Origin of the sequence: Arthrobacter sp. efr-133-TYG-104, assembly GCF_030208915.1 — a bacterium.
Classification (GTDB): Bacteria; Actinomycetota; Actinomycetes; order Actinomycetales; family Micrococcaceae; genus Arthrobacter.
In genome coordinates, this window is sequence record NZ_JARVTA010000001.1 from 1 (window position 1) to 55,533 (window position 55,533).

The 55,533-nt window shown below is 61.9% G+C and carries 56 protein-coding genes, 1 tRNA gene, 2 rRNA genes, 1 pseudogene and 1 riboswitch (1 of these 61 only partly in view); of the genes and pseudogenes, 31 read left to right on the top strand and 29 right to left on the bottom strand.

From position 1 onward, the window contains the following. The 5 genes from QRN04_RS00005 to QRN04_RS00025 form a co-directional block, all read left to right on the top strand. Window positions 1–346 (top strand): 23S ribosomal RNA (locus tag QRN04_RS00005); the annotation flags it as partial. A 156-nt stretch (window positions 347–502) separates the two neighbouring features. Beyond that, window positions 503–619: ribosomal RNA gene (gene rrf / locus QRN04_RS00010) — 5S ribosomal RNA — on the top strand. A gap of 117 nt (window positions 620–736) precedes the next feature. After that, window positions 737–1,231: an SRPBCC family protein gene (locus QRN04_RS00015; RefSeq protein ID WP_284974095.1), complete on the top strand. Its 495-nt coding sequence runs from the start codon at window positions 737–739 to the stop codon at window positions 1,229–1,231. A 93-nt stretch (window positions 1,232–1,324) separates the two neighbouring features. Continuing rightward, entirely contained in the window at window positions 1,325–2,698 is a 1,374-nt protein-coding gene (locus tag QRN04_RS00020) for an FAD-binding oxidoreductase (RefSeq protein WP_284974507.1), read from the top strand. A gap of 77 nt (window positions 2,699–2,775) precedes the next feature. Next, complete coding sequence (locus QRN04_RS00025; protein WP_284974096.1) at window positions 2,776–3,237, top strand: pyridoxamine 5'-phosphate oxidase family protein; 462 nt, start codon at window positions 2,776–2,778, stop codon at window positions 3,235–3,237. A gap of 68 nt (window positions 3,238–3,305) precedes the next feature. Here QRN04_RS00025 and QRN04_RS00030 read toward each other — a convergent pair whose 3' ends face one another. The 5 genes from QRN04_RS00030 to QRN04_RS00050 all read right to left on the bottom strand — a co-directional run bounded on the left by QRN04_RS00030 (window position 3,306) and on the right by QRN04_RS00050 (window position 10,014). Then, entirely contained in the window at window positions 3,306–4,727 is a 1,422-nt protein-coding gene (locus QRN04_RS00030; protein ID WP_284974097.1) for a DUF4032 domain-containing protein, read from the bottom strand. Continuing rightward, window positions 4,724–6,355 (bottom strand): beta-N-acetylhexosaminidase, encoded by a 1,632-nt coding sequence (locus QRN04_RS00035; protein WP_284974098.1) that lies wholly within the window; start codon window positions 6,353–6,355, stop codon window positions 4,724–4,726. The genes QRN04_RS00030 and QRN04_RS00035 overlap by 4 nt, the downstream gene beginning before the upstream one ends. Before the next feature lie 78 nt (window positions 6,356–6,433). Next, a complete protein-coding gene (locus QRN04_RS00040) occupies window positions 6,434–7,516 on the bottom strand; it encodes an ABC transporter ATP-binding protein (RefSeq protein ID WP_284974099.1) in 1,083 nt (360 codons plus the stop codon). Between the two features lie 205 nt (window positions 7,517–7,721). After that, the gene (otsB, locus tag QRN04_RS00045; RefSeq protein ID WP_284974508.1) at window positions 7,722–8,522 is read right to left on the bottom strand and encodes a trehalose-phosphatase; all 801 of its coding nucleotides are present in this window, start codon (window positions 8,520–8,522) and stop codon (window positions 7,722–7,724) included. Beyond that, window positions 8,512–10,014 (bottom strand): alpha,alpha-trehalose-phosphate synthase (UDP-forming), encoded by a 1,503-nt coding sequence (locus tag QRN04_RS00050; protein ID WP_284974100.1) that lies wholly within the window; start codon window positions 10,012–10,014, stop codon window positions 8,512–8,514. The genes otsB and QRN04_RS00050 overlap by 11 nt, the downstream gene beginning before the upstream one ends. A gap of 175 nt (window positions 10,015–10,189) precedes the next feature. On the opposite strand from QRN04_RS00050, the gene QRN04_RS00055 reads away from it, so the two are divergent. From QRN04_RS00055 to QRN04_RS00070, 4 genes and pseudogenes are all read left to right on the top strand, one after another. Further along, window positions 10,190–11,068: a DsbA family protein gene (locus QRN04_RS00055; protein ID WP_284974101.1), complete on the top strand. Its 879-nt coding sequence runs from the start codon at window positions 10,190–10,192 to the stop codon at window positions 11,066–11,068. A gap of 168 nt (window positions 11,069–11,236) precedes the next feature. Continuing rightward, a tRNA-Thr gene (locus QRN04_RS00060) sits at window positions 11,237–11,313 on the top strand. 230 nt (window positions 11,314–11,543) lie between these two features. Continuing rightward, complete coding sequence (locus QRN04_RS00065) at window positions 11,544–12,224, top strand: FadR/GntR family transcriptional regulator (protein ID WP_284974102.1); 681 nt, start codon at window positions 11,544–11,546, stop codon at window positions 12,222–12,224. Window positions 12,225–12,265: 41 nt separating this feature from the next. Further along, window positions 12,266–13,032 (top strand): annotated as a pseudogene (locus QRN04_RS00070) (alpha-hydroxy acid oxidase); the annotation flags it as partial. Window positions 13,033–13,138: 106 nt separating this feature from the next. Here the strand turns inward: QRN04_RS00070 and QRN04_RS00075 are convergent. The 4 genes from QRN04_RS00075 to QRN04_RS00090 form a co-directional block, all read right to left on the bottom strand. Then, window positions 13,139–13,447, bottom strand: a complete 309-nt coding sequence (locus QRN04_RS00075; protein WP_284974103.1) for a GGDEF domain-containing protein — start codon at window positions 13,445–13,447, stop codon at window positions 13,139–13,141. A 1-nt stretch (window position 13,448) separates the two neighbouring features. After that, complete coding sequence (locus QRN04_RS00080) at window positions 13,449–14,366, bottom strand: GGDEF domain-containing protein (RefSeq protein ID WP_284974104.1); 918 nt, start codon at window positions 14,364–14,366, stop codon at window positions 13,449–13,451. Window positions 14,367–14,550: 184 nt separating this feature from the next. After that, window positions 14,551–15,633 (bottom strand): DUF1648 domain-containing protein, encoded by a 1,083-nt coding sequence (locus tag QRN04_RS00085; RefSeq protein WP_284974105.1) that lies wholly within the window; start codon window positions 15,631–15,633, stop codon window positions 14,551–14,553. Then, complete coding sequence (locus tag QRN04_RS00090; RefSeq protein ID WP_284974106.1) at window positions 15,630–16,022, bottom strand: GntR family transcriptional regulator; 393 nt, start codon at window positions 16,020–16,022, stop codon at window positions 15,630–15,632. Before QRN04_RS00090 ends, QRN04_RS00085 begins: the two co-directional genes overlap by 4 nt. A 71-nt stretch (window positions 16,023–16,093) precedes the next feature. On the opposite strand from QRN04_RS00090, the gene QRN04_RS00095 reads away from it, so the two are divergent. Further along, on the top strand, window positions 16,094–16,927 hold the full coding sequence (locus tag QRN04_RS00095; RefSeq protein WP_284974107.1) for an SAM-dependent methyltransferase: 834 nt from the start codon (window positions 16,094–16,096) through the stop codon (window positions 16,925–16,927). 121 nt (window positions 16,928–17,048) lie between these two features. On the opposite strand, the gene QRN04_RS00100 is transcribed toward QRN04_RS00095, so the two are convergent. The 4 genes from QRN04_RS00100 to QRN04_RS00115 form a co-directional block, all read right to left on the bottom strand. Beyond that, entirely contained in the window at window positions 17,049–17,942 is an 894-nt protein-coding gene (locus QRN04_RS00100; RefSeq protein WP_284974108.1) for a glucose 1-dehydrogenase, read from the bottom strand. Window positions 17,943–18,126: 184 nt separating this feature from the next. Continuing rightward, entirely contained in the window at window positions 18,127–18,564 is a 438-nt protein-coding gene (locus QRN04_RS00105) for a response regulator transcription factor (protein WP_284974109.1), read from the bottom strand. Between the two features lie 50 nt (window positions 18,565–18,614). Then, window positions 18,615–19,052 carry a hypothetical protein gene (locus QRN04_RS00110; protein ID WP_284974110.1) on the bottom strand — a complete coding sequence of 146 codons (438 nt, stop codon included), beginning with the start codon at window positions 19,050–19,052 and terminating at the stop codon, window positions 18,615–18,617. 49 nt (window positions 19,053–19,101) lie between these two features. Next, window positions 19,102–19,764, bottom strand: a complete 663-nt coding sequence (locus QRN04_RS00115) for a signal peptidase I (protein ID WP_284974111.1) — start codon at window positions 19,762–19,764, stop codon at window positions 19,102–19,104. A 203-nt stretch (window positions 19,765–19,967) separates the two neighbouring features. On the opposite strand from QRN04_RS00115, the gene QRN04_RS00120 reads away from it, so the two are divergent. The 4 genes from QRN04_RS00120 to QRN04_RS00135 all read left to right on the top strand — a co-directional run bounded on the left by QRN04_RS00120 (window position 19,968) and on the right by QRN04_RS00135 (window position 23,430). Then, a complete protein-coding gene (locus QRN04_RS00120; protein ID WP_284974112.1) occupies window positions 19,968–20,336 on the top strand; it encodes an ArsR/SmtB family transcription factor in 369 nt (122 codons plus the stop codon). Next, window positions 20,329–20,802 (top strand): SRPBCC family protein, encoded by a 474-nt coding sequence (locus tag QRN04_RS00125; protein ID WP_284974113.1) that lies wholly within the window; start codon window positions 20,329–20,331, stop codon window positions 20,800–20,802. The genes QRN04_RS00120 and QRN04_RS00125 overlap by 8 nt, the downstream gene beginning before the upstream one ends. Continuing rightward, window positions 20,799–21,614, top strand: coding sequence for an alpha/beta fold hydrolase (locus tag QRN04_RS00130; protein WP_284974114.1), 816 nt, complete (start codon window positions 20,799–20,801; stop codon window positions 21,612–21,614). The genes QRN04_RS00125 and QRN04_RS00130 overlap by 4 nt, the downstream gene beginning before the upstream one ends. A gap of 139 nt (window positions 21,615–21,753) precedes the next feature. Continuing rightward, window positions 21,754–23,430 carry a RecQ family ATP-dependent DNA helicase gene (locus tag QRN04_RS00135; RefSeq protein ID WP_284974115.1) on the top strand — a complete coding sequence of 559 codons (1,677 nt, stop codon included), beginning with the start codon at window positions 21,754–21,756 and terminating at the stop codon, window positions 23,428–23,430. Here QRN04_RS00135 and QRN04_RS00140 read toward each other — a convergent pair. Both QRN04_RS00140 and QRN04_RS00145 read right to left on the bottom strand, forming a co-directional pair. Continuing rightward, window positions 23,427–24,341, bottom strand: coding sequence for an NAD(P)H-hydrate dehydratase (locus QRN04_RS00140; protein ID WP_284974116.1), 915 nt, complete (start codon window positions 24,339–24,341; stop codon window positions 23,427–23,429). The genes QRN04_RS00135 and QRN04_RS00140 overlap by 4 nt on opposite strands. Then, window positions 24,325–25,101: a histidine phosphatase family protein gene (locus QRN04_RS00145; protein ID WP_284974117.1), complete on the bottom strand. Its 777-nt coding sequence runs from the start codon at window positions 25,099–25,101 to the stop codon at window positions 24,325–24,327. The genes QRN04_RS00140 and QRN04_RS00145 overlap by 17 nt, the downstream gene beginning before the upstream one ends. Before the next feature lie 139 nt (window positions 25,102–25,240). Here QRN04_RS00145 and QRN04_RS00150 point away from each other — a divergent pair, with 139 nt between their 5' ends. After that, window positions 25,241–26,518 (top strand): NAD(P)/FAD-dependent oxidoreductase, encoded by a 1,278-nt coding sequence (locus QRN04_RS00150; RefSeq protein ID WP_284974118.1) that lies wholly within the window; start codon window positions 25,241–25,243, stop codon window positions 26,516–26,518. Between the two features lie 50 nt (window positions 26,519–26,568). On the opposite strand, the gene QRN04_RS00155 is transcribed toward QRN04_RS00150, so the two are convergent. The 7 genes from QRN04_RS00155 to QRN04_RS00185 form a co-directional block, all read right to left on the bottom strand. Then, window positions 26,569–27,423, bottom strand: a complete 855-nt coding sequence (locus tag QRN04_RS00155; RefSeq protein ID WP_284974119.1) for a class II fructose-bisphosphate aldolase — start codon at window positions 27,421–27,423, stop codon at window positions 26,569–26,571. Next, window positions 27,414–28,388, bottom strand: coding sequence for a 1-phosphofructokinase family hexose kinase (locus QRN04_RS00160; RefSeq protein WP_284974120.1), 975 nt, complete (start codon window positions 28,386–28,388; stop codon window positions 27,414–27,416). The genes QRN04_RS00155 and QRN04_RS00160 overlap by 10 nt, the downstream gene beginning before the upstream one ends. Window positions 28,389–28,469: 81 nt before the next feature. Further along, a complete protein-coding gene (locus tag QRN04_RS00165; protein WP_284974121.1) occupies window positions 28,470–29,627 on the bottom strand; it encodes an SIS domain-containing protein in 1,158 nt (385 codons plus the stop codon). A gap of 119 nt (window positions 29,628–29,746) precedes the next feature. Continuing rightward, entirely contained in the window at window positions 29,747–30,712 is a 966-nt protein-coding gene (locus QRN04_RS00170) for an ROK family protein (RefSeq protein ID WP_284974122.1), read from the bottom strand. Continuing rightward, the gene (locus tag QRN04_RS00175) at window positions 30,709–31,545 is read right to left on the bottom strand and encodes a carbohydrate ABC transporter permease (RefSeq protein ID WP_284974123.1); all 837 of its coding nucleotides are present in this window, start codon (window positions 31,543–31,545) and stop codon (window positions 30,709–30,711) included. The genes QRN04_RS00170 and QRN04_RS00175 overlap by 4 nt, the downstream gene beginning before the upstream one ends. Further along, window positions 31,545–32,486 (bottom strand): carbohydrate ABC transporter permease, encoded by a 942-nt coding sequence (locus tag QRN04_RS00180; protein WP_284974124.1) that lies wholly within the window; start codon window positions 32,484–32,486, stop codon window positions 31,545–31,547. The genes QRN04_RS00175 and QRN04_RS00180 overlap by 1 nt, the downstream gene beginning before the upstream one ends. A gap of 7 nt (window positions 32,487–32,493) precedes the next feature. Further along, window positions 32,494–33,816 carry an ABC transporter substrate-binding protein gene (locus QRN04_RS00185; RefSeq protein ID WP_284974125.1) on the bottom strand — a complete coding sequence of 441 codons (1,323 nt, stop codon included), beginning with the start codon at window positions 33,814–33,816 and terminating at the stop codon, window positions 32,494–32,496. Between the two features lie 194 nt (window positions 33,817–34,010). On the opposite strand from QRN04_RS00185, the gene QRN04_RS00190 reads away from it, so the two are divergent. Further along, the gene (locus QRN04_RS00190; RefSeq protein ID WP_284974126.1) at window positions 34,011–34,772 is read left to right on the top strand and encodes a DeoR/GlpR family DNA-binding transcription regulator; all 762 of its coding nucleotides are present in this window, start codon (window positions 34,011–34,013) and stop codon (window positions 34,770–34,772) included. Window positions 34,773–34,804: 32 nt separating this feature from the next. On the opposite strand, the gene QRN04_RS00195 is transcribed toward QRN04_RS00190, so the two are convergent. After that, window positions 34,805–35,107: a DUF3040 domain-containing protein gene (locus QRN04_RS00195; RefSeq protein ID WP_284974127.1), complete on the bottom strand. Its 303-nt coding sequence runs from the start codon at window positions 35,105–35,107 to the stop codon at window positions 34,805–34,807. A 158-nt stretch (window positions 35,108–35,265) separates the two neighbouring features. Next, complete coding sequence (locus QRN04_RS00200; RefSeq protein ID WP_284974128.1) at window positions 35,266–35,997, bottom strand: DUF72 domain-containing protein; 732 nt, start codon at window positions 35,995–35,997, stop codon at window positions 35,266–35,268. 181 nt (window positions 35,998–36,178) lie between these two features. Here QRN04_RS00200 and ftsW point away from each other — a divergent pair, with 181 nt between their 5' ends. Beyond that, window positions 36,179–37,411, top strand: coding sequence for a putative lipid II flippase FtsW (gene ftsW, locus QRN04_RS00205; protein ID WP_284974129.1), 1,233 nt, complete (start codon window positions 36,179–36,181; stop codon window positions 37,409–37,411). On the opposite strand, the gene QRN04_RS00210 is transcribed toward ftsW, so the two are convergent. Beyond that, window positions 37,377–37,835 (bottom strand): MarR family winged helix-turn-helix transcriptional regulator, encoded by a 459-nt coding sequence (locus QRN04_RS00210; RefSeq protein ID WP_284974509.1) that lies wholly within the window; start codon window positions 37,833–37,835, stop codon window positions 37,377–37,379. The genes ftsW and QRN04_RS00210 overlap by 35 nt on opposite strands. Before the next feature lie 142 nt (window positions 37,836–37,977). Here QRN04_RS00210 and QRN04_RS00215 point away from each other — a divergent pair, with 142 nt between their 5' ends. From QRN04_RS00215 to QRN04_RS00260, 10 genes are all read left to right on the top strand, one after another. Continuing rightward, on the top strand, window positions 37,978–38,931 hold the full coding sequence (locus tag QRN04_RS00215; RefSeq protein WP_284974130.1) for an SDR family NAD(P)-dependent oxidoreductase: 954 nt from the start codon (window positions 37,978–37,980) through the stop codon (window positions 38,929–38,931). A 2-nt stretch (window positions 38,932–38,933) separates the two neighbouring features. Continuing rightward, a complete protein-coding gene (locus QRN04_RS00220) occupies window positions 38,934–39,824 on the top strand; it encodes an amidohydrolase family protein (RefSeq protein ID WP_284974131.1) in 891 nt (296 codons plus the stop codon). Between the two features lies 1 nt (window position 39,825). Further along, window positions 39,826–41,046, top strand: coding sequence for an acyl-CoA dehydrogenase family protein (locus QRN04_RS00225; RefSeq protein ID WP_284974132.1), 1,221 nt, complete (start codon window positions 39,826–39,828; stop codon window positions 41,044–41,046). A 55-nt stretch (window positions 41,047–41,101) separates the two neighbouring features. After that, a complete protein-coding gene (locus QRN04_RS00230) occupies window positions 41,102–41,557 on the top strand; it encodes a MaoC family dehydratase (protein ID WP_284974510.1) in 456 nt (151 codons plus the stop codon). Between the two features lie 37 nt (window positions 41,558–41,594). Beyond that, window positions 41,595–42,920, top strand: coding sequence for an MFS transporter (locus tag QRN04_RS00235; protein ID WP_284974133.1), 1,326 nt, complete (start codon window positions 41,595–41,597; stop codon window positions 42,918–42,920). A gap of 11 nt (window positions 42,921–42,931) precedes the next feature. Next, a complete protein-coding gene (menE, locus tag QRN04_RS00240) occupies window positions 42,932–44,452 on the top strand; it encodes an o-succinylbenzoate--CoA ligase (RefSeq protein ID WP_284974134.1) in 1,521 nt (506 codons plus the stop codon). A gap of 158 nt (window positions 44,453–44,610) precedes the next feature. After that, complete coding sequence (locus QRN04_RS00245) at window positions 44,611–45,105, top strand: DUF805 domain-containing protein (RefSeq protein WP_284974135.1); 495 nt, start codon at window positions 44,611–44,613, stop codon at window positions 45,103–45,105. Window positions 45,106–45,222: 117 nt separating this feature from the next. Beyond that, entirely contained in the window at window positions 45,223–46,428 is a 1,206-nt protein-coding gene (gene lhgD, locus QRN04_RS00250) for an L-2-hydroxyglutarate dehydrogenase (protein ID WP_284974136.1), read from the top strand. A 104-nt stretch (window positions 46,429–46,532) separates the two neighbouring features. Next, entirely contained in the window at window positions 46,533–46,835 is a 303-nt protein-coding gene (locus QRN04_RS00255; RefSeq protein ID WP_284974137.1) for a DUF4193 domain-containing protein, read from the top strand. Between the two features lie 129 nt (window positions 46,836–46,964). Next, window positions 46,965–47,510: an AMIN-like domain-containing (lipo)protein gene (locus QRN04_RS00260; RefSeq protein ID WP_284974138.1), complete on the top strand. Its 546-nt coding sequence runs from the start codon at window positions 46,965–46,967 to the stop codon at window positions 47,508–47,510. A gap of 93 nt (window positions 47,511–47,603) precedes the next feature. Here QRN04_RS00260 and QRN04_RS00265 read toward each other — a convergent pair whose 3' ends face one another. Beyond that, a complete protein-coding gene (locus QRN04_RS00265) occupies window positions 47,604–49,175 on the bottom strand; it encodes an APC family permease (RefSeq protein WP_284974139.1) in 1,572 nt (523 codons plus the stop codon). A 294-nt stretch (window positions 49,176–49,469) separates the two neighbouring features. Continuing rightward, the gene (gene map / locus QRN04_RS00270; protein ID WP_284974140.1) at window positions 49,470–50,246 is read right to left on the bottom strand and encodes a type I methionyl aminopeptidase; all 777 of its coding nucleotides are present in this window, start codon (window positions 50,244–50,246) and stop codon (window positions 49,470–49,472) included. Between the two features lie 179 nt (window positions 50,247–50,425). On the opposite strand from map, the gene QRN04_RS00275 reads away from it, so the two are divergent. Next, window positions 50,426–50,647: a hypothetical protein gene (locus tag QRN04_RS00275; protein ID WP_284974141.1), complete on the top strand. Its 222-nt coding sequence runs from the start codon at window positions 50,426–50,428 to the stop codon at window positions 50,645–50,647. Between the two features lie 26 nt (window positions 50,648–50,673). Here the strand turns inward: QRN04_RS00275 and QRN04_RS00280 are convergent, their stop codons facing one another. Beyond that, window positions 50,674–51,894, bottom strand: coding sequence for an amidohydrolase (locus QRN04_RS00280; RefSeq protein ID WP_284974142.1), 1,221 nt, complete (start codon window positions 51,892–51,894; stop codon window positions 50,674–50,676). Window positions 51,895–51,968: 74 nt separating this feature from the next. Here QRN04_RS00280 and QRN04_RS00285 point away from each other — a divergent pair, with 74 nt between their 5' ends. Beyond that, the gene (locus QRN04_RS00285) at window positions 51,969–52,628 is read left to right on the top strand and encodes a cyclodeaminase/cyclohydrolase family protein (protein ID WP_284974143.1); all 660 of its coding nucleotides are present in this window, start codon (window positions 51,969–51,971) and stop codon (window positions 52,626–52,628) included. Window positions 52,629–52,684: 56 nt separating this feature from the next. Here the strand turns inward: QRN04_RS00285 and QRN04_RS00290 are convergent, their stop codons facing one another. Next, on the bottom strand, window positions 52,685–54,235 hold the full coding sequence (locus QRN04_RS00290) for an MFS transporter (protein ID WP_284974144.1): 1,551 nt from the start codon (window positions 54,233–54,235) through the stop codon (window positions 52,685–52,687). A gap of 72 nt (window positions 54,236–54,307) precedes the next feature. Here QRN04_RS00290 and QRN04_RS00295 point away from each other — a divergent pair, with 72 nt between their 5' ends. Continuing rightward, window positions 54,308–54,847 carry a TetR/AcrR family transcriptional regulator gene (locus tag QRN04_RS00295; RefSeq protein ID WP_284974145.1) on the top strand — a complete coding sequence of 180 codons (540 nt, stop codon included), beginning with the start codon at window positions 54,308–54,310 and terminating at the stop codon, window positions 54,845–54,847. Between the two features lie 92 nt (window positions 54,848–54,939). Then, a riboswitch (glycine riboswitch) is annotated at window positions 54,940–55,037 on the top strand. Between the two features lie 177 nt (window positions 55,038–55,214). Continuing rightward, window positions 55,215–55,533: the start of an aminomethyl-transferring glycine dehydrogenase gene (gene gcvP / locus QRN04_RS00300; protein WP_284974146.1), read on the top strand. Its footprint extends 2,528 nt past the window's final position; 319 of the gene's 2,847 nt are visible here — the first part of the coding sequence; its start codon is at window positions 55,215–55,217; its stop codon lies beyond the right edge, outside the window.

The following is a 55,533-nucleotide window of genomic DNA, read 5'->3' on the forward strand; positions in this document are numbered from 1 at the left end:
TTAAAGCGGTACGCGAGCTGGGTTTAGAACGTCGTGAGACAGTTCGGTCCCTATCCGCTGCGCGCGCAGGAAATTTGAGAAGGGCTGTCCTTAGTACGAGAGGACCGGGACGGACGAACCTCTGGTGTGTCAGTTGTACTGCCAAGTGCATCGCTGATTAGCTACGTTCGGATGGGATAACCGCTGAAAGCATCTAAGCGGGAAGCTCGCTTCAAGATGAGATTTCCATACACATTATGTGTGAGAGGCCCCCAGCCAGACCACTGGGTTGATAGGCCGGATGTGGAAGCGAGGACTAAAGACTCGTGAAGCTGACCGGTACTAATAGGCCAACAACTAACACCACACACAACACACACTGCACGCGTCCACTATGTGGTTCCCAACCAACAACCCCGGGAACAAAAACACAACTGAATAACAACCAAGCACCACAGTTGTAACCACACAAAACTTCCCACCCACAAACCCACACGGGTTTGGCAGGGACGGGTAACAAGGTTACGGCGGTCATAGCGTGGGGGAAACGCCCGGTCCCATTCCGAACCCGGAAGCTAAGACCCACAGCGCCGATGGTACTGCACCCGGGAGGGTGTGGGAGAGTAGGACACCGCCGGACATACTTTAGTTGGAAACCCCCCGAACCACATGGTTCGGGGGGTTTCCCATTTAACTATCGGTCCTTTTAGGCCCTGCCCATTTAAGCGCGCCCGCGCCGCAGGTAGAGTTGGTGCTCATGGAAAGCCTCTTCAGTCATCCCGTAGCGGAACCAGACCCGAGCCAACCAGGCAGCAGTGACCTGGACCCTTTGGTTTTCACGGTAGTAGTGCCAACGAACGTATCGCATGCGTTCATGGGCTTCACGGATCACCCGCATCTTTGGTGGCCGTTGGAGGAGTTAAGCGTCTTTGGTGCCGGCGCCCACGTGGAATTCGAGGAGAACCTCATTCTCGAGACAGCGGAGGATGGCCGAACGTCGGTTTGGGGAACCATTGATGATTGGCAGCCGCCTTTGTCCTTCCACGCGGACTGGTATCCAGCAAGCACAGCTCTGTGGTCTACCGAGATCCGCGTAGTTTTCCGAGCTGTAACCGGGGGCACCGAGGTAAGGGTCATCCACGATGGTTGGGAGGGCGCCGAAGAGCCCTCAGCCACGCGGGATTCCTATGCGGACAGGTGGCCCAGAATACTGGAGAGATTCACACGGTTCATGGGCGGAGTTGTTGGCTAGATCATGCAGGGAACGCCCTTGACCGATGGAACTCCGCCCGATGGAACTCCGCCCGATGGACCTCCGTCCGATGGACCTCTACCTGCGCACGACATGACGCATGGCTTCCTGCAGGAGCTGGCCGGTGGCTTGGAGGTCGGCCAACTTTCCCAAGACCCAGGCGTTCTTCGGACGTACTCTGCCGATCAGGGGCCACTGCTGGAGCGCCACCTTCCTGTCGCCGTCGTATGGGCGGAGTCTGTTGAGGACGTTCAGCACGTTGTTCGCAGTTGCGCGCGCTTTGCAGTGCCCGTAGTCGCCCGCGGCGCGGGAACCGGTGTTTCGGGAGGTGCCCATGCTACTCCAGGCTGCATCGTGCTGAGCCTTGAGCGGATGAATCGTATCCTGGACCTCAACCCTGATGATGAGACCGCCGTCGTGGAACCTGGCGTTATCAACGCGGACCTCAATGCTGCGGCTGCTGGTCATGGCCTGATGTACGCGCCGGATCCTGCGAGCTACAAGATATCGACCATCGGGGGAAATGTGGCCACCAACGCCGGGGGGCTGCGGTGCGCCAAATACGGCGTGACGCGGGACTCTGTCCTTGCGTTGGACGTGGTGCTGGCTGATGGTTCTTTGATCCACACGGGCCACCAGACGTTCAAAGGCGTTGCAGGCTATGACCTGACGGCACTGATGGTCGGCTCGGAGGGAACGCTGGGCATTGTGGTGGGGGTGACCGTTCGACTGAAGTACCTGCCTCCCGTGGTGCGTACCATGGCCGCGTTCTACCGGGACTTCCGCAGCGCGGCCGCCGGTGTTCTGGCTGTGGGTAGGGCCCGTGTGCAGCCGGCAATCATGGAACTCCTGGATAGCGGCACGCTGGAGCAGCTGGACAAACTACACGGGAGTGACCTCCAGAAGCGTGGCCGATCGCTGCTGCTGATCCAGACCGATGGTTTCGGCGCGGACGCGGAGGCCGATGTGGTTAGGCGCGTCCTGGCCGACGGCGGGGCCACAGTAACGACTGAAGCCAGCGCAGAAGCTGAGATGTTGGTGGAACTACGCCGGAGCAGCCGTGGCGTGGAGATGGACGATGAGTTCCGAGTGGGCGAAGACATCGCAGTGCCGCGCTCCCGCTTGGTGGACTTCATTGCCGAGCTTGAGGCCATGGCTTCACGCTTCCAGGTTCGACTCAAGGTAGTGGCGCATGCGGGCGACGGCAATCTCCATCCAACATTTTGGATGGAGCGGGTTGATCCGGTGACTGATGAGCACGCCCGCCTCCGACTCAATGCCGCCCTCGATGAGTCCATCCGCGTGGGGCTTGAGATGGGCGGAACGATCACGGGCGAGCACGGTATCGGGCAGTACAAGCTGCGGTGGCTAGGTCAGGAACAGCCCGAACCAGTACGCACATTGCAACGCCGCATCAAGGAACTCCTGGACCCCGCCGGCATATTAAACCCAGGGAAAGCCATTTAACGGGATTGATGAGTCACTCGCGCTTTGTATCCTGCGGAGGCCTGTTGGCGCGTAAGGGGCTGGCGTATCCTCGGCCTATGACGAACAAACCCGCTACCGAAATTTTGGAGACCCATCAATGCTGGGACCTCCTACGCGGAGTTTCTGTGGGCCGGCTCGCCGTCGTCGTTGACAGCGGGCCGGACATCTTTCCTGTGAACTACAAGGTGGACCACGGAACTCTTGTCTTCCGTACCGGCGAAGGCACCAAGCTTCACGCAGCACTCAGCGAAGGTCCTGTCGCCATGGAAGCCGACGGCGTCAACGCCGAAACCGGTGTTGCGTGGAGCGTAGTAATCAAAGGAAATGCCTCAGCAGTGAAACTCACCGAGGAAGTGCTGGACACAGTGGGGCTACTCCTGTTCCCTTGGGAGGCAGGGCAAAAGGACCACTTCATCAGGATTACGCCAAGCAAGGTGACTGGCCGGCGCTTTACAGTAACACCGCCGGTGACCTGGTGGACGCCCTTGGATGATGCGCCCAGCGCACGGAGCGAGTAACCCCCGCCCCGGTCCGATTCACGCGTCCCGATTCACCCGTCCCGATTCCCTTGTTACGGCCCAGGCCTTCAGTCGTCGGAGTCCGGGTATTCCTCTTCAGCTTCGTCGTCGTAGCGCCCGGACTCCTCGACTTCGACCTCGAGGATCTTGAGCATTTCGGTGTCCGGGTTGAGCATGATGGCCGCTTCGTCGCGCCGGTGCTGGAGCACGGTGTCCAGATAGGACTGCACGGCCTCGGCCAACGGAACGTACCTGTCCTGTTTCTGGCTCATGTACCAGCGGTGCTCCAAGACTTCGTGCACCACCTCGGCAGGCTCCAGCTTCCCGGCCAGGTGCCGGGGGATGGAACGTACGATCGGTTCGAAGATCTGGCTGACCCAGGCATGGGCGCTGATTTCCTCGTCAAGATCCGGGTTGTTATCAGCGCGGAACTGGTCCATGTCGTTGAGGAGCCTGCGGGCCTGGTTCTCTTGGGCGTCCAAGCCGGTAAGCCGCAGTAGCCGCCGTTGGTGGTGGCCGGCGTCGACGACCTTTGGCTGGAGCTGGATGGTGGAGCCGTCCGCCGTCGTCTTGATGGCGTATTCCCCCACGTCGAAGCCGAGCTCGTTCAGTCGCCTGATGCGGGCACCGACGCGCCAACGTTCGCCGAGCTCAAAGGACTCCTTCTCCGTGAGCTCAGTCCAGAGGCGGCGGTAACTGCCCATGATCAGTTCACTAGTGGCCACCGGGTCCACCTTTTCCTCGATGAGCCCGCCGTCCAGCAGGTCCATCAGTTCTCCGGCAATGTTCACCCGGGCAATCTCGAGGTCGTACTCACGCTGGCCCATGGACAGATCCGGGTAGAGCTCGCCCGTTTCCGCGTCGACCAGGTAGGCCGCAAAGGCGCCGGCATCCCGGCGGAACAACGTGTTGGACAGCGAGACGTCACCCCAGTAGAAACCGATCAGATGCAGCCGGACCAGGAGCAACGCTTGGGCGTCGATGAGCCGCGTCAGGGTGTCCTTGCGCAACATTTGGGAGAACAGTGCGCGGTACGGCATGGAGAATTTCAGGTGGCGCGTCACGAGGACAGGGTTCAACGGCCTGCCGTCCACAGTAGTGCGGCCTGTAATGACCGCCACTGGCTCCACGCACGGGACATCCAACCGGGCGAGCTTCCGCAGCATGTGGTATTCGTGGCGGGCCACGTGCTCGGACGTTTCCTTGATGGCGATCACTGAACCGCCCAAGTGAGCGAAACGCACGATATGACGGGAGATACCGCGGGGGAGCGCTGCGAGGTTGTCGGCGGGCCAATCTTCCAAGGCGATGTGCCACGGCAGGTCCAACAGTTCCGGATCCGCTGCTGCCGCCGTGATGTTAAGGGAACCGATGACGCTCGCCGGCGGACTGGTGTCCTGGCCGCTGGCCGAGCTTGTCCTGGGGAGCTTGCCGATCTGCCCGTAGTCGGTGGGTTCGTCGTGCCACTGGGCCTCGTTGTACTCGCTCATGCTTCAATTCTTCCGTATTCTCCCGTGGGGGATGCCGAACTCTCCGTGAAGGGCCACTCAGGCCTGGCCGACCAGTCGACGTCGGGCGCTTCCTGGAAGGCTACTCCCTGCCTGGTGAGCCGCTCGCCCATGGCACCCAAACGACGTCGGAAATCGCCCGCGTTGCGCATCTCCTGCCCGGTCCACCCGACTTCCGCCAAGGAAATCGCTCGGGGATACAGGAGCCACTGTGCCTGCTGGTTGGTGCGGACGGTTTCGGACCACAAGGGGCCCTCGACGCCGAGGATGTGCTGATCGTGCAGACCGCCCTGCGCGGGATCCCAGTTGTAGTACTCGGACCACGTGAAGGGGCCGCCTTCTACCCAGGAAAGCCCGATCGGGCTGTCAGGCCCGTACTTCTGGTCCAAGTAGGTGGTCGCGGCCGGAGACATAAGGACCTTGACGCCGTTTGTTCCAGCCTGCTGGAGTACAGGATCGAAGTCGCCGTGCCAATATTGGACCACGGCCTGTTCTGGCAGCTCGACGGCGGCGAACTCGTTCCAGCCCATCACCGCTTTTCCGGTCCCTGCAGCAATGCGAACAAATTGCTGCACCATAGCGACGTAATCGTCATGGCCGGTAACGTGGGCTTCATCGCCACCGATGTGTAGGTAAGGCCCTGCTGTGATCTCTGCAAGCTGGCGGAGGACCTCACGGACGAATTCGTAGGTGGCAGGCAAATCCGCGGTCATGGTTGACCAACCCACCTCCGCCGTGGTGCTCATGGGCTTGGACTGGCCGTCCGGGTTGAGCTGGGGGATCGCCGCGAGGGCTGCGTTGACGTGGCCCGGTAGGTCGATTTCCGGCACCACCAGGACGTTCTTGCTGGCGGCGTAGGCCTGGATGTCCCTGAAGTCCTGCTGGGTGTAGAAGCCGTTCTTACCGCGGGGAGGAACCGCTGTGGCTACTTCAACGGCGCCGGACCCGCCCACCGCTGTGAGCTGGGGGTAGTCCAGTCCGGACGGATTCTCCGATGGCTCAAGAATTTCGATCCGCCATGCCTGATCGTCCGTGAGGTGGAGGTGCAGGGCGTTGAGTTTGAACTGGGCCATGACGTCGATCTGCTTCTTCAGCTCCTCCACGGAGAGGAAGCTGCGTGCAACGTCAAGCATCAGGCCGCGGTAGGCGAAGCGTGGGGTGTCTGCGATCTCGACGGCGGGAATTTCCCAGGTGGCGGTGGCGGTGGCGGTGGCGGTGGGGTTGGCGTTGGCGGCGGCATGGCCGGCGCTGGGCTGGCTTCCTTCGAATGCGGGTGGGAAGAGTTGCCGTAGCGTTTGGGCTCCGTTGAAAAGCCCCGCGCCAGTGGCTGCTGTGATGAGGACCCTGTCTTCGGTGACGGAGAGTGTGTAAGCCTCAGGGCCGCCGTCGAACTTTTCCTCCAACGCGAGGATGATGTCACCGCTTTTGCGGTCTTCGGCCACGGGCAAGGCGAAGCCCGTACCGCGTCGAAGCTGCGAGGCAAGCTGTTCAGCGGCCGGTGCGGAGCTGCCATCCGCAATGATCCGTGCCGTCGGCGAAAGGATGAAGGCCTGCCGATCGGAGAACTCAACGTGCGAAGGCCGGGGAATCAGGTTATCCGTCGTGTTCATGCCGTGCTTCCTGGGAGAAGGTTAAAGCGAGAGCGGCCCGACCTGGAGGGGTCGGGCCGCTATCACACTGCGGATCCGCTAGTCGCCCAAACGCAGGCCTGTCTTGGTGTCAAACAGGTGCACGTGGCCGGACTGCGGACGAACGAAGATGGACTCGCCCTTCATCGGGGGGCGGCGGCCGTCGACGCGTGCCACGATGTCGTAGCTCTTGCCGTCGAGCATGGTGTGGCCGTAAACGTAGGCGTCCGCGCCGAGTTCTTCGACGACGTCGACCTCAACCTGGAGTCCTTCGCCATTCCCGACGGTCTCGAGGTCTTCCGGACGGGAACCGACGGTGACCGTCTGTCCGTGAGCTTCTTCGAGCACATTGCGTGGCACGGGGTAGACCGTACCGCCGAACTGAACGCCGCCGTCCACCACCGGAAGTTCCAGGAGGTTCATGGCGGGGGAGCCGATGAAGCCTGCAACAAAGACGTTCACCGGGCGGTCGTACAGGTTGCGCGGGGTGTCGACCTGCTGGAGGAGGCCATCCTTTAGGACTGCGACGCGGTCACCCATGGTCATGGCCTCGACCTGGTCGTGGGTCACGTAAACGGTGGTAACGCCGAGACGCCGCGTCAGGGAAGCAATTTGCGTGCGGGTCTGAACGCGGAGCTTGGCGTCAAGGTTGGAAAGCGGCTCATCCATGAGGAAGACCTGCGGGTTACGGACGATTGCACGGCCCATGGCAACACGCTGGCGCTGGCCACCGGAGAGTGCCTTCGGCTTGCGGTCCAGGTACTGCTCAAGGTCCAGAAGCTTGGCGGCTTCGCGGACACGCTCTGCGCGCTCTTCCTTGGAAACGCCCGCGATCTTCAGTGCGAAGCCCATGTTGTCAGCGACGGTCATGTGCGGGTACAGAGCGTAGTTCTGGAAAACCATCGCGATATCGCGATCCTTCGGCGGAACATCGGTGACGTCGCGGTCACCAATCAGGATGCGGCCGGCGTTGACATCCTCAAGGCCTGCGAGCATGCGCAGCGAGGTGGATTTACCGCAACCGGAGGGTCCAACGAGGACCAGGAATTCGCCATCGGCGATGTCGATGTTGAGCTTATCGACGGCGGGCTTATCTGTGCCCGGGTACAGACGCGTAGCGTTATCAAAAGTAACTGTAGCCACAGTTATCAATCCCTTCACCGGCAGGTACGTGCCGGACGATCCGTTGTGAATGGTTCATTTTTTCAGTTGAACTCCCCGGCCGAGGGCCGGGGAGGATCGTGTGACGCCGCACGGTACTGTGCGTCACATCACACTCAAGAGTATGTCAGATTTATGTATGAACTACCTAAACGTTACGAACGTCACATGTGTGACTGGTCACCCACTAGCCTTCTGTTGTAAGACGGCGGCGCTCCCGAAGTAGGGCTTCCAGCAATTCAGCGACATGCATCGGAGCCTCGACGCGGTACTGGGCCTGGGTGAAATCGAGGCCCACCTTGACGCCCAGATCATCGCCACTGAGCCTGCCGAGCGCGTCCTCATCAGTCACGTCATCTCCGGCGAACAGAATGGCGGTCGCTCCCGTGGCCTGCCGCAGGAACTCCACGGCCTCACCCTTTGACGCTTGGACTACCGAGGTCTCGAGGACCCGTTTGCCCGTCTTGAGGTAGACGCCGGGATGGTCGCTGAGCACACGTGTAGCGGCTTCGACGGCGTCTTCGGCAACGTCGTCGTCCGCCATTCTGGTGTGGAGGACGACGCCGGCTGGCTTGTCTTCGAGCACCGTCCCCGGAGCTCGCTTCACGATGTCCGCGAGAACCTCGCGGACCGCCGACAGCCTTGCGCGTTGGTCCTCGTCCAACTTCAGGCCGACCGACCCCTCGCCCAGCCACACTTCAGCCCCGTGGCTCCCGATCAACAACGTGTTCGCAGGAGGCGAGGCGACCAGCCGCAAACTGTCCAATGCCCGGCCCGAAATGAGTGCCGTCGTCGTGCGCGGAAGTTCGGCGAGGTCAGCAAAAGCTGCTGCCGAGCGCGGCAGGGGACGCGCATCCTCAGCCCTGTCAACGAGCGGAGACAGCGTGCCGTCAAAGTCCAAAGCCACCAAGAGGTGGTCCGTAGCGGCAATCCTGCGGATGGCGTCCAAGAGTTCGGGGGCAAGCGTCAATGACTGCTCAGCTGTCATCACGAACCACTTTCTCCTCAAGCGCGGCAAGGAACTCCGCGGACCAGTAGTCGACGTCGTGGTCAAGGATCTGCTTGCGCATGAGCTTCATGCGGCGGCGTGCTTCCCTGGGAGGCAGATTTATTGCCCTCAAGATGGCGGACTTCAGGCCGTCGATGTCGTGGGGGTTGATGAGGAGCGCCTGCTTCAACTGGTCCGCGGCGCCGGCGAACTCGCTCAGGACCAGTGCGCCGTCGTCCTCAGACCGGGCCGTGACGTATTCCTTGGCGACCAAGTTCATGCCATCGCGCAGGGCAGTTACCAACATGACGTCGGCGGCGAGGTAAAGGGCCACCATCTCCTCCACCGGGTAGCTGTGGTGAAGGTACCGGACTGCCGTGTTTTGGATGGTGTCGTAGGTGCCGTTGATGTGGCCCACGGTTCCTTCGATTTCCTCGCGCAGAAGCCTGTACTGTTCCACGCGCTCACGGCTAGGACTCGCCACCTGGATGAGGGTGGCATCTTCAACTTTGATGCTGCCATCGCGCAGGAGTTCCTCGAAGGCTTTGAGCCGGTGCCCGATGCCCTTGGTGTAGTCCAGCCGGTCCACTCCAAGAAGGACCGTCTTGGGGTCGCCCAGATCCCTCCGGATTTGCCGGGCGCGCTCAATGATCTCGGGCTTGGCCGCGAGCTCCCTGATCTGGTCCACATCGATGGAGATCGGGAAGGCTTGTGCCCGGGCAATGTGGGTGACTTTGCCGTCTGGGCCCTTGACGTGGATCTGCTGTTGCTTGACACTCGCACCGAGGAACCGCCGCGCGGAACGCATGAAGTTGCCGGCGTCGCTTGGACGTTGGAAACCCAAAAGGTCAGCGCCCAGCAGCCCGTCAATGATTTCCCGGCGCCAGGGAAGCTGCGCAAAGATCTCCGGAGGGGGGAACGGTATGTGGTTGAAGAAGCCGATCTTCAGGTCCGGGCGTGCTTCGCGCAGCATGCGGGGAACCAGTTGGAGTTGATAGTCCTGGACCCACACCGTGGCACCGTCGGCGGCGTGGTGAAGGACGGCGTCGGCGAATTTCCTGTTGACCTGCCGGTACGAGTCCCACCATGTCCGGTGGAATTCCGGAGGCGCGATGACGTCGTGGTACAAAGGCCAAATAGTCGCGTTGGAGAAGCCCTCGTAATAAAGCTCAACTTCGTGGCTGCTTAGCTGAACCGGGACCAGATCCATTCCTTCGTGGCTGAACGGATCAACGGTCTCATCAGGAGCTCCGTGCCATCCCACCCACGCGCCGTCGGACTTGGTCATCATGGGCGCGAGCGCTGTGACGAGCCCGCCGGGGGACCTGCGCCAGCCGTCGCCGCCGTCGTCATTGCCGTCGGTGCTGCAGCGATCGACCGGCAGCCTGTTGGAGACCACCATGAAATCGAACGAGTTGGCAGACGGCTGTTGAGCGTGTGGCGTCTTGCCGCTTTGCTCGGTTGTGAGTTTTTGGCTTGCCGGTTCCTGCATTAATGCTCCCTGGGGTTGCTGTGACTCACCTTCCAGCCTACTAGCGGAATCTTCTGCGGCAGTTGATCGTTCAACAACGGGAGTCGGCAAGGTGCGGTCAAGCTCCGGGTTGGCTCCCGTAAACTGTCCCCGTTGCCCTAGCTATCCGTACGACGTCGAGTAACCCGAGGAATTGATGAGTCCCGCAAACGAACCCCGCCTGTCCAAGGCTGAGAAGACCGCCCAGGCCCGGGAAAGAGCGCGCCAGATCCGCGAAGCGCAGGTGAAGAAGGACAAGCGCAACAAACTCCTCATCGGTTGGGGCATCGTGGTAGCCGTTGTCGCGATCATCACCGTCATCGCCTTGGTCGTCTTGAACAGCGTCCAGCAGAACGCTCCCATCGCCGACAAGGGCCCGACGCCGGCCAACGCCAACGCTCACGGCGGCGTCACCCTCCTGGCCAACAGCAACGTGGTCAAGGTGGATCCCACTACCGTCAACGTCGCCGATGTTCCCTCCGCCCCGGCCACCAAGCCAACCACCATTGCAGTTCCTGGCGGCGCTCCTGAGGCCGGTAAGCCTGTGAAGGTCATCGCGTACGTCGACTTCATCTGCCCCATCTGCAAGAAATTTGAAACCACTTACAGCGATGCGCTGACCAAGTTGCGTAACGACGGCAAGATCTCGCTGGAGTACAGGCCGATCGGCTTCCTGGACGCCTCCTCGACCACCAATTACTCGTCCCGCGCGGCCAATGCAGCGGCGTGCGTTGCCAACGTGTCTCCGGATAAGTACGCAGACTACTTCAACCTCCTTTACTCCCGTCAGCCGGCCGAAGGCAGCGCAGGCATCGCGGACAAGGACCTGAAGTCGATGGCCACAGAAGTAGGCGCGGCCAACATCGACTCGTGCATAGACAGCAAACAGTTCCGGCCCTTTGTGAAGGTGGCAACGCAAGAGGCCGCCGCCATCGGAGTGTCCGGCACCCCGACGGTCTTCGTTGACGGCAAGCAGTGGGACGGTACCAGCGACTTCAACGCTGTGGTCCAGGCCGCGATTGACGCCAAGAAGTAAATTCGGTCAAAGCACGACGGCGATCGGGCACTTGGGGTGGGACCGTTGCGGTTCCGGCTAGTGGCCGATCGCCGAATTTCCGTGCGGGGTTTGTCTGGGCTACCCTTATCTAGCGCCGTTTTGTTGGCAGGGGTCAGTGCTTTTGCCCCACGAATGCCGCGCGGTTTCGCCTCCTTAGCTCAGTTGGCCAGAGCACCGCTCTTGTAAAGCGGGGGTCGTCGGTTCGAATCCGACAGGGGGCTCCACGAACCCCTCCATTCCGGCGATTTGCCCGGGATGGAGGGGTCTTTTGTCTGAAAAGCCAGGGCACTACGCGCTTAGGGCACGCTTTCAGGAAGCCGCACGACACCAGCGGACTAACGGGCGGAGGCCGCCCGAGGACCGATGCCCGTGCTGGGCCAAGTAGGCTCCCATCGCAATGTTCACCACCGGGATGTCGAGTGGTGGTGTGCTTGACCTGCAATAATCAGTGGAGATGAAAGCGCACGAAGCAGTGATGAACTGGGTGACCGGAGAACTCTCGAGCGGTCGTCTTCGAATCGGCGACCACCTTCCGAGTGAACGGGCGCTGGCGGAAACGTTGCAAGTCTCTCGGAGCTCGTTGCGTGAGGCATTAAGGGTTCTTGAGGCCCTGGGAACAATTCAGGCGACCACTGGCTCCGGGCCGCGCTCGGGTACCGTCGTGACTGCGGCACCCGAGCAGGCGTTGGCACTGGCGCTCAACCTGCAGTTAGCGACGAGCCACGTAGAGCACTCACACGTGTATGAGGTGCGTTTGCTGCTCGAGACATGGGCTGCGGAGCACGCGAATCCTGATGGGGGAGACTGGGACGCTGCTGAGCGGCTGCTTAAGCTGATGGACGACGCCGGTACTTCTGTCGTGGATTTCCTTCACCTCGACGCCGAGTTCCATGTAACTGTTTCGCGCGCCGCTGGAAATCCCCTCATCAGCACGCTCATGGATGCCCTCCGCGCTTCCATTGAAGATCACACACTCGCACGCGCCCAAGCGCTCCCGGACTGGGACAATACCGTCACACGCCTGCGTTCCGAACACCATGCAATCTTGGACGCGCTCCGCAGCGGTGACCGGGCAGCAGCTGCTGAACTTGTCCGCCAGCACATTCGCGGGTATTACCTGGAGACCGCAAACTAAGTTCGGCGGCCGTCCGGTAGTGCACTGAGACGGCGTCATCGCGGTCATTGCAGCACGTCGACACTTCGATCGAGGTCCTCGGCGACCTCTCCGCGCTGCCTTTTGGGATCGCTCCAACCGGGTTTACTCGTCTCATGCAAACCGAGGGGGAAATTGCGGGAGCTGGAGCCGCCGGGGCTGCCGGCATTCCCTTCACCTTGTCCACGCTGGGGACAACATCGATCGAACAGGTCAAAGCCGCTAAACCCCGGCGGCCGCAACTGGTTCCAGCTCTACGTCATGCGTGAGCGCGAGATCTCTTACGGCCTTGTTGAACGCGCTGCGCGTGCTGGCTTCGACACGCTCATGTTCACTGTCGATGTCCCTGTCGCCGGGTTTCGGATGCGCGACAAACGCAATGGATTTTCAATCCCTCCCCAGCTCACCGCGGGTACGGTCATGAACGCCATACCCCGCCCATGGTGGTGGATGAATTTCCTAACGACTCCCAAGCTGGAATTTGCCTCGCTGTCCTCGACCGGAGGTACCATGGGTGACCTGCTGAACTCGGCAATGGATCCGACGATTTCGTACGCTCGGGGCGAAGTTCACGCTCGTCGGGCGAGCCTACCTCTACGGCCTCATGGCTGGTGGGCGAGACGGTGTGGACCGCATGATCGAGATTCTTCGCAGTGAGATAGAACGCACGATGAGCCTGCTCGGTGTCTCCTCGCTCGACGAACTCGAACCACGCCACGTGACGCAGCTGAGTCGGCTTGTCCCCATCCCGGAAGGGCATGTAGCTCTCGCGGAGCACCTGACCTCCTAGACACGATCCTGTCAGTTCGAATCCGACAGGGGGCTCCATGAACCCCTCCGTTCCGGCGATTTTGCCCGGGACGGAGAGGCTTTTCATTCACGGTTGCCTGGTTTTGTTAGGGCTGGCCCTCGCGGGCCAGGGAATCCGGCGCTGCATGGGGCGCTCGGTCGCCGACCACCCTGTCCCGCCCTTGCGCCTTGGCGCTATACAAGGCCGCGTCCGCCACGCTGATCATGAACGCGAGGTCCACCCAGCCGCCGGTGCTGGACGTGACTCCGTAGCTGACGGTCGGCAATGGCATGCCGTTCGGTCCTTCCGTGGCGGCCAACCTGTCGCTGATCTCCGAGGCGATCTCCTCTGCGCGCTGCTGCGATGCGCCCGGCAACAGTGCGATGAACTCTTCGCCCCCGTACCGGCCAAGCACGTCAGAGGAACGGACCGATCGATGCTGAGCAGGCCTTGGCGAACGCCTTCAGCGCTGCGTCTCCAGCCGCGTGCCCGTAGTCATCGTTGATGGCCTTGAAGTGGTCCAGGTCCGCCAGGATCAGCGCCGCTCCGGATGCTTTTGTCTCGGCCCGACTCGGCACAGCACCGGCCAGGTCCAGGAAGGCTCCCCGGTTGAGGAGCCCCGTCAGATGGTCCTTCTCCGCCCGTCGGCGCAGCTTATCGTGCAGTTGCTCATGGCTGAGGTTGCTCATGCTGAAGGACGCCGTAATGAGGAGTACCAAAAAGACCACGCCTGCCGGAGCAGGACCGAAATAGCGCTTAAAATCTTCGCCGGCGGCTCCCTCTGCTGCATAGCTAAGCCAGCGGGCAAGGAAGTATGCGGCCGTCAGTCCGGCGGTGGTGGCAACAAGCCTGGTGGCCCGCGCACGTTCTGAGGGGGCGAACCAGAATTCCACTGTTGCCATAGTCATGCCCGCCAGCATGAGGCCCAGATACGCGAAGCCGCCGGACCAAAGATCGGTGAAGGGGTTTTCGAGGAAGGAGCAGACGGCGGCGATTCCGGCTGCCACAGGGATGGGCCAGGGGTGGCCCTCGCGGCCGCAGACGGCTCGGGCGCCGGCCCAGATGCAGAACACACCTGCAACCATCAAGGCCATTCCGACGTGGCAAGCCCAAGCCAGCCATGTGGGGTCGCAGAAGAGTAGCGTGGAGCGCCCGGCCATGAGAAGGAGCAGGGACACGCACCACCACCCTGCAGAGGCTGACCGCGTTCGGCGGTACGAAGCCCCGGAAAGAATCAGGAGTGTCACCGTGACAATGCCCAAGCACACCTGCACAGAGAGCGGATCAAGGGCCGCGACGCCGTCTTGCCAGGGGAATGCGGTTAATGAACTCACCTTTAGCGCCTCGGTGCCCCCGCGGGTTCCTCGTGCGGTTTCGTGGTTCGATCAGTCCCAAAACACATATATCCCCCAAAATTGACGTCAGTCAGCCGCTTCCGGCCACAAACGCCTAGTCAAACACGACTTGAGGCGGATCGGCGGGTAGGCAGACTGCGGGTCGTGTCGTGCGGTACGAACGTTAGGAGTCGAAGCGGAGGATGAGGATCAGGCTGATTACTGCCAAAATACCGGCCAAGAGGAAGGCCGCTCTGGGATTGCCCAAGTTCACGGTCCACCCGATACCAAACCGACGCGGAACAAGCAGGGCATGGTCTTCCTTGTTGATGTAGAACAAGCCACTGCGCCAGAACTTGTCATCATCGCGGTGAGCCAAGCCGGTATCCACCCCGGGGGTGTCCCGTCCGAGGCTCTTTCGGGCAAGAACCGCAATGGTGACGGCCACTGCAGCAAGGATGGGCAACGCCACCACCAACGGAGCCCACGCGGTGACTGTGCCGGTCCACATCAATAATGACGAGCCGAGCATCGCAAGATTGATCGTCGTCAGCAGCCCGAGTAGCACTTTCGCGCCAAGCGTCATGTATTCCCGCGACCACCGAGCCGAGCTCGCAGGATGTGCCGGGTCAATGTCCGGCCGGCTGCGGGCAATGGCGAACGCGGCACCTCCCAGTAACGCGCTGATTCCAAGCTGCACAAAGACCAAGGAGAAGGCTGCGCCAACAGACTTCGTGACCACTCGGTTCGGAACACCATTGGCGCCATAGTGCACTGCAAGCACGCTTGGCATGGCAGGATACATCAGCGCACCCAGCGCCGTTGTAACCACGACGACGGCCAGCGCGCCAGCCAGCCAACCCCAGGGGTACCGGGGTGGATTGGTCCGGAGTCCGGTGTCTATCGCAATGCCTTGGTGAACCCCCTCGTACCAGCCTCCCGCGGCTTTGGCGGACCGGATGCCTTGGTTGGCCATGAAAAAGCACCAGTACCAAACGCCGATCAGAACCAGCACGGACACGGGCAGCAGTAAGGGTTGCCCCGTCAGGGCGAAGGTTCCCACCCCCAAGACCGTTACGACGATGCCGCTGACCAACACGCGCCAGCGGTAGATCCGGGCTTGGCCTGCTACTACGGGATCTGCCGCATGGTGGGCTGGTATCCGCACACCAAAAGGGACGGTACGGCTGGTCACCGACGGCAAAACGAAGGCAAGTAGGAGGACCAATCCCAGCAACAGGAGGCTCAGAATTATGCCAATGCTCATGAGTTGTCCTCCAACTCGTTGTTCGCGAATGAATCAATGACGGATCTGCACGTGGCGAGGAGCTCCTCCGTGGGCATGCCTTTAGCGACTGCTTCAGCTAGCAGGGTCTTGGCTCGCGCCGCCCAGTCCGCTGGGAAGGACGGATGCGGGTCCGGCACCGTGACCACCGCACCGGTCTTCCGGTTGAGGCGGATAAGGCCTTCCCGCCGCAGGAGGTCGTACGCCTTGTTCACCGTATGGAAGTTGATGCCGGAGTCGGCGGCAAGTGCCCGCGTGGCTGGAAGTGGACTGCCTGGGCGAAGCTCGCCGACGGCGATCGCCTCCACTACTTGATCCCGGAGTTGCTGGTAGATCGGCACCTCGTTATCCAGGTCCACGGTAAGGATCACCGCATCCACCTCCTCTTTGTTATATATGTTATACAACAAATAAAAATCGCGCCAGATGCTACATTGCGGCCATGACAGATTCGACGTCGCCCGATGACCGGCAAGCTCACAAGGCGGTGGTGGGGACCGGCCGCTGGATAGCTGCGGCGAGAGCACAGGAAAGCGCCCGCGCGGATCGTCTTTTTAACGATCCTTGGGCTGGCGTCCTGGCAGGCGAAAGTGGTCGGGCGAGCCTGGACGCCGCCCCCTACAACCCGTACCTGCCGGTCAGGACCAGATATTTTGACGATCTGATGACCAGCGCGGCCCGGCCGGGGGCACAGATCGTCCTCTTGGGAGCCGGCATGGATACGCGGGCATTCCGGCTGCCACTACCGCCGGATTCCACGGTTTACGAGATCGACCATGCCGAAGCGTTCGATGAGAAGGAGAGCATCCTGCAGGGAACGCCACCGGGGTGCGAGCGCAAGTGCGTTTACGCTGACTTGTCGGGGCCGTGGCGAGAGGCACTTCTGGACGCCGGCTTCGATCAACAACGCCGCACGATTTGGGTTGCCGAGGGGCTCCTGTTTTATTTGGCGGCGCCCGATGTCGAGACGTTGGTCCGTGATACGGGAGCGCTCTCCGCCCCCGGCTCGCAGTTCCTGGCGGACACGTTCGGCACCGGCCTGTTGGAGTTGGAATCCATGGGGCCGCTGGTAGCAGCCCGGAAAAGCTCCGGAAAGCCGCTGCCATTTTGCACGGATGCACCCCAAGCCCTGTTTACGGACCGGGGCTGGACTGACGCGACGACGGTTCAGCCCGGCCAGCCCGAAGCGAACTACGGCCGGTTTCCGCGGGGGACCGGTGCGGAACGGGTGGGCCCGGCAAATCTCCGCACCTACCTGGTGACGGCCACGCGGTAGCGCCGCCCGTTATTGCTGCAACCCTCGCTGCACGCCGCAACCCACGACGGCGGCGCCCCGGGGAACCGCCGGGGGCGCCGTCGTCGTCAACCAACGGGCCGTCGTCAATCAACGGCTTGGGCTACGGAGTCGGGTTGCCGCCGTTGACGTTGAGGGTTTCGCCCACCACGTAGCTCGACTCCGGGGACGCCAGGAAGACGTAGGCGGGTGCGAGCTCAGCCGGTTGGCCGGCGCGGCCGAGCGGCGTCGACTGCCCGAACTCGGGTAACTCCTCCTTGGGTTGGCCACTGCTGACCTGCAACGGTGTCCAGATGGGCCCCGGCGCCACGGCATTAACGCGGATTCCCTTGGGTGCCAGTTGTTGTGCCAATCCCTTGGTGAAGTTGTTGATGCTGGCCTTGGTGGTGGCGTAGTCCACCAGAGTCGGCGACGGGTTGTAGGCCTGGATGGACGTTGTGTTGATGATGGTGGAACCTGCCGGCAGGTGGGGCAGTGCTGCCTTGGTCAGCCAAAACATCGCGTAAACGTTGGTCTTCAAGGTGTGGTCGAACTGCTCGTCGGAAATCTCGGCGAGGTCTTCCTGGGCCACCTGTTTGCCGGCATTATTCACCAGGATGTCCAGGCCACCCAAGACCGCGACGGCGGTGTCCACCACTTCACGGCAAACGGCAGGGTCCTTGAGGTCACCGGGCACTTTTACCGCCTTGCGGCCGGCGGCTTCGATGAGCCCTGCAATGCGCGATGCGTCCTCTTCCTCTTCGGGGAGGTATGAAAGCACGACGTCGGCCCCCTCGCGGGCGAACGCGATCGCCGTCGCAGCGCCAATACCGGAATCGGCGCCGGTAACAATGGCCTTGCGGCCCTCCAGTCGTCCGGTACCGCGGTATGTGTCTTCGCCGAGGTCTGCCTTAGGGGTCAGTTCGGCATCGAGGCCGGGCTCGGGCTGGTGCTGTTTCGGCGGGGAGATTTGCTCATAGGCGGTGACGGGGTTCCGGAAGGTGTACTGATCAGTCATGGTGGTCCTCCTGATAGTTAGGTGTGGAACACGGGCAAGCTATCCGGGGGTAATGCGCACGGGCATCACCAAGATGATAAGCAAGCTTACGGTTTCCAGCCTAATCATGGAGACGGCCTGTGCCAAGCCGATGGCGAGAGCAGGCGACCGGATGAGTGCCAAGAGCAAGCTCTCCGGAAAGGCGTTAAGGCAGGGGCCCTTGCGTGAGGGGGTGGGGGATGGGAGAAACGGCAGGCGTAGCCACAGCAACGTCCGAATCCGAAGGGAACAATTTCTGCACCAGGTCCCGCAAGGCCGCAGGGCGGAACGGTTTGGAAAGATAGGCTGTGGCGCCGGCTGCAATCCCGTCCAGCTCGTCCCCAGGTTGTGCAAATGCCGTGATCATGATGATGGGAACCTGGGTGAACTTCCTGAGGGCCCGCGCTACTTCACGGCCGTCCATGTCGGGAAGTCCGACGTCGAGCGTTATCATCGACGGCGCCGTGGCAGCGGCCGCCAAAAGCCCGTCAGTGCCGGTTTCCTCAACGCTGACGGAAAAGCCGGCGGAGGAGAGGATCGCCTCAAGCAAACCACCGATGTCCTCATCATCTTCAATGACAAGGCAAGTGCGGAGCGGCGTCATGGTCCTCCTTGAAAGTCCGGTATCAGTCTACGACGCCGGGCCCAGCAGGACTAGCAGACGAGGGATCCAGTAAGCGCCGTACCTGTCCACATTCTCGACGTCCCGGGGATCTTGTAGTAACCGCGGATCTCGTAGGTCCACGTGCCGATAGTCTCTATGCCGGAGGTGTATGTTTTCCCGGCGGCTGTACTGAGATCCCCCGTGAATTCCAAAACATGTGACCGGTTGTAGACCTTGATCTCGTGGTAATTGGCATATGTCACTGTGCTGAATGAGTTCACCGTAACGGTGGCGCGGCGATTGTTGGCTGTACAACTCATGGAGACGTTCGCGCTCGCAGGTGCGGCGAGTCTAGCCGCCGAATACTGGGGATTGGCGGCGTCGCTGGTGGTAAACGCCGCAAGTGCGGCAGCTGGTGCGGCGAACAGTGCGACGACGACGGCGACGCCGATGGCAGCCAAACGGGGGAGGCGGCGACGGCTTGACATTTCGCTGCGCTCCTTCCGTGGCCTGATTCGTTGTTGTTCTGGGAAGTCGTTAGGGCTTGTCCGCTGCCGCGGGCGTGGTGGTTTGGCCGGGCTTCTTGGTCCAGATGGAGGTGAGCATGCCGATGACAAGGACGGCCGGCGCCCCGTAAAGGAGGATATTCATGACAATCGGTGCGCGCAGGGCACGGATAGCGGCGCCAAGGTACGGGATGGTGAGGACTTCTTTGTCCACAGTTGTGCCTTGCAGCGTCGCAACCCAGGGGTCAACGCCATTGTTGGCGTCCCCCTTGGTCTGCACAGCGGTGCCGCCGGTGGCCGTGGTGGTGATGTCGGTGATGCGGTGGGTCTCGACGCGTTGATCTTCAACAGGGATGTGGTAGGTGATGATGTCTCCAACCTTGACGTCCTTGATCGGGGTTGGGACGGTGACCACCACGTCGCCTGGGTTGATCAGCGGCGCCATGGAACCGGTGAGCATAGTGGAGGTTTGGTAGCCGAGCACGCGTGGGCCGAGGGCAAGAAGCAGGAATGCCAGGGCCGCAAGGATGAGCATGCTGACGCCGATGACCTTGGCGATGGCCCTGACAAGGCGACGGAAAGTCCCGAGGCTTCTTGCAGGGCCTGCGGGTGCCGCGGTACCTGCTGCGCGCTCGCTGGAGGCGGAACGGCGGCCGGGGAGGGTGCCGTCGGTGATGCTTGTCAGCGTAGTCATCTGGGGCCATCCTTTGTTGTAGTGCTCGTCCTCTGCCTTCTCAAGTCTCGATTGGCTGGATCAAGGTGCCCTGCAGCAAACCCTCAAGACTTGCTCAGGAATCCGGTCGGGGCTGATGGAAAAGGGTTGACAAAGAATGCCAAGGGTCTAATGTAAACCATACGGTTATATAACTTTAAGATTATGAAGGGTAATGGTTCGGTATGGTCGATCAACTTAGTGCAGTCTTTGGCGCCTTAGCTGATCCCACGCGACGGGCGATCCTGCACCGGCTTTCCCAGGGTGATGCCCAGGTTTCCGATTTGGCCGCGCCTTTCCAGATCAGCCAGCCGGCCATCTCAAAGCACCTCAAGGTCCTTGAGGATGCCGGGCTGATCTCCCGGAGGCGGATAGCCACCTCCCGGCTGAGCCACCTTGAAGGCCAACCGCTCAAGGAAGCCACCGATTACATGGAGCGGTACAAGAAGTTCTGGGATGAATCGTTCGACAAGCTCGACGACGCCCTGGCGGCATTCCAGAACGGGATTGGCGACAACAATGAAGACAACGACGGGAGCGGCCGCGATGCCTGAATACCACCAACGTGAAGTTACCGACCGTGACGTATTCGTCTCACGCTCTTTCAATGCTCCCAGGGACGTGGTGTGGCGCTTCTGGACCGAACCCGAATTGCTGGCGAGTTGGTTTGGCCCGTCCGGAGTCACTGTGGCCGCGGAGAGCGTCGTGGTGGAACTTGCGGAAGGCGGACGGTGGGAACTCGATATGCAGGACCCGGCAAACGGAAGCGTGCACCCGATCCGCGGACGCATCCTTTACTGGCACGCGCCCGAATTCCTCGAGATCCAGATGTCGGCTGAAACGTCAATGGGAGCGGTCGACGGCGTAGTCCTTCGGCTTGAGTTCCATGATCATGGAAACAAGACACGTATGACCCTGCACCAAGGCCCATTCAGCGAAGAGCTCCGCGACATGACGCTGGCCGGATGGGTCCTCGCATTCTCCACGCTTGACACCATCCTCGAAAGGTACGCCTCATGACAACAACGACCCCCAGCTCCCTGGTGGAAGCCATCACCTCCGTCGATGGCACCACCATTTCGGTGGAACATCTGGGCAGCGGCCCGGCTTTGGTGTTGGTCGATGGAGCTTTTTGCGGCAGGTCCTTCGGCCCCTCCAGAGCCCTTGCCAACGCGCTGGCAGGGTCCTACACGGTGTATTTTTACGATCGCCGTGGCCGTGGAGACAGCACTGATACCGCACCGTACGCCGTGGAACGGGAGGTCGAGGACCTCGCGGCCGTACTCCAACACGCAGGTGGCAACGCTTTCGTGTACGGCATCTCATCCGGGGCGGCGCTGGCCCTCGAAACAGCCGCAGCGGGCGTGCCTATGCGGGGGCTAGCCACATACGAGGCTCCCTACACCGGGGTTGGCTCCGGCACGGACTTTTCGGTGGACCATGCCGCCCACCTCAAGAGACTCCTGGCCGAAGACAAAAGAGGTGCCACGGTGTCCTACTTCCTTGTGAAGATGATCGGTGTGCCCGCCTTCGTCCCGCTCATGCTCCGGCTAATGCCCAAGGTGTGGGCAAGCCAGAAGAGCGCGGCCAACACCTTGCCCTACGAGGTCGAAGTCTGCAACAACTTCACGGCGCCTGTCCAAAGGCTCGCGGCGGTAGGCGTTCCTACGCTGGTGATGGTGGGTAGCAAGGCAGCCCCGGCCATGTCCGCTGCCCAGCGAGCCATCGCTGCCGCCGTCCCCGGAGCGGTTCACCGCACTCTCGATGGCCAGACCCATCAGGTATCTGCCAAGGCCATCGCGGAAGAACTGAGGGGCTTTTTCCTTCCCTGAGCAACCGGGGATTAACTGACGAGCGCTCGGCGTTTTCCACAGGCAGGGGGCCGGAGAACGCCCGCGGTCCGGCGGCGCGCTAGGCTGGAGGGGTCGGCTGAAGCAAGTGGCCGCAGGTCCAACCAAGCGGAGCCATTCAATGTCCGACGATCTTGCCTTGGGCGCGCTTGCAGCGTCCTCTTTCTCACTACCCTCGTTGCGCGATGGTCAACTCAAGGGCATGACCGCCCTCGTCGAAGGCCGCGATGTGCTCGCCGTGATGCCCACAGGGTACGGAAAATCCGCCACCTACCAAGTGGCGGCCCGGTATCTTCACAACGCCACTGGACGCCCCGCCGTCGTGGTTTCGCCTTTGATCGCGTTGCAGGAAGACCAGCTGGACGGGCTGGAGGAGGATCTTGGCGGTGGGGCAGCCGTCGCCATCAATTCCTCGCACAGCGACTCGGAGGTAGAGGCCGCGTGGCAGGCAGCGGAGTCCGGGGAGGTTACTTATCTCTTCCTTGCACCCGAGCAACTGGCCAAGCAGGAAACCGTTGATCGCCTCGCCAAGCTGGGCATCACATTATTCGTGGTCGACGAAGCCCATTGTGTGTCCTCTTGGGGCCACGATTTCCGGCCCGATTACCTCAACCTGGGACATGTTCGGGAGCGTTTGGGCAACCCGCCGGTGGCTGCGCTCACCGCCACTGCCTCGCCCCCTGTGCGTGATGAGATCGTGGAGCGGCTGGGCATGACGAATCCGCTCCTGATTGTCCGCGGGTTCGACCGGCCCAACATCTCTTTGGAGGTGGTCCGGCACCACGAGGACAAGGCAAAGAGGCGGAAGGTGGTGGAACAAGTCTCCGAACTCGCCGCGGCGGGCGGGATCGGCTTGGTGTACGCCGCCACCCGCAAGGACACTGAGAAGTACGCGGAGAAGTTGGCTAAGGCCGGCCTACGGGCCGCCGCATACCATGCGGGACGGTCGCCAGCCGAGCGGGAAAGCATCCATGAGGGGTTCCTGCAGGATCAGTTCGACGTCGTCGTTGCCACCACGGCCTTCGGCATGGGTATCGACAAGCCGAATGTCAGGTTCGTTGTCCATGCCGATATTCCGGAGTCCTTGGACGCCTACTACCAGGAGATCGGCAGGGCAGGTCGCGACGGCGAACCGGCCACAGCAATCCTGCACTATCGCGCCGAGGACCTGGGACTGCGAAAATTCTTTGGCACTCACGCTCCGGATGCGGAAGCCCTCACGGCCCTGCTGAAAGTCCTGAAGTCAGCCGGAGCGCCCGCTTCAAAGAGTGCCTTGGCTGAGCTGACAGGGTTCCCGCCCAGAAAGGTCACCGGCCTCGTGAACCAACTCGAAGAAGCCGACGCCGTCGTATTAGGGAAACGGGGGGTCCGGCTAAAGTCCACGTCCAAATTGTCCACACTGGTGGACCGTGCGATTGAACTTGGCCAGGCCCGCCAGCGCATCGACCAGTCGCGGCTAATGATGATCCGCGGTTATGCCGAGACCGACACCTGCCGCCGGCAGTTTTTGCTGGGCTACTTCGGGGAAGACAGGCCCGAGCCCTGCGGCCACTGCGATGCCTGCTCCGATGCGACCAACCGTGGCGACGACGCGTCTATCCACGGTGAGGAGGCCGCCGACGACGCCGTGGCGGACCAGCAGTTCCCGGTGCAATCATCCGTGATCCACAAGGAGTGGGGTCCCGGTTTGGTCATGCGTCACGAGGACGACGTCATGACCGTCCTGTTCGAGCAGGAGGGCTACAAAACGCTGTCCCGAACCGCCGTCGTGGAGAATGAACTGCTGAAGCCTGCTTAGTTAAGCTCCAACATGAGGGCAGGAATCTCATCGGCAAGCTCGCGGGCCAGGAAACCGAGGGGTCCGAGCTTGCTCGCCAGGCGGTCTGCCGCGGCAGCGTGAAGATGCGTCCCCCAACAGGCTGCCTGCACGCCGCTGGTTCCCCGCGCGCGCAGCCCTGCGATGGCGCCGGCCAAGACGTCGCCGCTGCCCGAGGTTCCCAGCCCGCCGTGTCCGGTGGTGATCTTCCACAATTCCGGGGAGCCTGCTGAGTCGGCGGAGCCTCGGCTCACCGTTCCGGCGATGATGCCCTGGCAGCTCACCACGGCGTCGAAGCGGCGGGCAATGGCAGCCACATCCGCTTCCAAGTCCTCGACATCCCTGCCCAGGAGGACACCGGCCTCTGTGGGATTCGGCGTGAGGATGAGCCGGCCGCGCCAAGGCCCGATCATGTCCTCCACCCTCGTGAGCCCGGCCAATGCGTAGGCGTCCAGTAGGATCGCAGGTCCGTCCCCGCCGTCGCCCTCTTCCCGTTCCAGCAGGCCTCTCAGGAGTACTTCGGTCAGGTCCAAGTCATCGAGTCCCGGACCGATCAATAGTGCGTCGGCTCGGTCCACATAGGAAGCTATGGACTCCAACCCTTCGCCGGTCAACGACCCCTCGGGTGTTTCCGGCATGGCCATGGCTCCGCATTCGGGCAGGGCAACTCCCACATGGACCGCCACGGAACCGGCGACAGCCATGGTCAGCTTCCCGGCCCCTGCGCGAAGCGCTGCCGTGCCGGCGAGCAACGCGGCCCCGGGTGTCGCCCGGGCTCCGCCAAGGACCAACACCGAACCGCGCGAGTACTTGTCACTTCCGGGAGCCGGCAGGTCCCAGTCCCGAAGCAGCGACGGCGTTATGAAGGTGGGCTGGCTACTGGGGGTGGACATTGGCATCCCCTCCGTGCTCGGTGACCGCCACGTTCTGCTCGGTCAGGTGGTCGGCAACGTTGAAGCTGTCCAGCGTCCAAGGGCCGACTCCGGACGGCCGGACGAAACGCGTAACGGATGCATTTAACACAGACGTGCTCGATGCGAGGTCCAGGATTTCCTTCTCAGACATGCCCTCAAGGACGTATCGAACCAGCAGGATCAAAGCATCGTGGCACACCAGCATCAGCCGTTGACCACGGGCTGGATTATCCAGTTCGTTCAGGATGGAGCGCAGGCGGAGGGCAACATCAGCCCATGACTCGCCCCCTGGCGGCCGGTAGTACAGCTTGCCGAGCCAAAGCCGCCGCTCGGCCTCCTCGGGGTACCGCTTGTCGACGCCGCGCCCCGTGAGCCGGTCGAGGATGCCCAGTTCCCGGTCGCGGAGCCGCTCGTCTGTCGTGACGGTGACCGGCCAGCCTGCGACTTCGACGGCGATGCGGGCCGTTTGTTGTGCCCGCGCATAGGGAGATGAGATCACGGTATCGGGACGGAGCTCGGGGGAGATGCGGGACAAAGCAACTCCGAGGGCTTTTGCCTGCTCTTGCCCGACGTCGGACAGATTCACGTCGGGGTCCCGGGCAGGTACGTCGATGACCTCTGCTCCGGCGATGCGGGCCTCGGTGGCCGCGACATTGCCTTCACTTTCGCCGTGCCTGACCAGCAGCAACTCAACAGGGCCCGCCCCATGCGCTACGTCTGAAATCCCGATCTCCTCCAAGACTGACCACCTCTTCGAATGCCCGCATGCTTCGGTTTACTATCCTCGTGCGTACCCACCGGTCCGAAAAGTAAACGGGCGACGCCGGCCTGTCGCAGACCCCCTGTTGCCGGGACGGCAGGTGAAGTATGTTGCTGAGATGGAGGACACATACCAAGTCATTGTGGTCGGAGCCGGATTTGCAGGGGTCGCAGCAGCCAAGGAGCTGGGCCGCAAAGGTATACGCGTCCTGCTGATCGACTCAAACAGTTACCACCAATTCCAACCGCTCCTGTATCAGGTTGCCACGTCCCAGATCGGCGTTTCGGCCATCGCCCGTCCATTGCGGTCCGTTTTCCGCAGGTTGAGCAGTGTCAGGGTGTTGACGGCGAAGGTGTCATCGGTCGATGTGCACCAAAAGTCCGTCACCACCGCGGACGGCAGGGTATGGCGGGCAGAGATCCTGGTTATCGCCGTGGGCGCCGTGCCCAACTTCTTCAACACTCCCGGGGCTGAAGAGTTCGCATACCCGCTGTACTCGGTCACTGATGCCACCCGCCTGGGCTCCGGTCTCACCCGGCTTCTTGATCAGGCGGACAGAAGTCCCGATGCAGCGGTGGACGTGGTGGTGGTGGGAGGCGGTCCCACCGGCGTCGAGACCGCTGGTGCCATGGCCGAGAACGTCAAGTATGTGGTGGGAAAGTATTTCTCGCCCGAACTCGCAGCCCGCTGCCGGGTTCACCTGGTGGATATGGTTCCCAGCGTCCTGAACGTGTTCTCCCCGAAATCCCAAAAGTATGCCGCTGAGCACCTGCAAAAAGTCGGGGTCCAGTTGCATATGGGCCTGGGTGTCACCGAAGTGCGGGCAGACGGGGTAAAGCTTGCCGATGAAAGCTTTGTGCCTGCACGGATCGTGGTGTGGGCCGGCGGTTTGAAGGCGGGGGACCTGATCGCCGGATCGGGCCTGACGCAGGGCCGGGGCGGCCGGATCGACGTTCAACCGGACCTGACAGCTCCCGACGTCGAAGGCGTTTACGTAATTGGCGACGCCGCGAACATCACCGACTCGACCGGCGCAAAGCTACCCCAGCTGGGGTCGGTGGCGCAGCAGGCCGGCAAGTGGGCCGCTTCCAACATCATCGCTGACCTGAACGGGGACGCACGGAAACCATTCCACTATGTTGACAAGGGGTACATGGCGATGGTCGGGCGCGGTGCAGCCGTAGCGGAGCTCGGACGCAAACGACTCCAGTTGCAGGGCCCCTTTGCGTTTTTGTCGTGGCTCTTGGTGCACCTTGCCTTGTTGTCCGGGACCCAGCAAAAAGTCCGAGCCTTGTTTTCCTGGCTCAACGGGTACCTTCTCCACAGCCCCGCGCAGGTGGTTGTCAGCGGCCCGTTCGAGAAGGAATCCGACCCTCCCGCCGCGGGCAACCCGTAGTCGGCGGCCCGTCACGGCGATGACTTGCAGCCCGGAGTTACACGCGGGGGCTACGTCTCATTCGAACGGGCGGTGCCTGCGAATAACCTCAGGAGCCGCGATACTTCGGGCACCAGGGCGTCACGGCCGGCGCCCAGATACTTACGGGAGTCAACAACGGTTGGATGCGATTCCAGATAGTCGCGGACTGCACGGGTGAAGAATCCGTTCAGGTGTGTGGAGACGTTAATCTTGCTCATGCCCGCGGTGATCGCCTCCGAGATTGTTTCGTCCGGCACCCCCGATGATCCATGCAGGACGAGGGGAACGTTGAGACTGTCCCTCAAGCGGCGGATCAGGCTCAGGTCAAGGGCCGCGTTTCGTTCTGTCATCGCGTGCGAGGACCCGACTGCGACGGCCAAGGCATCGACTCCGGTTCTCCGGACGAAGTCGGCAGCTTCCTCCGGATCGGTTCGCACGCCGGGGGCGTGGGCACCTCCTTTGCCGCCGACTTTCCCGAGTTCCGCTTCGACATAGACGCCCATCGAGTGGGCGTATTCGGTGACTTTTGCCGTCGTTTCGAGGTTTTCTTCGTAGGGAAGGTGGGCGCCGTCGTACATGACAGAACCGAAGCCCAGATCCACGGCCTGGATGGCGAGGCCCGTGTCTTCGGCGTGATCGAGGTGCAGGGCGATGGGGACTTTGGATTGTCGTGCGAGTGACATGCAGGCCAGTGCAAGCGGCTCCAGTCCTCCGTGGTAGTTCGCGCAGTTCTGTGAGATTTGCAGAATGAGCGGCAACCCCGCGAGCTCGGCTCCAGTGATGAGTCCTTCGACGGTTTCGAGGTGAATAACGTTGAAGGCACCTTGTCCGGTCCGGGAGGCAACGGCGTCGGCCATGATGTCTGCCGTGGGAGTCAGTGGCATGGGATGTCCTTTTGCAGGGTGACGAGTACTTCTTTTTGGAGATCTGAATAGTTCGCTGCGATTTCGCCTGCACCGGTGGTGAGAACCGCGGCCGAGCCCCAGGCAGAGGCAGCGCGCAGGAGTGTCGGGAGGTCAGCGCCGTCGCTCAGGCACACCGCGGCAGCAGCCACTGCTGCATCGCCTGCTCCAGTGGGGTTGCCGGTAAGGGTGCGGTTGGGCGAGGCTGCCCAGTGCGCCTCGGGCTGATCGCGGGTGAACGCGAGCATGCCTTTCTCTCCGGTACTGACGATTATCGTGCGGGCCCCGAGTTGAAGAAGTCGCCGGGCCGCCGTTGGCAGATGCGGCTCTCCCGTGGCTTCGATCAGCTCCTGCTGGTTGGGCTTGAGCAGGTCCGCGCCGGCCTTGGCGGCGTCGAGCAGCGGCGGCCCTGAGGTGTCGACAATGACCGGGACTTTGTGGTGATGCGCGAGGGCGATCATGTCCTGGTAGAAGCTACCGGGTGCGTTGGGCGGCAGGCTGCCCGAAGCGGCTAGGACGGAAGCTTCCTTCCTTTCGAGCACAGCCTCCACAGCCGCCAGGATTTCATCCCAGATTGCTGAGGGCAGCTCTTCACCACGTTCGTTGAAGATGCTGGTCTGGTGGTGTTCTTCATCGACGAAAGCGATACTCCTGCGGGTCTCTCTGCTCGCCGGTATGAGGAGGTGCGGAAGCCCGGACTGTTCAAGTTCGGCGCGAAACAGGGCACCGGTGGCACCGCCCACGGGAGCAATGGCCAGGACAGCTGAACCCGTCTGGTGAGCCACACGCGCGACGTTCAGACCCTTGCCGCCTGCCCGTTGGAGAGGTGCGTCGACCCGGTGCGTTTGTCCCAGGTGGATCGCGGGAAGCCCGTACGTGATGTCGAGAGCGGGGTTGGGGGTCACGGTCACGATTTTTCGGCCGTCGCGGGCGGTCGAGGAGATCACAAAGTATTCCTTTCGGTCAGGGAGAACGGGGCGGCCTTCGGCAGGGTTGCGTGCGTGGGGAAGGCCGAGGACCCTAACCGACTAGTAGGTTCCGGTCCGCTCGAGCGGGTGAATTCGGACGCCTTGCACCACGCGGTTGACGTCTCCGGACGGGAAGGGGTTGTCGGGGGTCAGGCCAAGCTGAAGGGAAGCGAGCAGTGCTAAGAGTTGAGCGAAAAGCACATATGCCGGGGCCAAAAGGGCGTCATCCAGAGTGGAAAGTTCCGGGAAAACCCATGACTGGCCGGAAGTGTCAGCTTCGGGGTGGACCGAGACTGCGACGGTGTTTTCCGCGGCGATACCTGACCGCAGCTCAGCAAGGATGTCCAGGTCGTAATTGCGGGTGTAGGCGTCCGATGATACGAAAACGATCACCAGTGTCTTGTCGGTCAGGACGGATTTGGGTCCATGACGGAAGCCGAGCGATGAGTCGTGGTACGCGATGACTTTGCCGGCTGTCAGTTCGAGGAGCTTGAGCGCGCATTCCTGCGCGAGGCCCGCAAGGGGGCCGCTGCCGAGGTAGACGACCCTGTCGTAACCCTTGAGGGCCAGCTTCTCCAGCATCTCCTGCGGACCTAGGATGCGTTCGGCGGCTCCGGCGAGTGCGTTCACGGCGGTGTTATCCGCACCGCGAAGGATGAGGAGGCAGGCGAGCAGCATGGAGGTGAAGCTCGAAGTCATTGCGAACCCTTGGTCGTTCGCACTTTCGGGCATCAGAATTGCGAATGATTTGTCACGGCCCTGGTGGATCTTGAAGAGGTTTCCTTGCTTGTCGCAGGTGATGACCAGGTGGCTTACGTCGGTGAGAATTTCATCCGCGAGGATGGTTGCAGCGCTGCTCTCAGGGCTGTTGCCGGACCGGGCGAAGGAGACAAGGAGCGTCGGGACGTCCTCAGCGAAGCACTCGTGTGGGTTGGAGACAATGTCTGTTGTGGCGACGGCATCCACGCGCCGCTGGAGTTGCCGTGCGAGTGAAGGGGCTGCGATCCTTCCCGCGAAGGCCGACGTACCCGCGCCTGCGAGGATGATGCGCAGGTTTGGCCTTTCAAGCAGCGGCGAAAGGAACGAATCGAGGTCCTCGCGTTGGTCTTCGATGAGCTTGGCGACAGCACGCCAGACTTCTGGCTGCTGGGCGATTTCGCGTGCCGTTGCCTCTGATCCTGCCGTGTGATTCATGTGGGTGTTGGTCGTGCTGGACAAGTCGTGTCTCCTTGAGTTGGGACGAAGTGTGGGTGCGCGGCCCGTGTAGGGGTGCCGCGGGGGTCATGGGCCGGCGAGCCACGCCGTCCGGCAGGTTGGGGCGTGGGCGCCAGGGGACCTCATGAGAGGGCCTGCCGTGCCAGGATGCCGGCCCCGAGGCAGGCGGCGTTGTCGCCGAGGGAGGCGGTGACCAGCTGCGGTTGCTGTTGCCATACGAGGATGCGGCGAAGTTCGGTTGCAACGGGTTCGAGGAGGGTGTCCCCGGCTGAGCTGAGGCCCCCGCCGATGACGATCAGGCCAGGGGCGAGCAGGCTCACGTAAGCTGCGAGTGCGCGTGCGATGCTCTCGGTTGCTTCCGCCCAGACGCTCAGCCCCACGGGGTCCCCGGCATGCATCCGTTCTACCACCGGCTTCGCGCCCTGAACGTTCGCCCCGGTCAGCCGGTTGTAGCGCCGCGCGATGGAGGGGCCGGTCGAGACTGTTTCCAGGCAACCGATGGCGCCGCAGGCGCAGAGTTCACCGGAACCGACGTCCAGGTGGCCGATTTCGCCGGCGTACTTGTTGGCGATTGCGTGCCCTTCGACGAACATGGCCCCGGAGATCCCGGTTCCGATTGGCATAAAAAGCACGTCGTCATGTCCTCGGGCCGCACCGAGTTCCCGCTCTGCCAGTCCGCCCGCTCTTACGTCGTGGCCGAATCCAACAGGCAGCCCGGTATGCTCACTGACGATCTTGACGAAAGGAACATCCCGCCAACCAATATTTTCGGAGAACAGTGCCGTGCCGGTCCGGTCATCCACCAAGCCTGGGACAACCAGTCCGATGGCGCGGGCGCCGGGCGCGTGTCCCAGAAGTTCGTCAACGGCGCTGATGACGGCTTTGACCACCGCATCCGGGCCCTCTTCCCTGGGTGTGGGCCACCGGTGATAGGAGATGGCTTCTGACCCGGAGAGGACAGCGCCTTTCATTGCCGTGCCCCCGACGTCGAGGGCGACCGTCAACTCCTCGGTAGTGACGCCTGGCAGCGCCATCCCGGGTCCTGTGGGCCGCTCAGCCGGGAAGCGGTGAGGGTGCTCTCCGGTCATTTGACGCTTCCCGCGAGCATGCCGCTGACGATGTAGCGGTTGAGGACAAGGGCGATGCCGGCAGGGACGGCGAGGGCAACGACGCCGGCGGCGTTCAGGAGCGTGTACGGCACAAGGTGCCGGCCCTGCAAGGACGCGATGACCACTGTGAGCGGCTGCGTGGACAGGTCGCTGGAGAGGACGAGCGGGAAGAGGAACTGACCCCAAGCGAAGAGGAAAGTGATGATCGCCGTCGAGATGAGTCCGGGCCGTGCGAGCGGGAGGACTATGTGCCAAAGGACCTGCATCCGGCTGGCGCCATCGATATTTCCGGCTTCTTCGAGGGCGATCGGCAGGCTAGCCATGTAGTTGTGAAGGATCCACGTTGCGAGGGGGAGGAAACCGGAAACGTAGACAAGCACGATTCCCGTATAGGTGTTCACCAGGCCGAACGCCGTTAGGATCTGGTACAGCGGAATGAGCGTGGTGTAGGCGGGGAAGGCCATGGTGGCCAGCACGGCGTAGAAGAGCACGCGCCGGCCCCTGAACTGCATGCGGGCAAATGCGTAGGCAGCCAACGTAGCCAGAATGAGTGTGATCACCGTGGCTGCCGCACATTCAATAAAGATGTTGACCGACGATTGCTGTACCGACTGCGCCAGGTCGCTTCCGCCGGACAGCAAGGAGCTGTAGTTGTCCAGGGAGGGGGTAGGCGGCAGGTAGTTGGATGGCTTCGATCCGGCTTGGGCATCGGTCTGGAGACTGATGTTCAGGGCCCAGTAAAGGGGGACCAATGACCAGAGCAGGATGAACGCAATGCCAAGTCGGCGCATGAGGGGTGTGCGTTGTTTCATCAGAATTCCACCGGTCGATAGACAAATTTCAAAACGAGGAGCGAGGACGCAAGGGTTGCCAGAGTGATAAGCAGGGAGAGGGCATAGCCCTCACCGAAGTTCAGGTTTTGGAAACTGATGAAGTAGGTCTGCATGGTCACCGAGGCGCCCGTCGCGGCTGATCCGTTGAGGATGTAGGGCTGGTCGAAGACGTTCAGGGTTGCAATGATGCCCTGAACCATGGCGATGGTGATCCCTGGCCGCGCGAGCGGGAGGGTGATCCTGCTGAACGTGGTCCATGCCGAGCATCCGTCGAGTGTGGATGCCTCATAAAGGTCGGCCGGGATGTTCTGAAGCGCGGCCAAGACCAGCAACGTCGACAGTGGGGTAATCTGCCACACCTGCACCAGTTCTATTCCAAGGATGGTGAGGAAATGGTTCTGGCCCAGGAACACCAAATAGTGGTCGATGAGGTGGAATGAGCTCAAAATGCTGTTCAACAGTCCGGTGTTGCTATCCCAGATGCTTCCCCAAACAATTCCCTCCACGACTCCAGGGAGCGCCCAGGGCAGAATGAGCACTGCGATCAGGACCGAGCGTCCTCTGAATTGTTTCTGCAGCGTTATGGCCATGGCAATGGCGAGCACAGTGGAGAGAAGCACGCCGATGATGACGTACAGGGCAGTGTTGCCCATGCTCGCAGTGATGGCCGGGTCAGCGAAGAGCTGCCGGAAATTGTCCAATCCGTTGAACTCATCCGGTGGGTTCAACGGCTGAACGCGGAAGAACGCTTCGACGAGGGTGAACCCGGCCGGTATCAGGGCCAGGCCGACGATGAAGAGTGTCAGCGGTGTCACCAACGCGTAGGGGAGCAAGTCCAGGCGCCGCCCACGGCGTGCGGCGTCCGGAACTTGTCCACCCCGAGCTGGCGGCTTTTGCTTGAGGCGCAGGCTCGTGCTCATCGGTTTCCTACTGCCCGGCCAATTTGGTTGCCGAATCCGAGATGGCTTTGATCGCGGCGTCGACGGTCATGCTGCCGGCCGCTGCTGCGTGCAGGTTGGTGTAGACGGAATTGGAGAACTGGGGGTACCAGACCGGTGCTCCCGCGGGAAAGACGGGCTTGCTGCTCTTGAGCATTGTGGTCAGTTCCTGCCCTCCAGCGAGCCCCTTGGCCGCCGTGAGCTTTTCGAGTCCTGTCAGCCTGGAGGGAAGGAAGTATCCGGGCATCACTTTGTCCGGCCCGTTGGCGCCGGCGAAGTCCGCTTGGTTCTCCGCGGAGGTGAACCATTCGATAAATTTCGCCGCTGCTTCGGGGTATTTAGCCGTCTTCAGGATGCCGATGCCATCCGGGTTGCTGACGTTCGCGGTTGCGCCGGTCATGCCCGGCGTCGGGATGTACTGCACTGCACCGTTGACAGAGGATGAAGCGGGGACGTCGTACAAGCTGCCGACGTTGCCTGAGTAGTCCGCGAATGTGCTGGCGGTGACGCCCTTGGCCATCAGCGTCTGCTGGCTCTCGCTGTCGCTGACGTTGATATTGCCGGCAGGAACGAGGCCATTCTTGATCGCGTCAACCATCCACTGAGCCGCCTTGTACCCGGCTGAGTCCGGAGAGCTGAACTGCGGCTTTCCGCTTTCGTCCAGAATCTTGCCGCCGAATGCCTGGGTTGTCTCATACCAGTAGGTAGACAAGCCTTCGGCAGCGGCAAACGGGATGTTGAGTGGGTTTTGAGCGACGCCCGCAGCTTTTACCTTCTGGAGGTCCTGGGTGTACTCATCAATGGTGGTGGGCATGGCGGAAATTCCGGCCTTGGCGAACATCGCTTTGTTGACCGTGGTCACCAGATAGGAGGCATCGAAAGGGACCCCCACAATGTGGCCGTTGGACGTGAAGGAACTCAGCTGCGGCATGTCTGCTGCGTAGGCCTTTTGGTCGATGTACTTCTCCATCGGCAAGAACCAGCCGAGCTTACTTTCCTGACCGACCCGCGACCAGTCGACGTCGGTCGCGTCAGCGAAGTAGGTGTTGGAGGTCGACGCGGCGGCGATCTTTGTCTGCAGGCTGTCCCAGTCGATCGTCGACCACTTGACCGTGATGCCGGTGCTCTTTGTGAACGCGTCCAGTGACTTCTGGGGAGGTGGGGCGCCGAACAACGCCACGGTGATCGTGACATCCTTCGTCTGTGAGGAGGAGGCTCCTGCGCCTCCTGTACAAGCTGTCGCAAGGACGCTGAGCGCCGCTGCTCCCGCGACCAGAGCGGTGCCTCGCAGGCGGTTTCGCTTGGAAATCATGGTCGACCTTTCATCAAACTGTGCATAACGATGCTAAAACTGCTCATTTCCGTAACTCTGAGCAAGTATTGCATGTGATGTGCATTACGCGCAATAAATATGCACCGATTATTGATCGAATCGTTCGAACGCGCAGAGTTGAGGCGCAAAGTGCGCGTTTCTTGCAAATAAATGCGCAAAGGCGTTAATCTTGGATGGTGGCCAGAAAACAGAGACTGAACCAGATCGTGGGAGCCGTGCTCGAAGCCGGCAACATCGATGTCCCGACGCTTGCCGAACTCTTCACCGTGTCGGAGGCGACCATTAGGCGCGATCTGGAGTTACTGGAAGAGCAGCGGCTCGTGACCCGCACCCGAGGGGGTGCCTCAACTAACGCCGCTTTCAACGATCTGCCCTTGAACTATAAGACGGCCCAAGACCTCCCCGAGAAGCGTCGCATCGCAGAGCATGCCCTGACCTATCTGAACGGCTCACGGGTTGTTGGGATGACCGGCGGGACGACGGTGAGCGAATTCGCCCGCATGCTCATGGGTAGGGAGCATCTCAGCATCGTCACGAACGCGCTCAACATCGCAACCAGCTTGCTGGCCAACCCCGGACTGAGGGTCTTCATTGCCGGCGGCGAAGCCAGGGCCAGCAGCCAGGAGACCGTGGGTCCGATAGCCGAGCAGTTCCTGACGGACTACAACATCGACGTAGCGTTTCTAGGTGTCGACGGCGTTGACCCCGACGCCGGTTGCACGAACTATGACCCGATGGGTGCCCGTGTCAACCGAGCCCTGCAGCAGCGCTCACGCACGACAATAGTCCTCGCCGACGCAACGAAAATTTCCAGAATCGCATTGGCACCCGTTTGCGCCATGGCCGAAGTCGATGTGCTCATCACGGACACCAGGGCACCCGAAGGGGTGGTGCAGCAGATTCGCGACCAAGGCTGCGAAGTCATTTGCGTGTGAAGGCCAACCCAGGCGGAGTGTGTCGGTCGGGGTCAGCTGGGGCGCCCACGATCTACTGATATCCGGGCAACCCTCGCGCGGTGAGCCCTGTCCGCCCGCACCGCAGAGAACAACAGCAGAAGCCCGGCTACTGCCAGCAGAAATGCGTGCAGGGGGATAGCCAGCAAGATCAGTACCAAAGCGCCAGCCGCCGCGAGCACGTCCCGGAGCCGGGGCTGGATAGGACCACGGACGGGGATGCCCGATTCCAGCTGCCGGGCAAGTCTGGGGTCTTGGATAAAGAGTTCCCGTTCGAGTTGGTGCAGAACCCTTTGCTCCCGTTCGGATAGCGGCATGGTGATCCCTCCTGAACGCTATGGCAACCTGATGTGAATTGCCGGTCCAGCGGTTCCCCCTACGACCGGGATACCAGCAGTAGGATAAGCTAAGCATGCTGATTATTTAGTCCGCAAGGGGTTTTCGCGAAGCGGACGAATCCGTCCGCAGGCAGGGGTTAGCCGGTGCCCAGGAAAGCCCGCAGGGTGTCCGCATTGCGCACCGCGTGGCCTCCGCCGTCGTTGTTGAAGTAGGCGAAGACGTCCCGTCCGCCGTCGCTCCACTCGCGGATCCGGTCAGCCCACCAGCCGAGGTCCGCATCCGAGTACGAGCCCCCGTAAAGGTGTTCATGATCGGGCCCATGAAGCCGAATGTAGACAAACGAAGCTGTCGCGCGGAGTATGCACGGCAGATTGGCTCCGCTCATGATGCAGTAAGCGGCGTTGTGGCGTTCCAATAGCGCATAGACCTCGGGGTGGTCCCAGCTATCGTGGCGAAACTCGACGGCGACCCGGATCCACTGCGGCAGTGCGGCGAGGAAGTAACCAAGCCGGGCGTCATCGCGGGCAAAACCGGGCGGAAGTTGGACCAGCAGGACGGCCCTCTTGTCGCCCAATTCGTGCCAGCAGCGCGCAATCCTTTCGATCCAAACTTCGGGACCGTACAACTTTTTCCCGTGGGTCAGTCCCCTCGGTGCCTTCACGGACATGGCAAAACCTTGGGGAAGCCGGCTTCGCCAGCCGGCGAACGTGGTGTCCCGCGGCCAGCGATAGAAACTCGCATTGAGTTCCACGGTACTGAACCGCGCCACATAGTGGGCCAGGCGCTTTGCCGAAGGCAAGCCTGGCGGATAGAGCACGTTCTCCCAGTGATCGTAGCTCCAGCCCGATGTTCCGATGTGGATGGCCATGTTTGGGATGGTAGTCGTCGCGAGTGCGGATCTGCACCTTCATAGGCCCTGCCGACACGCACGAAGGGTGCGTATGAAGGGTTAAGGGGCATGGTGGGCATATCGTCTTTGTGTTGCCGTTCTCCAGACGAATGGCCGAACGGGAGTAGAGCCGGACTAGCCGGACCAAAGCCAGGAAAGCATGACGATGACAGCTACCACCAAGACACCCATGCCTCCTCAGGACCAACCCCGCGGCCGGCTGGGTGCAGTGCGTCGATGGTTTACGCAGGAAGGCGTGGACCGCCAACGCCCCGTCATTATCGCCGTCGTCCTGACGCTGGCTGCGATCGGCCTCGTGGAGGTTGCCTCGGCGTCGTCCGTGGAGTCGGTCGCGTCCGGGGTGAACCCCTACGATCTGCCTCTGAAGCAGGGCATGTGGACCCTCGCCGGCGTCGCGTTGATGTTGGTCCTGGCCGGATTGCCTGCCCGCATCATCCGCAAGCTGGCGTGGCCAATGCTGATGGTTTCCGTGGTTGCTTTGGGCTTGGTGTTCACGCCCCTGGGAATGACGGTCAACGGCAACCGGAACTGGCTCAACGTGGGCGGATTCACCGCGCAGCCCTCGGAATTCGCCAAGCTGGCCCTGATCGTCTGGGCCGCATCCGTTCTGTCCCGCAAGCAGCATCTGCTGGGCCACTGGAAGCATGCAGTGATCCCCTTGCTGCCTGCCGGAGGCATGATCATGGCGCTCGTTGCCCTTGGCCATGACTTGGGAACCACCATGATCGTCATGCTGATCCTGGGTGCCACGCTGTTCTACGGCGGGGTCCCCATGAAAGTCTTCGGCGCCGCGGCGGCGGCATGCGCGGCGGCAGCCTTGGTGCTTGCGGCCAGCAGCGGAAACCGCATGGGCCGGATCTTTTCCTGGCTTGGAGCAGGCTCGGCGGAGGACGCCCAAGGCGTGGGTTACCAAGCCCTCAATGGCCAATATGCGCTCGCGTCGGGGCGCTGGTTTGGGGTGGGTTTGGGGCAGAGCCGGGAAAAATGGAACTGGATCCCGGAAGCCCATAACGACTTCATCTTCAGCATCCTGGGCGAGGAGCTGGGGTTGGCTGGGACGTTGCTGGTCCTTGGCCTCTTCGCCGTCCTGGCCATCGCGATCTTCACCGTGATTGCCCGGACCACGGATACGTTCGCCCGGGTACTCTCCTGCAGCGTGATCACCTGGCTGTTGGGGCAGGCCCTGATCAATATCGCCATGGTCAGCGGGTTGCTGCCGGTTATCGGCGTCCCGTTGCCGTTCATCTCCTATGGCGGTTCTGCCATGGTGTCCTCGCTGGCGGGTATCGGCATGATCCTTGCCGTGACGCGCACCGGCCAGCAACCAAAGGTCCCGGCTACCCCCACAAAGCTTTCTTCAGCAGCGCTCTGAGTTCGGCGTTTTCACCCTCGGTCAGGCGAGCCAGCTGGGTTTCTTCGCACGCATCCAGGGCGATGCGGGCTTTGGCGTGAATTCGGCGCCCCTCGGCGGTTGACACGATGATTTTCGCCCGCCTGTCCTGCTTTCCTTGCGCGCGTTCCACCAGGCCCCGGTGTTCAAGATCGTCCACGAGGCTAACCACTTGGCTGGGGTCAAGGCTGAGGAAATCGGCCAGTTCGCGTTGGGTGGGTTCCAGGCCGCTGCAGGCAAGAGTAAGGACCGAGAACGAGCGCTCGCGGAGGCCGTAATCGCTGAGGGCGCGGTTGTTGAGAACCGACCCTGTGGCGTGCAACTTGGCGAGCAGCAGGCCCACGTCGTTGCCGATTTTTGCCGCGGCCAGGCGCGGCTTTTCGACGTCAGTGCTTTGCGGACCCATGGCAACTCCAATAGTAATGAAAAACAATCGTTGACTTTTTCAATGATCCGTATTCTCATTGATCATGACAAGGATCTCACGATGCAGTGGGATCGTCCCCACCGGTCCCGACCGGTTAGGTTACTGCATGCGAAGGAGCGCCATGAGTTTGAACGGCAAGGTTGCAATCGTTACCGGGAGTGGGCAGGGTCTTGGACTCGCTTACGCGAGGGAGCTCGCCCGCCAGGGTGCCGCCGTCGTGATCAATGACGTGAACGCCCAGACAGCTGCGGAAGCAGTGGCCCAGATTGAGGCCGACGGCGGCCGGGCCACCGCCGTGGTGGTTCCGGTGGGCACCACCGAGGCTGCCAAGGCCCTTGTGGCCGGTGCAGTGGAGGCATTTGGCCGGCTGGACATCCTGGTGACGAACGCCGGGATCCTGAGGGACAAGAGCCTGTTGAAGATGACGGACGAAGATTTCGACCTGGTCATCAACGTTCACCTGAAGGGTACGTTCACCTGTGTCCGTGAGGCATTTGCGTACTTCAAGGAAAACAACATCCCGGGCCGCATCATCACCATCGGTTCGCCCACCGGTCAGCGCGGCAACTTCGGTCAGACGAATTATGCCGCGGCCAAGGCGGGCATCGTGGGCATGGTCCGCACGTGGGCGCTGGAAATGAAGAAGGCCGGCGTGACGGCTAACTCGGTGATCCCCGTGGCGGCGACTGCCATGACCAAGACGGTCCCGTACTTCCAGAAGGCCGTAGAGGCTGATGACCGCGGTGAGCCGATGCCGTCCTTCTTCCGGCACGACCTTGGTTTTGGAACGGCCGACGACGTCGCCGGGCTGATCGCGTTCCTCGCCTCCGACTCCGCTGCCGGGATCACCGGCCAGGCGATCGGTGCCGGTGGGGACCGTCTGCAGGTTTGGACGCATCCGACGGCGGCCACCACCGAATACCGGGAGGGCGGCTGGAGCTACGAGGCACTGGCCGAGAACGCGGACACCCTGTTCAACGCGGCAAACCTGCAGGGCTACGGTGAGGAATTCCTGCCGTTGCCTGAGGATCTGCAGTCCGAACCCGCCAAGCCCGAACCCGCACAGGCCCGCTGACCATGTCCGACCGTTACGAACTCGGCATCGACGCCGCGAAACTCGACGCGATCGACATGCACGTGCATCTCGAGGTGGACAGTTGCGGGCATGGCTCGCTTCCCGAAGCCCTGACGGAGGCTTCTGCGAAGTATTTCAAGTCGGAAGACCGTACTCCGTCGCTGGATCGGATCGCGGAGGTGTACCGCGAACTGAAGATGGCCGCCGTCGTTTTTACCGTCGACGCCCGGACGCAGCTCAAGCATGAGCCCAACAGCATCCCGGAGCTGATCGCCGGGGCCGCGAAGCACAACGATGTGTTGATTCCGTTCGGCAGCGTGGACCCGCGCACGGGGGAGGACGCGATCGCGGGCGCGAAGTACCAGGCCGTTGAGCTGGGTGCCCGGGGTTTCAAGTTCCATCCGTCCCTCCAAGGCTTTGACCCGTCCAGTGAACAGTTCTATCCGTTGTGGGAAACCCTTCAGGAACTGGGCCTGCCGTGTATCTTCCACACTGGCCAGAACGGCATGGGCGCAGGGCTTCCCGGCGGGTTTGGAATCAAACTGGCGTACTCGAATCCGTTGCTGCTGGATGCGGTGGCCGCGGACTTCCCGGGATTGCAGATCATCATGGCCCACCCCTCCGTGCCCTGGCAGGATGAAGCAAACTCGATCGCGACGCACAAGTCCAACGTGTTCATTGACCTCTCGGGCTGGTCGCCCAAGTACTTCCCGGAATCTCTCGTCCGCCTGTCAAACTCCGTGTTGCAGGACAAGGTGTTGTTCGGCACGGACTTCCCGTTGATCACGCCGCAGAAATGGCTGGGCGCGTTCGCGGACTTGCCCCTGAAAGACGAGGTCAGGCCGAAGATCCTCAAGGACAACGCTGTCCGGCTGCTCGGGCTGGGCGGTTGAGATGAGCACGACACTTGCCGATGAGCGGCTCTACCCGACGGCGGACTGGTACGACGCGGAAGCACTCCTCACCACCGAGGAACGTGCTGTGCTGGCGCGGTTACGGAATTTCCTTGACACGGAGGCGAAACCGCTGCTGGCCGAGTACTGGGAACGGGGCGAATTTCCGGATCAGCTGGCGCAGCCGCTTATCGATCTGGACCTGATGGAACCTGCCGCGCTTACCACCAACGGCCCGGCCCGCGGTATTTACCATGGCTTCCGGATCTTCGAGCTGGCCCGAACGGATGCCTCACTGGCCACCTGGTACACAGCCCAAGCCGGGCTGTTCCGGACGGCCATCCGGGTTGGTGCCTCCGAGGAGCAGCAAAAAGAGTGGATGCCCCGCGTGGTGGACTTTTCGCTCAGGGGCGTGTTCTCGCTGACCGAACCGGAGCACGGCTCGGACATCGCCGGCGGGCTCGCCACCACGGCTCGCTTAGAACCGGGAGTCGACGGCGGGACCGGCGGAGGTACCTGGGTTTTGGACGGCGCCAAGCGGTGGATCGGGGGCGCTGCCACGGCGGATGTGCTGTGTGTATTCGCCCGGGACGTCGCCGACGGTCAGGTCAAAGCGTTCCTCGTGGACCGGCGGGCACCCGGGTTGGGCTTGGAAAAGATCCAGGGCAAAACCTCCTTGCGGATGATGCAGAACGCCCATATCACCCTCGACGGCGTGCGCGTTCCCGAGGCCATGCGCCTGCACAACGTGAATTCGTTCAAGGACGTCGCGGCGATGCTTCGGGCCATGCGCTCGGACGTAGCCTGGATCGCCACCGGCATCCAAGCCGGGGCTTTCGAGGCCGCATTGTCCTACGTCAAAGAGCGCCAACAGTTCGGCCGCCCGGTCGGGTCCTTCCAACTGGTTCAGGAAAAACTGGCCCGCATGCTCGGAAACATCACCGCTTCCCTCTCACTGGTGGTGCGCCTGACCGAACAACAAGGCCGGGGGATCTTCCGGGACCAAGACTCCGCCTTGGCAAAGATGCAGACGAGCCTTCTGATGCGGGAGACCGTCGCCCTGGCCCGCGAAGTGGTGGGCGGCAACGGCATCACGCTCGCCGCCGACGTCGGGCGTTTCCACGCCGACGCCGAAGCCGTCTATTCGTACGAGGGGACGCACGAGATCAACGCCCTCATCATCGGCCGTGCACTTACGGGCGAGAGTGCCTTCACCCGCTAAACCACGTCGCTTTTACGGACAACCTTCCACAAACAACCACTACCAGGAGGCAATGATGCCTAATCTCGTCGTCGATTTCGACACGCTGCTCACCATGTCCGGCAAGGACCTCGGCACCACTGACTACCGCGAAATCACCCAGCAACAGATCAACCTGTTCGCCGACGCCACCGATGATCAGCAATGGATCCACGTTGACCCCGAACGCGCCAAGGACGGCCCTTTCGGCGCCCCGATCGCGCACGGGTTCCTGACACTGTCCCTGATCATCCCGTTCTGGGGTGAGCTGTTCGACGTCGACGGCGTCACCACCAAAGTCAACTACGGACTGGACAAAGTCCGCTTCACCTCCCCCGTCAAAGTGGGCTCCAAAGTCCGTATGAACGGCTCCATCGCCGAAGTCACCGAGGTCAAGGGCGGCGCCCAAATCAAGGTGCACGCCACCATCGAAATCGAAGGGCAGGAACGCCCGGCCGTCGTGGCCGAATTCCTAGCCCGCTTCTACAAGTAAACAAACCCAACCCTCCCTCCTCTCCCAAGGAACAGCCATGTCAGGACGCACTGCTCTCGCTCAGTCGAGCACGGCCACCAAGCGCAAAGAGGCGCGTACGGTCATCTTGTCCAGCTATCTGGGCAGCACCATCGAGTTCTACGACTTCCTGCTGTACGCAACCGCCGCGGCAGTTGCCTTTCCGAAAGTCTTCTTTGCGGGAACCGACGAGTGGGTGGGCGTCGTAGCCGCCTACGCCACATTTGCCGCCGGGTACGTGGCGCGTCCGCTCGGAGGAATTATCTTCGGGCATTTCGGTGACCGGATTGGCCGTAAGGGGATGTTGATTATCTCCATGGCGATGATGGGTATCGCCTCGACCTTGATCGGCGTAGTGCCCGGAACCAGTGTCATTGGGCCGTGGGGCGCAGTGATACTGGTGTTCTTACGCGTCTGCCAGGGCATCGCCGTCGGCGGTGAATGGGGTGGGGCAGCACTCATGGCCCTGGAGCATGCTGACCCGAAGCGCCGTGGCTTCGCGGCATCGTTCGTGAACGCCGGCGCGCCGACAGGTGCGGTCCTGGGCACTGTGGTGATGGGAATCTTCTCGGCCCTCCCGCAGGGCGCTTTCCTCGCTTGGGGATGGCGCGTGCCGTTCCTCCTGTCCTTTGTGCTCCTGGTAGTTGGCATGTTTGTCCGGCTTCGGGTTTCTGAAAGCCCGATCTTCGCCGAAGCCGTGGCAAAGGAAAACTCCCAAGGCACCAAGCGCAAGATCCCGCTGCTGGAAGTCCTCCGCAGGCCCAAGGCATTGCTCATGATCATGTTTGCTGGAGCGGCCGGCTTCGGCCTCCAGGTTGTCCTGCCCACGTTCTCTGTCACGTATGCAGTATCCAAGGGGGCACCACAGCAGGGTGTGCTCTATGCATTCGCGGGAGCCTCCGCCATTTCCATCCTCTTCGTCCTACTCGGCGGCAGGATGTCGGATCGCTTCGGACGCAGGCCGGTCATGGTGACAGGACTGACACTGTTCGTGCTCTACCTCTTCCCAATGTTCGGCATGCTCGGTTCGGGCAACATCGGCTTGATCTTCCTGGCATTCACGGTGGCCTTGATCCTGCATTCATCCCTGTATGGGCCGCTCGCCGCCTTCGTCTCCGAACAATTCGGGACCACCAACCGGTACACAGGTGCTGCTGTGGGGTACCAACTGGCCACCCTGATTGGTGCCGGCTTCACGCCGGGCATCGTGGCCGGCTTGTACAAGGACGGTGGCCAGAGCATCGTCCCCGTGGTGGTGTTCCTGGCGGTCATGTCAGTGGTCTCCATTGTCTTCATCCTGCTGACACGGGAATCTAAGAACAACGACCTCACCACGGTCAGTTAGGAGGACCCACCATGGACAACAACGGAGTTGGCTCGTGGCTGCACCGCCGACGCATCAAATCCGCGGCAAAGGTGGCGCTCATCTCAGGGGAGCGAACCCTGAGCTACGCAGAACTCGCGGATCGGGCAGACCGGCTGGCCGATGCACTCCACAACAGGGGACTGAGGAAAGGAGACCGGGTAGCCTACCTTGGCGAGAACCACCCTTCATTCGTGGAAACGTTCTTCGCTTGTGGGCTGCTCGGCGCCATCTTCGTCCCGTTGAATACCCGGTTGACTGCGCATGAACTCCAGTTCCAGTTGCAGGACTCGGGGGCGCGGCTCATGGTCAACGCGGCAGCCCTGGACAACGTGGCGGCCGCGTCCTTGGTGGACACTGCGGTGACCCACCGCCTGGTGGTGGCGTCCGACGTCGACGGCGTCGAGCATTACGATGAAGCGATCAGCGCCGCCGCAGGCGCGCCTCGGGATGAGGCCGTGACCCTCGACGACGGCGCCATGATCCTGTACACCTCGGGCACCACAGGCAAGCCAAAGGGTGCGCTTCTGACCCACGGCAACATCACGTGGAATTGCATCAACACGGTGGTGGATATGGACCTGAACCGGAACGATGTTGCCCTCATGATTTCGCCGCTGTTCCATGTGGCCTCCTTGGACATGGGTTTGCTGCCGATGCTGCTCAAGGGAGCAACGGTGGTGCTGGAGTCCAAATTCGACGCCGGAAGGGTACTGGAGCTGGTGGGCCGCCACAAGGTCACCACCCTCAACGGTGTTCCCACCACGTTCCAGATGCTGTGCGACCATCCGGACTGGTCGACGGCGGACCTCAGCTCCTTGGATAAGCTCACCTGCGGAGGATCCGCGGTTCCGGCCCGCGTGCTCGATGCCTATGAACAGCGGGGGATTGGCTTCACGAACTGCTACGGAATGACGGAAACAGCGCCTGGAGCCACCATGTTGCCCGTTTCACGCTCCAAGGACAAAGCAGGCTCGGCCGGGTTGCCGCACTTTTTTACCGACGTCCGGATAGCCGATCCCCTGGGTGGACCGGCTCCCGCGGGCGCAGTAGGCGAGATTCAGATTTCCGGGCCAAACGTCATCAAACAGTATTGGAACAGGCCGCAAGCCACGGCGGAAAGCTACGCGGATTCGTCCTGGTTCCGTTCGGGTGACATGGGCCGCCAGGATGATGAGGGATTCCTGTTCGTGTCCGATCGGATCAAGGACATGATCATTTCCGGAGGTGAAAACGTCTACCCGGCCGAGGTGGAGGCAGCTATCGCGGAGCTGTCCGCCGTTGCGAGTGTTGCAGTGATTGGCGTAGCCGATGACAAATGGGGTGAAGTTCCACGGGCGATCATTACCCTCCGCGAGGGCCAGTCACTCACGGAAGAGCAGCTGCGCTCGCATTTGGACGGTCGCTTGGCAAGGTACAAGATTCCAAAATCCGTGGTGTTTGTCGAGGAGATGCCCCGGACGGCCAGTGGAAAAATCCGCAAAATGGACCTGCGCCGTCAGTTCGCAACTTAAGGTTAAATTTCGCGTGGGCCGGACCGAATAACGTCCTATTAAGGTAATTCGACGTTAAATGTTTCTTTCAATATGCCTTTACCGCTGCTGCGGGCACTACGATAAGCACGACTCATCCTGAGTATGACTTATCAACACTAGCCCCGGGGGATATACCAATGAGCTACCCGCAGCAACCGCAACAGACACAACCTTATTCAGCACAAGCCGGCGAGCCGCCGCTTTGGGCTCCCTACTATGGCGCCCCCATCGGTGCCGCAGTGAAGCGTTTCTTCAAGAAGTACACGGCCTTCACGGGACGGGCGAGCCGCAGCGAATACTGGTGGTGGACTTTGGTTTCGTTCATCGTCAGCACGGTCCTGAACATCCTCGCGTCGGTTATCGGTGCGGCCGGAGCAACGGTCTCCGATTCGGGTGCTACGGTTCCGGGTGCTGGGGCCATCCCGTTCTACATCCTTCTCGCCATCTGGGGCCTCGCGACGATCATCCCGTCCTTGGCGCTGCTGGTCCGCCGTCTGCACGACGGTAACTTCAGCGGTTGGCTGGCGCTGCTGGTGCTTGTCCCTTTCCTCGGCGCACTGGCAGTACTTGTGCTCTCGCTCCTGCCGTCCAACCCGGCGGGCCAGCGCTTCGACCGGCCCACAGCCGGCTAGCAGTACTTGCAAAGAAGGGGCGGCACACTTTTGTGCCGCCCCTTTCGCATGCCGCCCCTTTCGCGTGCCGCGCGTGCGATGCTGTGGAGTGAGTTGGTCCCAACGGTGAGGAGTGCCATGTCTGCCGCAACGATCAGGCGATGCGCCGTCATCGGGGGCGGAATCATCGGCGCCGCCGTAGCCCGGGAGTTGGCCAACAAGCTCGACGGCGTCCAGGTCACCATCTTTGAGAAGGAAGACCGCCTGGCCGCCCACCAGACAGGGCATAACTCCGGCGTGGTCCATGCCGGCCTTTACTACGAACCCGGCGGCTTAAAAGCGAGACTATGCCGCCGGGGAGTGGACCTGTTGCAAGACTTCTGTGCCGCCAAAAACCTCCCTTACGAGGCCTGCGGCAAGCTTGTGATCGCCCAGACGGCAACAGAAGCCAAGCGCTTGGAAACCATTTTTGTCCGCGCCCTGGCCAACGGAGTTCCGGGCGCCCGGATGCTCACGGGTGAGCAGATCAGCGAGGTTGAGCCGAACGCCGTCGGGCTTTCCGCTTTGCATTCACCGGAAACGGCGATTGTTGATTACGCGGCCATCACCAAGGCGCTGGCCGAGGACGTCCGGAGGCAGGGCGGCATCATCCGGCTGGGCCAGGAGGTCACCTCGCTGGAGCATCGGGGGCGCGGAGTGGTGGTTCGCACAAAGGGCGACGAGGAAATCTACGACCTGGTGGTGGCCTGTGCCGGTCTGCAGTCAGACAGGCTGGCGCATGCAGCAGGGGAACCGGGCACCCCTCGAATCGTCCCGTTTTTTGGACAGTATTTCCTGCTCGGACCGGAATCCCGGGATCAGGTCAAAGGGCTGATTTACCCGGTTCCCGATCCCAAACATCCGTTTCTCGGCGTCCACCTGACCAAGCGCATCGACGGCGAAATGATGCTTGGACCGAATGCTTTCATCTCCTTCGGCCGCGAATCGTACACATGGAACCGCGTGAGTGTCCGTGACATCGCCAATTACGCCCTGTTCCCGGGGTTCTGGAATTTTGCCGGACATAATGTCCCGTCCGCCATCCGTGAATTCCAGACCGTCATCAGTAAGAAGAGGTTTATCCGCGAAGCCATGCGTTTTGTTCCATCACTGGATGGCGCGGATATTTTGCCCGGAACCAGGGGCGTTCGTGCCCAAGCGATGAATGGTGACGGTTCACTGGTGGACGATTTTGTGATCGCACGACGCCGGAACATGGTTTTGGTGCGAAACGCGCCGTCGCCGGGGGCAACGTCGTCGCTCGCCATCGCGGAGTACATCGTGGAGCAGGCATTGCAGGACTGAATGTTGCCTTCAGCACACTATTCACTGATACCGCAGCACATGCCCTAAACTGCTTCACTGAGGTGCCGGTATGGGCGCCCTGCAGCGACGAAAGCGAACCCTCAATGGCTACTGATTACGACGCTCCGCGCAAGACTGAGGAAGAGTCTCCGGCTGACTCACTTGAAGCCCTCCAGGCCTCCCGCGTCCCGAGCGCCCAGACTGCTGTCATCGACCTTGACGAGAACGATACCGCCGAAGGAATCGACCTCCCGGGGGCCGACCTGTCCGGGGAAGAACTGACCGTTGTGGTGGTACCAGAGCAGTCGGACGAGTTCACTTGTGCCTCCTGCTTCCTGGTCCGCCACCGCTCCCAAGTGGCCTTGGAAAAGAATGGTTTGAAGTATTGCAAGGACTGCGAAGGCTGAAAAAGTCACGGGGCCGTCACTTTCGCTGTGCATCCCTAACGGTTGAGCGCCGAAGCAGCAACTTTCCGCTCTGAACCCTCCCTGCCCTCCTACGATTGAGTTGTCAATCTTGCCTGAAGGGGGCAAAAAATGAGGAAATTCAGGGCCGGTTTAGCAGCGGTGTTCGTAGCCGCAGCATTCGGCCTGATGGCGCCGGGGCCAGCCTCGGCAGCGGCATATTGCGGGATCGCGTGGGGTTCTTTGGCCAAGGCCGATCCCACCATGAGTTCCGCGCAGGTCACCAACGTCCGGACGGGCCAGCAGGCATGTTTTGACCGGTTGGTGGTTGACCTTACGGGAAACGTGGCCGGCTATTCGGTGCAATATGTTCCCGCGGTGGTTCAGGACGGGTCCGGGATGCCGGTGCCGTTGAGGGGAGATGCCGCCCTGCGTGTGGTGGTGAATGCGCCGTCGTATGGTCCAAGCGGCCAGCCGACTTTCACGCCGTCGTCCGCCACGGAACTCGCTAACGTCACCGGGTACCAGACATTTCGTCAGGTGGCATACGCGGGTAGCTTCGAAGGTACCACCACGTTGGGGCTGGGTGTCCGGGCCCGGCTTCCGTTCCGGGTCTTCACCCTTGCGGGGCCCGACGGCGGCTCCCGGCTGGTGGTCGACGTCGCCCATCACTGGTAACTGATCCCGCAGCGAACGGGAGGACATACCAAAGCGGCCGGTCCGCATGGAAATTTCCATGCGAACCGGCCGCTTTTTCTCGACTTGGGAAGCCTACTCGGGCACTACCAAGGCAGGGGTATCCTTGCGGATGGTCTCGCCGCGGAAGAAGCCCGGGTGTCGCCGTGCCGTGATCAGCATGACCACAACGCCAAGGGCAAGGATTCCGATCCCGATGATGAACACCAAGCCCACACCGAAGACCTCGGAGCCGCTGCCAAAGTCCGGCGACCAACTGTCCACGGCCGTCTGGAAGAACACCACGGTCAGCACAACGCCACCGATCACGGGGAAGAGCAGGCGCATGAAGACGTTCCGGACGCTGGAGAACAAGCTGTGCCGGAAATACCATGTGCAGGCGAAGGCGGTCATGGCGTAGTAGAAGCAGATCATGAGGCCAAGGGCCAAGATGGTGTCGTTGAGGACGTTTTCGCTGACCACCTTCATGATGGCGTAGAACCCGCCGGAGATCGCGCCGGCCATGATCGTGGCGAAGCCCGGGGAGCCGAAACGGGGGCTGACCGAGGCAAAGCGGGGCGGCAAGGCGCGGTAGTGGCCCATGGCCAGCAAGCTGCGGGCCGGGGAAGCCATGGTGGATTGCAGCGATGAAGCAGTGCCGGACAGTACGGCCAGCGACATCAAGATAGCGAGGGGACCCATGACGGGGGAGGCCAGGGCGGCGAATACATTCTGCTGGTTGTCAGGGTTGTTCAGTCCGATGCCGTCCCCGCCAACGCCTGCCACCATCATGGTGGCCACGATGACTGCGATGTACAGGCCCAAAACCGCGATTGCGGTGGTGGTTCCGGCTTTACCGGCAGTTCCCTTTCCGCCCTTCGTCTCCTCGTTCACCGTGAGGCAGACGTCCCAACCCCAGTACACAAAGACGGCGAGGGACATGCCGGCCGCGAACTGGTCAAAACTGCTGATCTTGGCGGGGTTGAACCAATCCCAGCTGAAGGCGATAGCGGTAGGTGAATCACCGGATGCAGCATGGGTAAGGGCCATGATGATGAAAAGCGCCAAGACGGCGATCTGGAACCCGACCATGCTGAATTGCACGAGTTTGGTTGCGTGCAGGCCGCGGTAGCTCACCCAAACGGCAAGTGCCACGAACACCAGGCAAGTGAGGATATTCAAGGCCTTGTTGGAAGTCAGGTCCGCGAGGCCGGGATCGTTGAAGACCTGCGCCAGGAAGAGGTAGAAGAAGTCCACCGCCACGCCTGCGAGGTTGGAGAGAACGATGATGTTGGCCGCGAGCAACCCCCAGCCTCCCATCCAGCCGACGAAGGGGCCGAACGCCTTGGTGGCCCACGTAAACGTGGTGCCGCTGTCCGGGGAATCCGCATTCAGCTCACGGTAAGCGAACGCTACGAGGATCATGGGGATGAAGGCGACGATAAAGATGGCAGGCAGTTGTACCCCGACGGCGCCTACGGCCGGACCCAGTGAGCTCGTGAGGCTGTAGGCGGGGGCAACGGAGGAAATACCGAGGACGACGACGGCGAGCAGGCCCAATTGGCCACTCTTGAGTCCTTTGCCGCTAATACCATGTTGTGTTCCGGCGGCGTCTGCCCCGTCATTGGGGAGGGAAGCGCCGTTCTTGCGGCCGATCATTTGGCTCATGTCAGTGACCTGTTCTTGAAGAAGCCGGTTGCTGTTGGGTGGTGAAGTCGATACCGCCGTCCCGGGTGCGAGCCCGCGAGCGTGGGGCTTCGAGGCAGGAAAGTTCAATCATGTGGGGCGTTTACTCCGTGAGACGACGATCACTAAATGAATAGCGTTCATTTAGTATGGCCGCTGTCACGCCTAAGTGCAAGGGGGTGCCTGTTGCCAGGCTTCTTGTTACGCGTCTGGGCGGCGTCCCGCCGTCGGTTGATCCCGACGTCGCAGGGCGTGTCAGTTATTGCTGTCCGTGGGTCAGCCCTTTGACGGCAACGTGAGGATTTCTGCTCCGGTTTCGGTGATTGCGATGGTGTGCTCAGTATGGGCAGTCCGGCAACCGGTCGCGCTGCGGAGCGTCCAGCCGTCGGCGTCGGTGACGAGCTCGGCCGTATCCGCCATGACCCATGGTTCCAGCGCCAGCAGCAAGCCGGGCTGCAGTTGGAATCCGCGGCCGGGCCGGCCGGCGTTGGGTACGTGGGGATCCTGATGCATGGTCGATCCGATGCCATGGCCGCCGAAATCAACGTTGACCGGGTATCCGGCCTCGGAGAGAACGGCGCCGATGGCGTATGAAAGGTCGCCGATGCGGGCTCCTGGCCGGGCTGCGGCGATGCCCGCGTCCAAGGCGCGGCGGGTTGTCTCTATCAGTGCCACGCTCTCGGCTGGCTGGGAATCTCCAACGACGAAGCTGATGGCAGCATCGGCGGCTATTCCACGGAGGGTCACTGCGAGATCGAGCGTCAGGAGGTCACCGTCTGCAAGGTTGTAGTCGTGCGGCTTACCGTGCAGGACTGCGTCATTGACTCCGGTGCAGATGTAGTGGCCAAACGGTCCACGACCAAACGACGGGGCGTAGTCGACGTAACACGATTCAGCACCTGCACCGAGGATCATCGTCTTGGCCCACTGATTTATCTCCAGGAGGTTCGTGCCTACTGCGCAGCGTTCCTTGAGTGCCTGCAGAATGTCCGCCACCAAAGCACCTGCTGCCTTGGCTCGCAGCAATTCGTTGGGGCTAAGGATCTCGATCATGCGGCACCTATCGTCAAGCGTCCAATAACTATCCCGGCCATATTAGTGTGGGCGCAAATCAACATCCGGACCAGTTGCACTGACACCGGCAGTTTTATAGACCGGCAGTGTTAAAAACAAGTCGACATCTGGTCCAGCTGCGAGGAACATTAAAGGACAGCCGTGGAAGGAGGTTGGTCATGTGCTACGCGTACTATGACAACTTCGAGCGGCGCACGAAGAAGGACTCCGCGCGCAAGCCCGAGATGCACCCAACTGAGGCAAAGGTGGAACAGGAGCCGCAGGCCCCACCAAGGAAGCCCCCGCAGGCAGAAGGCTCGCCGTGGTCGTTCCTGGTCCGCCGTCGTCGTGAATCCGAGGTAACCGAGCCAACAACGGAGCGTGTCCGCCAGGACGCCTAGCTCCGTCAGTTAGTGGCGAGGTTCCGTCAGTTAGTGGCGAGGAATTCCCGCGCAGCTGTTACGAGTGCCTCGGTGCCTTGAGTCAACGTCGGCTCGATGACAGGTGCAAAATGCGGGGAGTGGTTCGACGGGATGTCTTCCGGAAGGCGTCCCGTCGTCGCCCATTCCTGGAATAACGCCGGATCAGCGCCGCCGAGGAACCAGAAGACCAACGGAGCCCCGGCACCCTTTGCCAAGGCGCCCACATCCTCACTGCCCGAAACCGGGCCTGGGTCGATGACGTGGCCGGCGCCGAACTTCGCTTGGAACGCTTCGGTCACCCGACCTGCGGCCGCCTCATCATTGAACGTCAACGGAAAGTGGTCCTCATGGCTGAACTCGGGCTCCCGGGGAGCCCCGGAAGCAGCGGCTTCGCTGCGGACCACCCGCTCAATAGAGCCCAACACCTTGCCCCGCGTGGCGTCGTCGAATGAACGCACGCTCAACCCCAGCGTGGCCGTTTCGGGGATGATGTTGTTCTTGGTCCCTGAATGGATCTGCCCCACCGTGACCACCGCGGAATCGCTGGCGGCAAGCTCGCGGGCAACGATGCCCTGAAGCCGCACGGTTGCTGCAGCTGCCATGAGGACCGGATCGACAGTTGTTTCGGGTCGGGATCCGTGGCCACCTTGACCGTGCAACGTGATGGTCAGGGAGTCTGCGGAAGCCATGGCGACGCCGCCCCGTAGGCCCAACCAGCCGGCCGGGAACGGAGCTACGTGCTGGCCAAGGACGACGTCGGGCTTTGGCACCAAACCGTACAGTCCGTCATTCACCATTGCCTCAGCGCCGCCGCCCCATTCTTCCGCGGGTTGGAAAACCGCAATCAGTGTTCCCCGCCATTCCTGCCGCGCGGAGGACAAAGATTCCACGGCCCCGAGCAAGCAGCTCACATGCACATCATGCCCGCAGGCATGCATCACGGGAACTTCGTTGCCCTCCGGATCAATGCCAACTTCTGTACTGGCATAGTCCAAGCCCGTGGCTTCCTTGACCGGCAATCCGTCCATGTCAGCACGCAACATGACCACCGGTCCCGCTCCGTTCTCAAGCACGCCCACAACACCGGTTTTCCCGACGCCGCGATGCACCCTGAGGCCCAGTTGCTCAAGATGGCCGGCCACAATCCCGGCCGTTCGGACTTCCTGGAACGACAATTCCGGATGCGTGTGCAGGTCGCGGTACAGCTCTTGGAGGTCCATGCCCACAGCTTATCCACTGCACCACGCCGCGCTGCTTCAACAACTGCGTAGGTGGCCGGTCGCGGAGCACACTGGATGACATGACTAAATCCGACTCAATCACAACGCAGCAAACCACTGTTGAGGAATGGACCAAGGCGCTCGCCGAGTCCACTGGTTCTCCAGGGGGCGGAGCCGGCACCGGCGTCATGCTGGCAATTTCGGCGGCGCTAACATCCATGGTGGCCGGGTATACGGACGCGGACGGGGAGAATCGCGATGCTCTTGCAGGGATCCGGGGAAGAGCCAAGAAGATGCGCGAAGAGGCACTCAAATTAGCAGACGACGACGCCGTCGCCTCCGACGCTTTTGGCGCTGCCTTCCGCCTGGACCCGGGTCCGGAACGCGCTGAGGTAATCCGCCGCGCCTCCATAGAGGCCGCGAAATCGTCAGCAAGCCTGGGCGAGCGTGCCATGGAAGCCACCGAGGATCTTGCGTGGCTTGCCAAGCACGGGAATCCGGCGTTGATCGCCGATGTGGTGGTTGCCTTTGGAGCCCTCCGGGCAGCGATCGCCGGCGCCCGCACCAACGTGAGCTTCGATCTGGCCTCCCTGACCTCGGCCGGTACTCCCTTGGCGAAGGTCAGGGAACAGCACCCCGAACTGTGGGGGACCGTGGGCAGGCTCACCGAGGCCCTGGAGCGGATCGACGGGATCACGGCCAGCGTAGACGCGAAGGCGGCGCCAACAGAGGCGTTGTGAGGCCCGCTCTGCTGGCTATTCCCGGCGGGAAGCATGCAGAGCGGGCCACACAACGGTTATTGCGCCTTCGGTACGCGACGCAGAACGACGCCGGCAAGCACCGCCGCTCCAGCCATCAGAACCAGCCCAATCGCCGCGGTGATGTGGACGCCGGAGTCGAACGCGACCCGGGCAGCGGTCAGCAATGCCGCCGACGTCGGCTCAGGCAGGGTGCCCGCGGCGTCAACCGCGCCGGCCAACGTCTCCGAGGCCTTTCCGGCAACCTGCGAAGAGACGCCTGCGGGGATGACCAAGTTGTGCTGATAGGACGCGGTCAGGATGGACCCGAGAACGGCGGTGCCCAGCAGCGAACCGAGTTCATACCCCGTCTCGGAGATGGCCGAGGCTGCCCCCGACTTGTCCGCCGGAACAGAACCAAGGATGAGGTCGTTGGAGATGGTTTCCGCCGCACCAACACCTACCGCCAGTACGGTCAATGCCGACAAGAGGAACACTGGGCCCTCACTGTGGTTCCCGAGCACGGCTATGAGGTAGCCCGCCGCGCTGAGGGTCAGGCCACCGGCAACCACGAAGCCGGGCCGTACGCGCTTAACCAGCGGCACCACCAGCATGCCGGCCATCACGGTCGCCAAGAGGGCGGGAATCATGGCGATCCCGGCCTCCATAGGGGAACGGCCTTCAACGAGTTGCAGATGCTGGGCGAAGAAATAGATGAAACCCGTCATGGAGAACAGCGACAACACATTGGCCGCAATGGCCGTACTGAACACCTTGTTCTTGAAGAGGCTGACATCGAGCATCGGGCTGTCGATCCTCTGCTGGCGGCGAACAAAGAGAACGCCCATCACCAGGCCAAAAACGAGGAAACCGGCAGGCATGGCTCCAAAACCATGGATTGCGGATTCCTTGATGCCGTAAACGAACGGGGCCATCGTCACGATGGACAACACGATGCTTGGCGGATCAACCCGCCCGGGGTTCGCGTCCCTGGACTCGGGGATGAGCACCCTCCCGAAGGCCAAGAGCGGCAGCAACAGGAAAGCGGCCACCAGGAAGACTGCGCCCCACCAGAAGTGCTCCACCAGCCAACCACCGAAGATGGGGCCAAGGGCCGCCCCACCGGAAAAACCCGCTGCCCATACGGCGATGGCAAGCCGACGCCGGTTGGGATCGGTGAAGATGTTCCGGATCAAAGACAGCGTGGAAGGCATCAGCATGGCTCCGAAGATGCCAAGGGCGGCGCGACCGGCGATGAGCCACTCCGCCGAAGGGGCAAATGCCGTAGCAGCCGAAACCGCTGCGAAGCCTGTGCTGCCGATCATTAGCAACCGCCGTCGGCCGATCCTGTCGCCCAGGTTGCCCATGGAAACCAGCAAGGCTGCCAACACCAGGGGGTAGGCGTCGATAATCCACAGCAGCTGCACGCCGCCCACATCAAGGGATCGGGCGATCTGCGGCAGCGCGAAGGTCAGCGCGGTGTTGTCGACGGCGACCAGCAACACCGGGAACATCAGCAGTCCCAGCGCCGCCCAATCGCGCCACGGCGCTGTCCTGCCCAGAGCGGGCCGAACGGAGCGGGGAGCCTGAGTTGCGGACGGAGTGAACATGGCACTTACTATACCGTCCAGACGGTATAGTTTCAATTCAGATCAACCGATCCTTTAGGGAATGATGTAGTCATGCCACGAAAACCAGTTGCCCGCGACGCCGTCCTGGACGCCTATGAAGCCCTGCTCATTGAGGTCGGGGAGCGCGCTGCCACCCTCGACGCCGTCGCCAAGCGGGCAGGCGTGTCCAAGGGCGGGTTGCTGTATCACTTCCCGAATAAGGAATCTTTGATCACTGCTTTGCTGGCGCGCTTGGACCAGCTCGCGGAAGAGGACACGGAGAGGATGAAGGCAGCTCCTGAAGGAGCTGCTGTGCACTTCATTCGTTCCTCCCTGTGGGCTGACACGCCCATGGACCGCGCTTTCGTGGCTGCGACCCGCCTTGCCGAAGTGGCTCATGAAGAAACGAGGCTCAGGTTTGCCGCCATCCAGCAGATGTGGCTCGATGTCTTGGCAGAGGACGTGGGGCCGGACGTCGCCAAGGCCGTGAGCTATATGGGCGACGGCCTGTATTTCAACGCGATGTTCGAGGGCGGGCAGGACAATGGCAACGCCGGGCGGGCGGCCGACGTCGAGATTCTCTTAAGTGTCTTGGACCGGCTGCGGAACTAACGGGTCATCATTTGCGGGCAGCGGCGCCGCATAGGACAATTAACATTTGTGGCGTGCCTATCAAGGCGCCCATACACAACTGAACATGCCTTTGATCTGCGGCGGGAGAGTCCTGCAAGCAAGAGGTGCAGGCGCCGTAGGAGCAAATCCTCCCCAGGAATCTCTCAGGCCCATGCACCGCCGCGGCGAGGCAACTCTGGAAAGCAGCACAGCAATCGGCCCAACTCCGGGCAGGCTGCCGTGCTCACCGACGGTGCAAGCGATGATTGTCCACACAACGCGCGGAAACTCTCAGGTCCAATACAGAGTGGGGAGGGACCCAGCCGCTGTGGCGTACACAAACGCCGCCCAAGTAATGGAGTTCCCCGTGACGGTTAGTTCTGCCTCCACCACCTTCGTCGATCGGCATATCGGCGCACGACGCCAGGCCGACGTCGACACCATGCTCGCCTCCGTTGGCTATGACACGGTCGATGCCTTGGTTGACACCGCTGTTCCCAAAGACATCCGTCAGGACGTCGCACTCACGCTACAGGACGCGTTGAGCGAAGTGCAGGTTCTTGCTGAGCTCCGCAAGCTGGCGTCCAAGAACAAGACCGCTGTGCAGATGATCGGGCAGGGGTACTACGACACCGTCACGCCCCCTGTGATTCGCCGCAACATCCTTGAGTCTCCCGCCTGGTATA

Bases quoted from the DNA above. Each gene is read 5' to 3' on its own strand.
- QRN04_RS00195 (WP_284974127.1), bottom strand. From the start codon at position 35,107: ATGCCGCTATCCGAACGGGAGCAAAGGGTTCTGCACCAACTCGAACGG.
- QRN04_RS00155 (WP_284974119.1), bottom strand. From the start codon at position 27,423: ATGCCACTGACTCCCACGGCAGACATCATGGCCGACGCCGTTGCCTCC.
- QRN04_RS00185 (WP_284974125.1), bottom strand. From the start codon at position 33,816: ATGATTTCCAAGCGAAACCGCCTGCGAGGCACCGCTCTGGTCGCGGGA.
- QRN04_RS00035 (WP_284974098.1), bottom strand. From the start codon at position 6,355: ATGAACACGACGGATAACCTGATTCCCCGGCCTTCGCACGTTGAGTTC.
- QRN04_RS00200 (WP_284974128.1), bottom strand. From the start codon at position 35,997: ATGGCCATCCACATCGGAACATCGGGCTGGAGCTACGATCACTGGGAG.
- QRN04_RS00110 (WP_284974110.1), bottom strand. From the start codon at position 19,052: ATGTCAAGCCGTCGCCGCCTCCCCCGTTTGGCTGCCATCGGCGTCGCC.
- QRN04_RS00135 (WP_284974115.1), top strand. From the start codon at position 21,754: ATGTCCGACGATCTTGCCTTGGGCGCGCTTGCAGCGTCCTCTTTCTCA.
- QRN04_RS00065 (WP_284974102.1), top strand. From the start codon at position 11,544: ATGAAAGCGCACGAAGCAGTGATGAACTGGGTGACCGGAGAACTCTCG.
- QRN04_RS00245 (WP_284974135.1), top strand. From the start codon at position 44,611: ATGAGCTACCCGCAGCAACCGCAACAGACACAACCTTATTCAGCACAA.
- QRN04_RS00295 (WP_284974145.1), top strand. From the start codon at position 54,308: ATGCCACGAAAACCAGTTGCCCGCGACGCCGTCCTGGACGCCTATGAA.
- QRN04_RS00115 (WP_284974111.1), bottom strand. From the start codon at position 19,764: ATGACTACGCTGACAAGCATCACCGACGGCACCCTCCCCGGCCGCCGT.
- QRN04_RS00150 (WP_284974118.1), top strand. From the start codon at position 25,241: ATGGAGGACACATACCAAGTCATTGTGGTCGGAGCCGGATTTGCAGGG.
- QRN04_RS00100 (WP_284974108.1), bottom strand. From the start codon at position 17,942: ATGACTGATCAGTACACCTTCCGGAACCCCGTCACCGCCTATGAGCAA.
- QRN04_RS00095 (WP_284974107.1), top strand. From the start codon at position 16,094: ATGACAGATTCGACGTCGCCCGATGACCGGCAAGCTCACAAGGCGGTG.
- QRN04_RS00180 (WP_284974124.1), bottom strand. From the start codon at position 32,486: ATGAGCACGAGCCTGCGCCTCAAGCAAAAGCCGCCAGCTCGGGGTGGA.
- QRN04_RS00230 (WP_284974510.1), top strand. From the start codon at position 41,102: ATGCCTAATCTCGTCGTCGATTTCGACACGCTGCTCACCATGTCCGGC.
- QRN04_RS00020 (WP_284974507.1), top strand. From the start codon at position 1,325: ATGACGCATGGCTTCCTGCAGGAGCTGGCCGGTGGCTTGGAGGTCGGC.
- QRN04_RS00175 (WP_284974123.1), bottom strand. From the start codon at position 31,545: ATGAAACAACGCACACCCCTCATGCGCCGACTTGGCATTGCGTTCATC.
- QRN04_RS00030 (WP_284974097.1), bottom strand. From the start codon at position 4,727: ATGAGCGAGTACAACGAGGCCCAGTGGCACGACGAACCCACCGACTAC.
- otsB (WP_284974508.1), bottom strand. From the start codon at position 8,522: ATGACAGCTGAGCAGTCATTGACGCTTGCCCCCGAACTCTTGGACGCC.
- QRN04_RS00235 (WP_284974133.1), top strand. From the start codon at position 41,595: ATGTCAGGACGCACTGCTCTCGCTCAGTCGAGCACGGCCACCAAGCGC.
- lhgD (WP_284974136.1), top strand. From the start codon at position 45,223: ATGTCTGCCGCAACGATCAGGCGATGCGCCGTCATCGGGGGCGGAATC.
- QRN04_RS00215 (WP_284974130.1), top strand. From the start codon at position 37,978: ATGAGTTTGAACGGCAAGGTTGCAATCGTTACCGGGAGTGGGCAGGGT.
- QRN04_RS00225 (WP_284974132.1), top strand. From the start codon at position 39,826: ATGAGCACGACACTTGCCGATGAGCGGCTCTACCCGACGGCGGACTGG.
- QRN04_RS00260 (WP_284974138.1), top strand. From the start codon at position 46,965: ATGAGGAAATTCAGGGCCGGTTTAGCAGCGGTGTTCGTAGCCGCAGCA.
- QRN04_RS00190 (WP_284974126.1), top strand. From the start codon at position 34,011: ATGGTGGCCAGAAAACAGAGACTGAACCAGATCGTGGGAGCCGTGCTC.
- QRN04_RS00015 (WP_284974095.1), top strand. From the start codon at position 737: ATGGAAAGCCTCTTCAGTCATCCCGTAGCGGAACCAGACCCGAGCCAA.
- QRN04_RS00285 (WP_284974143.1), top strand. From the start codon at position 51,969: ATGACTAAATCCGACTCAATCACAACGCAGCAAACCACTGTTGAGGAA.
- QRN04_RS00210 (WP_284974509.1), bottom strand. From the start codon at position 37,835: ATGGGTCCGCAAAGCACTGACGTCGAAAAGCCGCGCCTGGCCGCGGCA.
- QRN04_RS00025 (WP_284974096.1), top strand. From the start codon at position 2,776: ATGACGAACAAACCCGCTACCGAAATTTTGGAGACCCATCAATGCTGG.
- QRN04_RS00275 (WP_284974141.1), top strand. From the start codon at position 50,426: ATGTGCTACGCGTACTATGACAACTTCGAGCGGCGCACGAAGAAGGAC.
- QRN04_RS00255 (WP_284974137.1), top strand. From the start codon at position 46,533: ATGGCTACTGATTACGACGCTCCGCGCAAGACTGAGGAAGAGTCTCCG.
- QRN04_RS00220 (WP_284974131.1), top strand. From the start codon at position 38,934: ATGTCCGACCGTTACGAACTCGGCATCGACGCCGCGAAACTCGACGCG.
- QRN04_RS00105 (WP_284974109.1), bottom strand. From the start codon at position 18,564: ATGACGCCGCTCCGCACTTGCCTTGTCATTGAAGATGATGAGGACATC.
- QRN04_RS00125 (WP_284974113.1), top strand. From the start codon at position 20,329: ATGCCTGAATACCACCAACGTGAAGTTACCGACCGTGACGTATTCGTC.
- map (WP_284974140.1), bottom strand. From the start codon at position 50,246: ATGATCGAGATCCTTAGCCCCAACGAATTGCTGCGAGCCAAGGCAGCA.
- QRN04_RS00085 (WP_284974105.1), bottom strand. From the start codon at position 15,633: ATGAGCATTGGCATAATTCTGAGCCTCCTGTTGCTGGGATTGGTCCTC.
- QRN04_RS00290 (WP_284974144.1), bottom strand. From the start codon at position 54,235: ATGTTCACTCCGTCCGCAACTCAGGCTCCCCGCTCCGTTCGGCCCGCT.
- ftsW (WP_284974129.1), top strand. From the start codon at position 36,179: ATGACGATGACAGCTACCACCAAGACACCCATGCCTCCTCAGGACCAA.
- QRN04_RS00140 (WP_284974116.1), bottom strand. From the start codon at position 24,341: ATGTCCACCCCCAGTAGCCAGCCCACCTTCATAACGCCGTCGCTGCTT.
- QRN04_RS00055 (WP_284974101.1), top strand. From the start codon at position 10,190: ATGAGTCCCGCAAACGAACCCCGCCTGTCCAAGGCTGAGAAGACCGCC.
- QRN04_RS00120 (WP_284974112.1), top strand. From the start codon at position 19,968: ATGGTCGATCAACTTAGTGCAGTCTTTGGCGCCTTAGCTGATCCCACG.
- QRN04_RS00170 (WP_284974122.1), bottom strand. From the start codon at position 30,712: ATGACCGGAGAGCACCCTCACCGCTTCCCGGCTGAGCGGCCCACAGGA.
- QRN04_RS00130 (WP_284974114.1), top strand. From the start codon at position 20,799: ATGACAACAACGACCCCCAGCTCCCTGGTGGAAGCCATCACCTCCGTC.
- QRN04_RS00265 (WP_284974139.1), bottom strand. From the start codon at position 49,175: ATGAGCCAAATGATCGGCCGCAAGAACGGCGCTTCCCTCCCCAATGAC.
- QRN04_RS00050 (WP_284974100.1), bottom strand. From the start codon at position 10,014: ATGCAGGAACCGGCAAGCCAAAAACTCACAACCGAGCAAAGCGGCAAG.
- menE (WP_284974134.1), top strand. From the start codon at position 42,932: ATGGACAACAACGGAGTTGGCTCGTGGCTGCACCGCCGACGCATCAAA.